Source organism: Actinoallomurus vinaceus (assembly GCF_039542055.1).
GTDB lineage: Bacteria > Actinomycetota > Actinomycetes > Streptosporangiales > Streptosporangiaceae > Actinoallomurus > Actinoallomurus vinaceus.
On record NZ_BAABHK010000031.1, the window covers coordinates 1 to 56,844 of the forward strand.

General features: G+C 71.6%; 54 protein-coding genes and 1 pseudogene. 21 read left to right on the forward strand and 34 right to left on the reverse strand.

Annotation, left to right across the window (positions count from 1 at the left end):
- A partial coding sequence (locus ABEA24_RS51335; protein ID WP_345443739.1) for a LuxR C-terminal-related transcriptional regulator occupies positions 1-1,388 on the forward strand: 1,388 nt, incomplete at its 5' end.
- A gap of 118 nt (positions 1,389-1,506) precedes the next feature.
- Complete coding sequence (locus tag ABEA24_RS51340) at positions 1,507-3,585, forward strand: ATP-binding protein (protein WP_345443742.1); 2,079 nt, start codon at positions 1,507-1,509, stop codon at positions 3,583-3,585.
- A 407-nt stretch (positions 3,586-3,992) separates the two neighbouring features.
- On the opposite strand, the gene ftsY is transcribed toward ABEA24_RS51340, so the two are convergent.
- The 13 genes from ftsY to rsmD form a co-directional block, all read right to left on the reverse strand.
- The gene (gene ftsY / locus ABEA24_RS51345; RefSeq protein ID WP_345443744.1) at positions 3,993-5,153 is read right to left on the reverse strand and encodes a signal recognition particle-docking protein FtsY; all 1,161 of its coding nucleotides are present in this window, start codon (positions 5,151-5,153) and stop codon (positions 3,993-3,995) included.
- 219 nt (positions 5,154-5,372) lie between these two features.
- Positions 5,373-6,023, reverse strand: a complete 651-nt coding sequence (locus ABEA24_RS51350; RefSeq protein ID WP_345443747.1) for a DivIVA domain-containing protein — start codon at positions 6,021-6,023, stop codon at positions 5,373-5,375.
- 10 nt (positions 6,024-6,033) lie between these two features.
- The gene (locus ABEA24_RS51355; RefSeq protein WP_345443750.1) at positions 6,034-7,146 is read right to left on the reverse strand and encodes a globin domain-containing protein; all 1,113 of its coding nucleotides are present in this window, start codon (positions 7,144-7,146) and stop codon (positions 6,034-6,036) included.
- Between the two features lie 38 nt (positions 7,147-7,184).
- Complete coding sequence (locus ABEA24_RS51360; protein WP_345443753.1) at positions 7,185-7,586, reverse strand: globin domain-containing protein; 402 nt, start codon at positions 7,584-7,586, stop codon at positions 7,185-7,187.
- A 444-nt stretch (positions 7,587-8,030) separates the two neighbouring features.
- Entirely contained in the window at positions 8,031-11,741 is a 3,711-nt protein-coding gene (gene smc / locus ABEA24_RS51365) for a chromosome segregation protein SMC (RefSeq protein WP_345443756.1), read from the reverse strand.
- A gap of 434 nt (positions 11,742-12,175) precedes the next feature.
- Positions 12,176-12,373 carry a hypothetical protein gene (locus tag ABEA24_RS51370; protein ID WP_345443759.1) on the reverse strand — a complete coding sequence of 66 codons (198 nt, stop codon included), beginning with the start codon at positions 12,371-12,373 and terminating at the stop codon, positions 12,176-12,178.
- 167 nt (positions 12,374-12,540) lie between these two features.
- Complete coding sequence (locus tag ABEA24_RS51375) at positions 12,541-12,819, reverse strand: acylphosphatase (RefSeq protein WP_345443762.1); 279 nt, start codon at positions 12,817-12,819, stop codon at positions 12,541-12,543.
- A gap of 241 nt (positions 12,820-13,060) precedes the next feature.
- Positions 13,061-13,915 (reverse strand): bifunctional DNA-formamidopyrimidine glycosylase/DNA-(apurinic or apyrimidinic site) lyase, encoded by an 855-nt coding sequence (gene mutM / locus ABEA24_RS51380; protein WP_345443765.1) that lies wholly within the window; start codon positions 13,913-13,915, stop codon positions 13,061-13,063.
- Between the two features lie 272 nt (positions 13,916-14,187).
- Entirely contained in the window at positions 14,188-14,871 is a 684-nt protein-coding gene (gene rnc / locus ABEA24_RS51385; protein ID WP_425551340.1) for a ribonuclease III, read from the reverse strand.
- Between the two features lie 213 nt (positions 14,872-15,084).
- Positions 15,085-15,261, reverse strand: a complete 177-nt coding sequence (gene rpmF / locus ABEA24_RS51390; protein ID WP_252847635.1) for a 50S ribosomal protein L32 — start codon at positions 15,259-15,261, stop codon at positions 15,085-15,087.
- A 1-nt stretch (position 15,262) separates the two neighbouring features.
- The gene (locus ABEA24_RS51395; RefSeq protein ID WP_345443775.1) at positions 15,263-15,847 is read right to left on the reverse strand and encodes a YceD family protein; all 585 of its coding nucleotides are present in this window, start codon (positions 15,845-15,847) and stop codon (positions 15,263-15,265) included.
- A gap of 110 nt (positions 15,848-15,957) precedes the next feature.
- Complete coding sequence (gene coaD / locus ABEA24_RS51400) at positions 15,958-16,437, reverse strand: pantetheine-phosphate adenylyltransferase (RefSeq protein ID WP_345443778.1); 480 nt, start codon at positions 16,435-16,437, stop codon at positions 15,958-15,960.
- 29 nt (positions 16,438-16,466) lie between these two features.
- Complete coding sequence (gene rsmD / locus ABEA24_RS51405; RefSeq protein WP_345443781.1) at positions 16,467-17,033, reverse strand: 16S rRNA (guanine(966)-N(2))-methyltransferase RsmD; 567 nt, start codon at positions 17,031-17,033, stop codon at positions 16,467-16,469.
- 294 nt (positions 17,034-17,327) lie between these two features.
- Between rsmD and ABEA24_RS51410 the strand changes: the two genes are divergently transcribed.
- Positions 17,328-18,029, forward strand: coding sequence for a hypothetical protein (locus ABEA24_RS51410; RefSeq protein ID WP_345443784.1), 702 nt, complete (start codon positions 17,328-17,330; stop codon positions 18,027-18,029).
- A gap of 136 nt (positions 18,030-18,165) precedes the next feature.
- On the opposite strand, the gene ABEA24_RS51415 is transcribed toward ABEA24_RS51410, so the two are convergent.
- A complete protein-coding gene (locus tag ABEA24_RS51415; RefSeq protein ID WP_345443787.1) occupies positions 18,166-18,924 on the reverse strand; it encodes a TetR/AcrR family transcriptional regulator in 759 nt (252 codons plus the stop codon).
- 104 nt (positions 18,925-19,028) lie between these two features.
- Between ABEA24_RS51415 and ABEA24_RS51420 the strand changes: the two genes are divergently transcribed.
- Entirely contained in the window at positions 19,029-20,504 is a 1,476-nt protein-coding gene (locus ABEA24_RS51420) for an MDR family MFS transporter (RefSeq protein ID WP_345443790.1), read from the forward strand.
- On the opposite strand, the gene ABEA24_RS51425 is transcribed toward ABEA24_RS51420, so the two are convergent.
- From ABEA24_RS51425 to ABEA24_RS51440, 5 genes are all read right to left on the reverse strand, one after another.
- Positions 20,498-21,076, reverse strand: coding sequence for a hypothetical protein (locus ABEA24_RS51425; RefSeq protein WP_345443793.1), 579 nt, complete (start codon positions 21,074-21,076; stop codon positions 20,498-20,500). The genes ABEA24_RS51420 and ABEA24_RS51425 overlap by 7 nt on opposite strands.
- A gap of 330 nt (positions 21,077-21,406) precedes the next feature.
- Complete coding sequence (locus tag ABEA24_RS51430; protein ID WP_345443795.1) at positions 21,407-22,030, reverse strand: HEAT repeat domain-containing protein; 624 nt, start codon at positions 22,028-22,030, stop codon at positions 21,407-21,409.
- A gap of 95 nt (positions 22,031-22,125) precedes the next feature.
- Positions 22,126-22,203 (reverse strand): putative leader peptide, encoded by a 78-nt coding sequence (locus ABEA24_RS53960; RefSeq protein WP_360903234.1) that lies wholly within the window; start codon positions 22,201-22,203, stop codon positions 22,126-22,128.
- Positions 22,204-22,483: 280 nt separating this feature from the next.
- Positions 22,484-24,673, reverse strand: coding sequence for an ATP-dependent DNA helicase RecG (gene recG, locus ABEA24_RS51435; RefSeq protein ID WP_345443797.1), 2,190 nt, complete (start codon positions 24,671-24,673; stop codon positions 22,484-22,486).
- A 172-nt stretch (positions 24,674-24,845) separates the two neighbouring features.
- Positions 24,846-26,411 carry a DAK2 domain-containing protein gene (locus ABEA24_RS51440; protein WP_345443799.1) on the reverse strand — a complete coding sequence of 522 codons (1,566 nt, stop codon included), beginning with the start codon at positions 26,409-26,411 and terminating at the stop codon, positions 24,846-24,848.
- A gap of 340 nt (positions 26,412-26,751) precedes the next feature.
- On the opposite strand from ABEA24_RS51440, the gene rpmB reads away from it, so the two are divergent.
- Positions 26,752-26,949, forward strand: coding sequence for a 50S ribosomal protein L28 (gene rpmB / locus ABEA24_RS51445; RefSeq protein ID WP_252847644.1), 198 nt, complete (start codon positions 26,752-26,754; stop codon positions 26,947-26,949).
- Between the two features lie 188 nt (positions 26,950-27,137).
- On the forward strand, positions 27,138-27,629 hold the full coding sequence (locus ABEA24_RS51450) for a metallophosphoesterase family protein (protein ID WP_345443801.1): 492 nt from the start codon (positions 27,138-27,140) through the stop codon (positions 27,627-27,629).
- Between the two features lie 19 nt (positions 27,630-27,648).
- Here ABEA24_RS51450 and ABEA24_RS51455 read toward each other — a convergent pair whose 3' ends face one another.
- Positions 27,649-27,879 carry a hypothetical protein gene (locus tag ABEA24_RS51455; RefSeq protein ID WP_345443803.1) on the reverse strand — a complete coding sequence of 77 codons (231 nt, stop codon included), beginning with the start codon at positions 27,877-27,879 and terminating at the stop codon, positions 27,649-27,651.
- A gap of 465 nt (positions 27,880-28,344) precedes the next feature.
- Here ABEA24_RS51455 and ABEA24_RS51460 point away from each other — a divergent pair, with 465 nt between their 5' ends.
- Positions 28,345-28,584: a hypothetical protein gene (locus tag ABEA24_RS51460; RefSeq protein ID WP_345443805.1), complete on the forward strand. Its 240-nt coding sequence runs from the start codon at positions 28,345-28,347 to the stop codon at positions 28,582-28,584.
- A gap of 191 nt (positions 28,585-28,775) precedes the next feature.
- On the opposite strand, the gene thiD is transcribed toward ABEA24_RS51460, so the two are convergent.
- From thiD to ABEA24_RS51475, 3 genes are all read right to left on the reverse strand, one after another.
- On the reverse strand, positions 28,776-29,588 hold the full coding sequence (thiD, locus tag ABEA24_RS51465; RefSeq protein ID WP_345443807.1) for a bifunctional hydroxymethylpyrimidine kinase/phosphomethylpyrimidine kinase: 813 nt from the start codon (positions 29,586-29,588) through the stop codon (positions 28,776-28,778).
- 10 nt (positions 29,589-29,598) lie between these two features.
- A complete protein-coding gene (locus tag ABEA24_RS51470; protein WP_345443808.1) occupies positions 29,599-30,120 on the reverse strand; it encodes a cellulose binding domain-containing protein in 522 nt (173 codons plus the stop codon).
- Positions 30,121-30,318: 198 nt separating this feature from the next.
- The gene (locus ABEA24_RS51475; RefSeq protein ID WP_345443975.1) at positions 30,319-31,233 is read right to left on the reverse strand and encodes a thiamine-phosphate kinase; all 915 of its coding nucleotides are present in this window, start codon (positions 31,231-31,233) and stop codon (positions 30,319-30,321) included.
- Positions 31,234-31,294: 61 nt separating this feature from the next.
- On the opposite strand from ABEA24_RS51475, the gene ABEA24_RS51480 reads away from it, so the two are divergent.
- Positions 31,295-31,528, forward strand: a complete 234-nt coding sequence (locus tag ABEA24_RS51480) for an Lrp/AsnC family transcriptional regulator (RefSeq protein ID WP_345443810.1) — start codon at positions 31,295-31,297, stop codon at positions 31,526-31,528.
- Between the two features lie 5 nt (positions 31,529-31,533).
- Complete coding sequence (locus ABEA24_RS51485; RefSeq protein ID WP_345443813.1) at positions 31,534-32,064, forward strand: DUF3515 domain-containing protein; 531 nt, start codon at positions 31,534-31,536, stop codon at positions 32,062-32,064.
- Positions 32,065-32,124: 60 nt separating this feature from the next.
- Here the strand turns inward: ABEA24_RS51485 and ABEA24_RS51490 are convergent, their stop codons facing one another.
- The 7 genes from ABEA24_RS51490 to ABEA24_RS51520 all read right to left on the reverse strand — a co-directional run bounded on the left by ABEA24_RS51490 (position 32,125) and on the right by ABEA24_RS51520 (position 42,316).
- Complete coding sequence (locus ABEA24_RS51490) at positions 32,125-32,988, reverse strand: LysR family transcriptional regulator (protein ID WP_345443815.1); 864 nt, start codon at positions 32,986-32,988, stop codon at positions 32,125-32,127.
- A gap of 281 nt (positions 32,989-33,269) precedes the next feature.
- Entirely contained in the window at positions 33,270-35,621 is a 2,352-nt protein-coding gene (locus ABEA24_RS51495) for a glycoside hydrolase family 65 protein (RefSeq protein WP_345443818.1), read from the reverse strand.
- Positions 35,618-36,388, reverse strand: coding sequence for an HAD family hydrolase (locus ABEA24_RS51500; protein WP_345443820.1), 771 nt, complete (start codon positions 36,386-36,388; stop codon positions 35,618-35,620). Before ABEA24_RS51500 ends, ABEA24_RS51495 begins: the two co-directional genes overlap by 4 nt.
- A 158-nt stretch (positions 36,389-36,546) precedes the next feature.
- Entirely contained in the window at positions 36,547-37,575 is a 1,029-nt protein-coding gene (locus ABEA24_RS51505) for an ABC transporter permease (RefSeq protein ID WP_345443822.1), read from the reverse strand.
- Positions 37,572-39,089 (reverse strand): sugar ABC transporter ATP-binding protein, encoded by a 1,518-nt coding sequence (locus ABEA24_RS51510; protein WP_345443824.1) that lies wholly within the window; start codon positions 39,087-39,089, stop codon positions 37,572-37,574. Before ABEA24_RS51510 ends, ABEA24_RS51505 begins: the two co-directional genes overlap by 4 nt.
- A 54-nt stretch (positions 39,090-39,143) precedes the next feature.
- Positions 39,144-41,147, reverse strand: a complete 2,004-nt coding sequence (locus tag ABEA24_RS51515; protein WP_345443827.1) for an NPCBM/NEW2 domain-containing protein — start codon at positions 41,145-41,147, stop codon at positions 39,144-39,146.
- Positions 41,148-41,275: 128 nt separating this feature from the next.
- The gene (locus tag ABEA24_RS51520) at positions 41,276-42,316 is read right to left on the reverse strand and encodes a substrate-binding domain-containing protein (protein ID WP_345443830.1); all 1,041 of its coding nucleotides are present in this window, start codon (positions 42,314-42,316) and stop codon (positions 41,276-41,278) included.
- Between the two features lie 205 nt (positions 42,317-42,521).
- On the opposite strand from ABEA24_RS51520, the gene ABEA24_RS51525 reads away from it, so the two are divergent.
- The 7 genes and pseudogenes from ABEA24_RS51525 to ABEA24_RS51555 all read left to right on the forward strand — a co-directional run bounded on the left by ABEA24_RS51525 (position 42,522) and on the right by ABEA24_RS51555 (position 49,433).
- Positions 42,522-43,325: a DeoR/GlpR family DNA-binding transcription regulator gene (locus ABEA24_RS51525; protein ID WP_345443833.1), complete on the forward strand. Its 804-nt coding sequence runs from the start codon at positions 42,522-42,524 to the stop codon at positions 43,323-43,325.
- A gap of 161 nt (positions 43,326-43,486) precedes the next feature.
- Positions 43,487-44,423 (forward strand): annotated as a pseudogene (locus ABEA24_RS51530) (galactose-1-phosphate uridylyltransferase).
- Positions 44,424-44,610: 187 nt separating this feature from the next.
- Entirely contained in the window at positions 44,611-45,906 is a 1,296-nt protein-coding gene (locus ABEA24_RS51535; protein WP_345443835.1) for an extracellular solute-binding protein, read from the forward strand.
- Position 45,907: 1 nt separating this feature from the next.
- The gene (locus ABEA24_RS51540; RefSeq protein ID WP_345443838.1) at positions 45,908-46,849 is read left to right on the forward strand and encodes a carbohydrate ABC transporter permease; all 942 of its coding nucleotides are present in this window, start codon (positions 45,908-45,910) and stop codon (positions 46,847-46,849) included.
- Positions 46,846-47,664, forward strand: coding sequence for a carbohydrate ABC transporter permease (locus tag ABEA24_RS51545; protein ID WP_345443841.1), 819 nt, complete (start codon positions 46,846-46,848; stop codon positions 47,662-47,664). Before ABEA24_RS51540 ends, ABEA24_RS51545 begins: the two co-directional genes overlap by 4 nt.
- The gene (locus ABEA24_RS51550; protein ID WP_345443844.1) at positions 47,645-48,922 is read left to right on the forward strand and encodes a glycoside hydrolase family 36 protein; all 1,278 of its coding nucleotides are present in this window, start codon (positions 47,645-47,647) and stop codon (positions 48,920-48,922) included. The genes ABEA24_RS51545 and ABEA24_RS51550 overlap by 20 nt, the downstream gene beginning before the upstream one ends.
- A gap of 61 nt (positions 48,923-48,983) precedes the next feature.
- Positions 48,984-49,433, forward strand: coding sequence for a DUF6292 family protein (locus ABEA24_RS51555; protein ID WP_345443847.1), 450 nt, complete (start codon positions 48,984-48,986; stop codon positions 49,431-49,433).
- 28 nt (positions 49,434-49,461) lie between these two features.
- Here the strand turns inward: ABEA24_RS51555 and ABEA24_RS51560 are convergent, their stop codons facing one another.
- Positions 49,462-49,833 (reverse strand): ClpX C4-type zinc finger protein, encoded by a 372-nt coding sequence (locus tag ABEA24_RS51560; RefSeq protein ID WP_345443849.1) that lies wholly within the window; start codon positions 49,831-49,833, stop codon positions 49,462-49,464.
- Positions 49,834-50,057: 224 nt separating this feature from the next.
- Between ABEA24_RS51560 and ABEA24_RS51565 the strand changes: the two genes are divergently transcribed.
- On the forward strand, positions 50,058-51,041 hold the full coding sequence (locus ABEA24_RS51565) for a hypothetical protein (RefSeq protein WP_345443852.1): 984 nt from the start codon (positions 50,058-50,060) through the stop codon (positions 51,039-51,041).
- 14 nt (positions 51,042-51,055) lie between these two features.
- Here ABEA24_RS51565 and ABEA24_RS51570 read toward each other — a convergent pair whose 3' ends face one another.
- Positions 51,056-51,907, reverse strand: a complete 852-nt coding sequence (locus tag ABEA24_RS51570) for an oxidoreductase (RefSeq protein WP_345443978.1) — start codon at positions 51,905-51,907, stop codon at positions 51,056-51,058.
- Positions 51,908-52,266: 359 nt separating this feature from the next.
- Here ABEA24_RS51570 and ABEA24_RS51575 point away from each other — a divergent pair, with 359 nt between their 5' ends.
- On the forward strand, positions 52,267-52,785 hold the full coding sequence (locus tag ABEA24_RS51575; RefSeq protein WP_345443855.1) for a DUF4870 domain-containing protein: 519 nt from the start codon (positions 52,267-52,269) through the stop codon (positions 52,783-52,785).
- A gap of 112 nt (positions 52,786-52,897) precedes the next feature.
- Positions 52,898-53,533, forward strand: a complete 636-nt coding sequence (locus ABEA24_RS51580; RefSeq protein WP_345443858.1) for a DUF2238 domain-containing protein — start codon at positions 52,898-52,900, stop codon at positions 53,531-53,533.
- Between the two features lie 67 nt (positions 53,534-53,600).
- Here ABEA24_RS51580 and ABEA24_RS51585 read toward each other — a convergent pair whose 3' ends face one another.
- Positions 53,601-54,260: a DUF4097 family beta strand repeat-containing protein gene (locus ABEA24_RS51585; RefSeq protein ID WP_345443861.1), complete on the reverse strand. Its 660-nt coding sequence runs from the start codon at positions 54,258-54,260 to the stop codon at positions 53,601-53,603.
- Between the two features lie 266 nt (positions 54,261-54,526).
- On the opposite strand from ABEA24_RS51585, the gene ABEA24_RS51590 reads away from it, so the two are divergent.
- Together ABEA24_RS51590 and ABEA24_RS51595 are read left to right on the forward strand one after the other, a co-directional pair.
- A complete protein-coding gene (locus ABEA24_RS51590) occupies positions 54,527-55,510 on the forward strand; it encodes a tetratricopeptide repeat protein (RefSeq protein ID WP_345443864.1) in 984 nt (327 codons plus the stop codon).
- A 296-nt stretch (positions 55,511-55,806) separates the two neighbouring features.
- Positions 55,807-56,295 (forward strand): hypothetical protein, encoded by a 489-nt coding sequence (locus ABEA24_RS51595; protein ID WP_345443867.1) that lies wholly within the window; start codon positions 55,807-55,809, stop codon positions 56,293-56,295.
- A gap of 26 nt (positions 56,296-56,321) precedes the next feature.
- Here the strand turns inward: ABEA24_RS51595 and ABEA24_RS51600 are convergent, their stop codons facing one another.
- Positions 56,322-56,798, reverse strand: a complete 477-nt coding sequence (locus tag ABEA24_RS51600; protein WP_345443870.1) for an ATP-binding protein — start codon at positions 56,796-56,798, stop codon at positions 56,322-56,324.
- Between the last annotated feature and the right edge of the window lie 46 nt (positions 56,799-56,844).

The following is a 56,844-nucleotide window of genomic DNA, read 5'->3' on the forward strand; positions in this document are numbered from 1 at the left end:
TGCGGGAGGAGCATCCGGGGACGGTGCGGTACCGGTTGCTGGAGACCATCCGTCAATACGGCCGCGAACGCCTGATCGCCTCGGGCACCGAACACCTCGTCCAGCAACGCCACCGCGACTACTACCGGGATCTGGTCGCCCGGTCGGACGAGGCGTGGTTCGGGCCCGACCAGGTCGCCTGCTTCGACCGGCTGCGGCTGGAGCACGGCAACATCCGCATCGCCCTCGACTACTGCCTCTCGGCGCCGGAGGAGGTCGACGCCGGCCTCGCCATAGCCTCGAGGCTGCGGTTCTACTGGATCGCGGCCGGACTCTTGCATGAGGGCCGGCGCTGGCTCGACGCGCTCCTGGGCAACGATTCGGCGTCTCCCGCCGCCCGCGCTGCCGGCCTGTGCGTGCACGCCCGGCTGGCCGTCCTCCAGAGCGACTTCGCGGCCGCCGGCCCGATGCTGGACAAGAGCCGCGCGCTCGCCGACCCGGTCGAGGATCCGGTGACCTTCGCCCAGTGCCAGTACGTCGCGGGCCTCGCCGCGCTGATCCGTCACGACCTGGGCGGAGCCGTGACCCTCTTGGAGGACTCCCTCGCACGCCACCGGGAGCTGGGACATCCGGCCGGCGTGGCGAACTCGCTCATGTACCTCGCCACCGCCTACTCCCTGATCGGGCGCTCCGAGGAGGCCGTCGCGCTGTTCGACGAGTGCCGGCGGCTCTGCGAGGCCCGGAACGACCGCTGGTTCTGCTCCTACACGCTGTCCGTCCTGGGGATCGAGGTCTGGCGGCAGGGCGATCTGAAACGCGCGGCAGAGCTCGAACAGCAGGCCATCCGGCTCAAGCAGCCGTTCGACGACCGCCTCGGCGTCGCGCTGTGCGTCGACGTCCTGGCCTGGATCGCCGCCGACGAGGGCGACCCGGAGCGTGCCGCCCGGCTGCTCGGTGCGCTGCGGGAGTTCTGGCGCCTGGTGGGCGGACCGCCGTTCGGCTACCTCGAGGAGTACCACGAGGACTGCGAGACGGCGGTCCGGGACCATCTCGGCACCGAGCGGTTCGACGCCCTGTTCCGGGAGGGCTGCGACATGTCGCTCGATCGCGCGACGGCCTACGCCCTCCACGAAGGCGAGGTGCGGCCCGCGCCGTTCCCCGCGGCGAAGGGAGCGCCCTCGCCGCTGACCAGCCGGGAGATGGAGGTGGCCAAACTCGTCGCGAAGGGGATGAGCAACAAGGAGATCGCGTCCGCGCTCGTGGTCGCCCAGCGGACCGCCGAGGGCCACGTCGAGCGCATCCTGCGTAAACTCGGCTTCACCTCACGCGCCCAGATCGCCGCGTGGGTCGCAGAACAAGACGACGGGGCCTCCGAGCGCGGCTCCGGGGGCCGCCCGGGCCACCGATGACCCGAACGGCGCTGGAGTGGGCTCCGGCAGGGGGCTGGACAGCGATACGTGGTCGGTGCGGAACGAGCCGGCCGAGCGAGGCCCTCTCGCCCTACTGAATCTCCTACCATGGAGAGAAATGCCTGATCAGGACCTTCTGGCCAGGGACCACCCGCCCACCGACGGCTCGAGCTTCGTCGGCCGCAAGCGCGAGATGGCCGAGGTGCGACGGCTCCTCCCGCGAACACGGCTACTCACGCTCACCGGCCCGGGTGGCGTCGGCAAGACACGGCTCGCCCTTCGGGCCGCCAGGGCCGTACGCGGCTGGTTCCCCGACGGAGTGGAGGTCGTGGAGCTGGCCACCCTCGAGGAGGGCGGCCTGCTCGGGCCGGCCGTGGCCGCGGCCCTGGGCCTCCGGCAGGGGGACCGCCAGATCATCCCCCTTCTCGCCGACTACCTGGCCGACAAGCGGACGCTGCTGGTGCTGGACAACTGCGAGCATCTGCTGCAGGCATGCGCGGACCTCGTGAACGGCCTCCTGCGGGCCGCCCCGCGCCTGTGTGTGATGACCACCAGCCGGCACCGGCTCGGGCTGACCGGCGAGCAGGTGCTGGCCATCCCCTCTCTCGCGGTCGCCGACGAGCACGACCCCGTCCGCGAGATCGCCCGGTGCGAGGCGGTGCGGCTGTTCAGCGACCGAGCCGCCACCGTAAACCCCGGCTTCACCGTCAACGCCGCAAACGCCCCCACCATCGCCCGCATCTCCGGACGCCTCGACGGCATCCCCCTGGCCATCGAACTCGCCGCCGCCCGCCTACGCACCACCCCCATCGACCAACTCCTCCGCGAACTCGACGACCGCATCACCGCCCTCACCGGCGGCAACACCACCGCCCTCCCCCGCCACCAGACCCTCCGCGCCACCATGGACTGGAGCCACGACCTGTGCTCCCCCGCCGAACAACACCTCTGGGCCCGCCTCGCCACCTTCCCTGGCGGCGTCGACCTCGAGACCGCCGAAGAGATCTGCGCCGTCGGGGACATCGCCACCGAGGACGTGTTCGAGCTGTGCGCCGGCCTGGTGGACAAGTCGGTCCTGACCGCCGAACGGACCGGCACCGGCACGCGGTACCGCATGCTGGACAGCATCCGCGCGTACGGGCGCGAACACCTGGACGGGGCCGAGGAACGGCGGCTGCTCGAGCGGTACTGCGCCTACTACAGAGCGCTGGCCCAGCGGTGCCGGATCGACCGGATGAACGCCGATCAGCTCGACCGCTTCCGGGTCCTGCGGGCCGAGCTCCCCAACCTGCGTACGGCCATCGAGGGATGCTACGGCCGCCCGGCCTCGGCGCCCGCGGGGTTGGAGATCGCCACGTCGATGTGGGGGTTCTGGCTGCTCGCCGGGGCCCTCAGCGAGGGCCGCCACTGGCTGGAGCGCGGGCTGGATCTCGTGCCCGCCCCCGGAGACACACGGATCACCGCGCTGTGGGTCGACGCCCTGCTCGCCCTCTACCAGCGTGAAATCCCCGGGGCGCTCGCGCGGATCGACGAGTGCCGCCGGCTCGCCGACGCGGCGGGGGACACGACGGCCTCGGCGTTCGCCACCATGGTGTCCGGCATCGCCGCGCTGTCCACGGGGGACGGCCGACGCGGGCTCGCCCTGATGAAGGAGGCCCGGGACCGCCACTGGGCCGCCGGTGATCTCGACGCCGTCGGCCTCAACCTCTACCTGGCGTCGATGTTCTGCGTCTCGGAGGATCCGAACCTCGCCGCGGCGCTCGGCGAGGAGCTCGTCGCCCTCTGCGACGCCAGGGACGCGCCTCTGTTCCGGGCGTACGCGCTGTTCGCCATCGGCATCGCCTCATGGAAGCAGGGCGACTGGCGACAGGCGGAGGCGATGATGCGCCAGGTCTCCGCCCCCTGGACCGTGATCGAGGACCGCTGGGGGCTCGCCCAGTTCCTGGAGGTGCTGGCCTGGACCGCGGGTGTCCGCGGTGCCCAGGAGCGCGCGGCCCGCCTGCTCGGTGCCGCGGACCGCGTCTGGCAGGAGATCGGCTTCTCGCCGACCCAGCTGCCGTATCACGTCGCCTCCCACCAGCGGTGCGAGAAGCGCGCCCAGGAGGCTCTGGGGGCCCGGGCGTTCAGCGCGGCGTTCCACGGCGGGGCGAGGCTGGCCCTGGCCGCCGCCGTCGCCGACGCCCTCCGCGAGGACTGACCGAACGGCCCGGAGGCCTCGGTTGCGACCCTCCGCGCTGTCCTCCGCGAGGACCGGCTGGAGTGCCCGGAGGCCTCGGCCGGGCGCCGCCCCGGCCGACGGTGCCCCGCGAGAACCTCCCCGCGCCCGGAGCTCCGAGCGCCGCGACCGCCCGGAGGCCACCCCTCAGCGCCGCATCTGCCGTCGCCGACGCCCGCCCTCCCCGGGGACTGACCGGGTGCCTACCGCTGCGCTCCTCCGCGAGGACTGACCGGCCGGACCACCGCGACCGCCCGGAGGCCGCCCCTCCGCGCTGCCCTCCACTACGGCCGGAGTGCGCGGAGGCTTCGGCTCGGCGCCGACCCGGCCGACGGCGCCCTGCGAGGGTCTCCCCGTTACCGGGGCTCGGGCGCCGCGACCGCTGCGGGTCAGCCGCCCAGGATGGCGTCGACGAAGGCCTCGGGGTCGAAGGGCGCCAGGTCGTCGGGGCCCTCCCCCAGACCGACGAGCTTGACCGGGACGCCGAGCTCGCGCTGGACCGCGATGACGATGCCGCCCTTGGCGGTGCCGTCCAGCTTGGTCAGCGCGATGCCGGTGACGTCGACGACCTCGGCGAAGACGCGGGCCTGGCGCAGGCCGTTCTGCCCGGTCGTCGCGTCGAGCACGAGGATGACCTCGTCGACCTGGGCCTGCTTCTCGACAACGCGCTTGACCTTGCCGAGCTCGTCCATCAGGCCGGTCTTGGTGTGGAGGCGGCCCGCGGTGTCGACGATGACCGTGTCGACGCGGTCCTCGATGCCCTTCTTCACCGCTTCGAAGGCGACGCTGGCCGGGTCGGCGCCCTCGTCCCGGCGCACGACCTCGGCGCCGACCCGGGAGCCCCAGGTCTGCAGCTGGTCGGCGGCGGCGGCGCGGAACGTGTCGGCCGCCCCGAGGAGGACGGACCGGCCGTCTCCGACGAGGACCCGCCCGAGCTTGCCGCAGGTGGTCGTCTTGCCCGTGCCGTTGACGCCGACCACGAGGATGATCGCGGGCTGGGCACCGTGCGGCTCGGTGCGCAGGGAGCGGTCCAGGTCCTTTCCGATCTGGGCGAGCAGCTCGTCCTTGAGCAGCCCGCGGACCTCATCCGGGGTCCGCGTGCCGTAGACCTTCACCTTGGTGCGCAGGTCTTCGACGATCTGCCGGGCGGGCGTGACGCCGACGTCGGCCTGGACGAGGGTGTCCTCGATCTCGTCCCAGGCGTCGTCGTCCAGCGTGTCGCGGGACAGCAGGGTGAGCAGGGTCTTGCCCAGGGCGTTCTGGGAGCGGGACAGGCGCGCCCGCAGCCGTACGAGGCGGCCGGCGGACGGCGGCGGCACCTCGATCTCGGGCGGGGCGGGCGGCGCCTCGGGGACCGGCGCCCGGGTGGGCGGCGCGACGGTCTCTTCTTCCTCGATGACGGCGGTGCCGCCGCGAGGGGTCTCGGGCGTCTTGGGTGCTTCCGGTGCCCACGGCGGCGGTGCGGCACCGCGCCGGCCCCGGACCAGGAAGAACCCGCCCGCCACGACGGCGAGCACGACGATGGCGATGGCGAGAATCACGTATTCCATAGCGTGTCCCAGTCTCGCAGAAGGATCCGGCTGCCCACCCGGTCCCTACCCGCTCACCGCCCGTCGGTGCGGTCGTACTCCCCGCGCGGCAGTCTGCCGGCGCCGAGCGGGCGGAGGTGGCCGCGCCGGTCCTGTGGTCCGCGGGGCGCGGCGGCGACCGGCAGCCGCGGCCCCCTCGCGGCGCTACCCGCGGGCGAGCGCCGCCTGGCCGGGGACGGGTCAGTCCATCCGGGGAAGGGACGCGCGGGTGTCGGAGACCGAGTCACGCTCGGACTTCTCCCACTCCTCGACGTTGCGCAGCAGCGCCTCGAGGTAGCTGCGCAGGTGGGTCCGGTAGACGTCGCTGAACGTCCGCAGATAGGCGATCTCGCGCTCGAGGTCCCGCCGTTCGTCCCCGGACATCGGCTCGGTCGACGGCGCTACCGCCTCGGCGGCGCTCGACGCCTGCCGGTGGGCCTCCTCCAGGACGAGGACGGCGCGGGACTGAGCGTCGGAGAGGATCTCGTCCCGGCCGCGCCTGGCCAATTCGGTGATCTCCCTGCTGTACCGCTGGGCGTCCGCGACGTACTGGTCGGCGGTCTGCTGCGCGTTCGACAGGATCCGTACGGCCTGGATGTGGGCGTCCTCGGGCTTCACCGTGCTGACGCCGGGCGGGCTGCCCGCGATGCGTTCTCGCAGACGGGCGACCTCGTTCTCCAGGCCCGCCTTCTCGTTGAGGACGCGGACCAGCTCCTGCTCGACCTGGCGCAGGAACGCCCTGACCTGGTCCTCGTCGAAGCCCCGGCGGCCGAGCGGAGCGCGCTGGAAGTTGACCGACTGCAGCTCCGCCGGGGTGAGGCGCTGGGCGCCGTGGATATCGGGGGAGGTCATAGCTCTCCTCTTAAGCGTCCGCGTACTTGTCGGTCCGGATGCGGTCGTGGCTCAGCCCGAGCTGGAGGAGCCGATCGACGGTCGCGTCGGTCATTCCCGGCGAGCCGCAGACATAGGCGTCATGCTCCTGCCACCGTCCGTACCGTCCGACGATGTCGGGAAGCGTGCCGCGCTCGGCCGCCGGACCTGGATCGTGGTCGGAGACCGCCGGGATGACGGTGAGCCACGGCGTCCCGGCCGCCCGCTTCTGCAGTTCGTCCAGGTCGTACAGGCCGTCGACGTATCGCGCGCCGAAGAAGAGGTGGACGCGCGGCGGGGCGGGACGCGCGGCGATCTGTTCGAGGATCGCCTTGAGTGGTGCCAGACCGGTGCTGCCGCCGATGAGCAGGATGTCGCGTTCCGACCGCTCGTCGAGGGTCATCGTGCCGATCGGCGGACCGAGTTTGATCCAGTCGCCGACGGCGATCGATCGGACGAGGACCGGACTGACCGGGCCGCCGTCGATCAGCCGTACATGGAAGTCCAGGGTGTTGTCGGGCCGGGGGGCGTTCGCCATCGAGTAGTAGCGCCACATCCGCAGCCGGGCCGGGACCTCGAGCGACAGCGCCTGCCCGGGCCGGTACGGGAACGGCCGGTCGGGCAGGACCCGCATGACCGCGAGATCGAACCGCCGGCGTTCGTGCGCGATGATCTGGGCGTTCCACCACGACGGGCGCGACGCGGCGTCCTCCTGGGCCGCCTCGATCATGACCTTAGAGAGCAGGTTGTAGGCGTCCGTCCAGTCCTGCGCCAGCTGCTCGCTCCACGAGGGCCCGGAGAAGTAACGGAGGGTGGCGACGAGGCTCGCCCCGACTTCGGGATAGTGCAGGGCCTCCACTCCGAATTTGCGGTGATCCCGGCCGAGTTGCTGCACGAACGGAACGAGATCCGGAAGGTTGTCGACCTGCGACACGATGCGTCCCAGCGCGGACAGCAGGCGATCGCGCTGATGGCTCATGCCGACGGGGAACATCTCCCGCAGCCGCGGGTTGCGCAGGAACAGATCCGAGTAGAAGAACAGCGCTACCTGGTCACCGTGCTGCGCCACGTGAGCGAAGTTGTCTTTCAGCCGTTGAGCATCCACACATTCTCCCGAAGCCGGGCGGGCCGTCGCCCCGGCGTCTACTTCTCGTCAGCGGCCTTGATCATGACGTCGGCGACGACGCCGTACGCCTCCACCCAGTCCTTCTCCAGCTCTGCGGTCCAGGCGTCGCCGCTGAAGTACTTGAGCGTCGCGACGAGGCTGGCGCCCACCTCCGGGTAGTGCTGGGGGGTGACGCCGAAGCCGGCGTGCGAACGGCCGAGCCCCTGGACGTACGGGACCAGCCGCTCCGGGTCGTCCACGAGGGAGACGATCTGGGCGAGCGCCTCCAGCAGGACCTGCTGCTGGCGCGCCATCGACGCCGGGAAGAGCGACCGGTACGAGGGGTTCCGCTCGAAGAGATCCGCGTAGAAGTACTCGGCCACGTCGATGCCGTGCGCCGCGACCAGGGCGAAGTTGTCCTTCAGACGTTGGGGGTCCACGTCGACCTTCCCTTTTGTTGGTGGAGGGAACGCCGTGACTCTAGCGAAGCCAGCTGCAAGCTGGGACAAGATGGACAAAACAGGCGAAATCCTTGTCAGACTGCCGTCACGCCGGTAAATTCGCGCGGCTGTGCCTGCGCGGACCGAGCGCCTGGTGGTGCCGACCGGTTGATCTTGGTCAGGCCGTCACCTTCGGTCAGGCGGGCTCGGGAACGCGGAAACACTGGCTGACCACCTGGATCACGCCGTCACCTTCGGTCAGGCCGGTTCGGGCTCGCGCAGACGCTGGCCGACCACCTGGATCACGCCGCCACCCTCGGTCAGGCCGGTTCGGGCTCGCGCAGACGCTGGCCGACCACCTGGATCACGCCGCCACCCTCGGTCAGGCCGGTTCGGGCTCGCGCAGACGCTGGCCGACCACCTGGATCACGCCGTCGCCCTCGGTCAGGCCGGTTCGGGCTCGCGCAGACGCTGGCTGACCACCTGGGTCACGCCGTCGCCGCGCATGCTGACGCCGTAGAGGGCGTCCGCGGACTCCATCGTCCGCTTCTGGTGCGTGATGACGATGAGCTGGGACGACTCGCGCAGTTCCTCGAAGATGGAGAGGAGCCGCTGGGTGTTGGTGTCGTCCAGCGCCGCCTCGACCTCGTCCAGCACGTAGAACGGCGACGGCCGCGCCTTGAAGATCGCGGCCAGGAAGGCGACGGCCACGAGGGAGCGCTCGCCGCCGGACAGCAGCGACAGCCGCTTGACCTTCTTGCCCGGGGGCCGCGCCTCGACCTCGACACCGGTGGCGAGCAGGTCCTCCGGTTCGGTCAGCGTCAGCTTGCCCTCACCGCCCGGGAACAGCCGGGAGAAGATGCCGACGAACTCCCGCTCGGTGTCCTCGTAGGCCGCGGCGAACACCTGCTGGACGCGGTCGTCGACCTCCTTGACCACGGTGAGCAGGTCCCGGCGGGTCTTCTTCAGGTCCTCCAGCTGAGAGGTCAGGAAGGCGTGGCGCTCCTCCAGCGCCGCGAACTCCTCCAGCGCGAGCGGGTTCACCTTGCCCAGCTGGGCCAGCTGGCGCTCGGCCTGCTTGGCGCGCTTCTCCTGCTTGGCCCGGTCGTACGGCTCGGGCGCGGCGTCCTCGGGGGCGTCCGCGGCGGGCGGCACCGGCTGATCCGGGCCGTACTCGGCGATCAGCACGTCGACCTCGAGCCCGTACTCCTCCATCGCGCGCTCTTCGAACTGCTGCAGGCGCAGCCGCTGCTCGGCCCGGGCCACCTCGCTGCCGTGCGCGACGTTGACGAGCTTCTCGTGCTCGGCCGTGAGCTCCCGAACCCTGGTCCGGACGGTCTTCAGCTCCTCCTCGCGGGCGGCACGCGCCTGCTCCTGCGTCTCCCGCTCGGCGACGGCCGCGGTGATCGAGACCTCGATGCGGTCCAGCGCCCGCTGGGCGCCGGCGACGACGGCCTGCGCCACCCGGGCGTCGCGCTCCCGGCGCCGGCGACGCTCGGCGGCGCGGGCGCGCTCCTCGCGCTCGCGGGCGGCGGCCCGCTCCAGCTGGTCGGCCCGGCCGGCGATGGCGGCGACCCGCTCCTCGGCGGTGCGGACGTTCAGCCGCGACTCCATCTCGGCCGACCGCAGCTGCTGGCATCGCTCGCTCAGCTCGTCACGGCGGGCGGTGTCCTGGTCGTCGTCGTCCTCGACCGGCTCGGACTCGGCGATCTCCAGGCGCTCGCGCAGCTCGGCGGCGGCCATCAGGTCGCGGTCGCGGGCCTCCTCGGCGGCGCTCAGCGATCTGGCCAGGCGCTCGGCCTCCTGCCGGGCGGCCTGGGCCGCGGCCTGCAGCCGTGCCACCTGCTTGGCCTCCTGCGCCGCCTCGGCCGCCGCCTCCCGCATCCGGGCGCGCACCTTGTCCAGGCCGGCCTGCGCGCGGTTCACCCCGGTCTGGGCCTCGCCGACCGCCGCCTGCGCGGTCTCGAGCACCGCCTGGGCGCGCTGCTCCTCCGCGAGGGCCTCCTCCAGGGCGACGGCGGTGCCTTCGGCCTTCGCCTCGGCGGCGGCGAGCCCCTCGGCGGCCTCGTCGCGGGCGGAGCGCATCTGCAGCAGGCTCTGCCGCTTGCCACCGCCGAGCGCCCAGTGGGCGCCGAGCAGGTCGCCCTCGCGCGTCACCGCCCGCAGCCCGGGCTGGGCCCGTACGAGCGTGGCGGCGGCGGGCAGGTCGTCGACCACCGCGACGCCGGCCAGCAGGTGACGGACCGCGGCCCGCACCGGCTCGGGGGCGGCGACCAGGTCGGCGGCCAGGCGCGCGCCGTCCGGGAGGGCGGGACGCTCGCCGCCCCCGTCGGGCCCGGGAGGTCGGTCGGGCGCGGGTTGGTCGGGAAAGGTGGGTTGGTCGGGAAAGCGCGCGCCGACGACGACGCCGGCCTGGCCGGCGTCCTCGGCGCGCAGCAGGGCCAGCGCGGCCTCGGCGGTGTCGAGCGAGGCGACGGCGACGGCCTCGGCGGCCGCGCCGAGCGCCGCGGCGACCGCGATCTCGGCGCCCGGCTCGACCGACAGCAGGGACGCCATCGTGCCGAGCACGCCGTCGAGGTCGGCGGCGAGCAGGATCTCGCCACCGTCGGCCGCGCTGCCCATCGTCTGGTCCAGGGCCTCGACGCGGGCCTGCAGCGCCGTGACGTCCTTCTGTGCCGCCTGGTCGGCGCCCCGCGCGGCGGCCACGCGGTCCCGCCCCTCCTTGAGCAGCCGCCGGGGCTCCTCGACGGCCTCGCGCGCGTGCTCGACGGCCTCCTTGGCCTGCTCGAGGACCTCCTGGGCGCGCTCGTGCTCGGCGGCCAGCTCCGGGTCCTCGGCGGCCTCGGTGTCCTGGGCCTCGTACTCGGCCTGGGCCGCCGCCGCGCGCTCCCGCGCGTCGGCGAGCGCCTCCGCGAGCCGGCCGATCTCCGCCTCGGTGGCCTGCACCTTGCTGCCGAGCGCCTCGACCCGGCCGCGCAACCGGGCGAGCCCCTCACGGCGGTCGGCGGCGGCCCGGGCGGCGTCCTGCAGGCGGTACTCCTCCTCTTTCAAGGCCGCCTCGGCGGTGGCGCGCTCGTCCACGGCCTCGGCCAGCAGGTCCTGCGCCGCCTCGAGCCGGGCGCCCAGGACCTCCTCCTGCTCCCGGATCTGCGCGGCCTCACGCTCCATGTCCTCCGGGTCGCGGCCCCGGCGCTCCTCCGACTGCGCCTCGACGGCGTTGCGGTGGCGCTCGGCGGCGAGCTCGCCGACGCCGCGCAGGCGCTCGCGCAGCGAGGACAGCTGGAACCAGGTGTCCTGGACCTGGGCGAGGACCGGAGCCTGCTCGGCCGCCTCGGCCTCCAGAGCGGCCTCCCGCTGCTGGGCCTGGGTCAGGGCCTGCTCCACGGCCGTACGGCGCTCGCGGATGCTCGCCTCGTCGGCCGCCTCCTGCTGCAGCTTGGCCGTGAGGGTCACCAGGTCGTCGGCGAGGAGCCGCAGCCGCGCGTCGCGCACCTCGGACTGGATGACCGCCGCCCGCCGGGCGATCTCCGCCTGCCGGCCGAGGGGCTTGAGCTGGCGGCGCAGCTCGGTGGTGAGGTCCTGCACGCGCGTGAGGTTGGCCTGCATGGCGTTGAGCTTGCGGAGGGCCTTCTCCTTGCGCTTGCGGTGCTTGAGGACGCCGGCGGCCTCCTCGATCATCGCCCGCCGCCCCTCGGGGCCGGAGTGCAGGACGCGGTCGAGCTGTCCCTGTCCGATGATGACGTGCATCTCCCGGCCGATGCCGGAGTCGGACAGCAGCTCCTGGACGTCCAGCAGGCGGCAGGGGTCGCCGTTGATGGAGTACTCGCTCTGCCCGGACCGGAACATCAGCCGGCTGATCGTGACCTCGGTGTAGTCGATGGGCAGCGCGCCGTCGGAGTTGTCGATCGTGAGAACGACCTCGGCGCGGCCGAGCGGCGGGCGCGAGGAGGTGCCCGCGAAGATCACGTCCTCCATCTTGCCGCCGCGCAGCGACTTGGCGCCCTGCTCCCCCATCACCCAGGCGAGCGCGTCGACGACATTGGACTTGCCCGAGCCGTTCGGCCCGACGACGCAGGTGATCCCGGGCTCCAGGCGCAGCGTGGTCGAGGACGCGAAGGACTTGAAACCCCGCAGTGTGAGGCTCTTCAAGTACAAGCGTCCACCGATCCTTTCTGCGACCGCCGACGGGTGTGCCGTCCCGCGTCGGGCCCACGGCGCACGGCCATTCCCGCACGATACCGTCCGACACCTTCCGGACCCGGTATCCGACTTTCACCAATGTGCCATGGTCGGACGCCGCGCGTGGCATGTCTCCGGCGGATCTTCGCCACGACGGTGGCGACGTCCCCGGAGACCGGACGCGGGTCGCCGACGCTTGTGGCGTCTATCACAGCCGGACCAGAGGGCGGCCCGGTTCGAAGACCGGCCGGAATTCCCGGTGAAGTCCAGGGAATTGGATCATGGAAATGTTTCCCCGGACATTGCATGACGACCGGCTCGGCCGAATACACATGCACCGGAACGGCGACGCCGAGGCGAACAAAAAGGGACGTCAGGTCGACGTCCCTTTTAAACGTGCGGCGCTGACGTCAGGTCAGCGCCGGTTCGCGATCCTTGACGGCAAGCGCCATGACTTCATTGTCAGCAACAGCGGCAAGCGCGTCGTTTTCGGACTGGAGCCGTACGAGCTCGGCCTCCAGGTCACGGACACGTTGCTGCAGGCGCCGCATCTCCGCAACCATGCGGGGGTCCGGACCGCCGACGTGGCCGAGTAGAGCCTTCGCCATGATTAAGGGTCCTCCACGCTGAGTGACCAGCAGGAATGGTCGCGCACGAAGAGCTACTTGAGGTGCGCGTAACAACTAGGGTCGCACCGGCAGGAGAGCCGGTCAAGACAGATGTCACAGACCCGTAACAACCTGTCCGTACAAGTTTAGCAGACCTCCCAGACCGATCACCGTTCGGCGAAGCCCTGAAGACCGCCGCGCGGCTCGGTCCAACGTTCCGATACACCGGCGACCCTTCCCGGCGTCGTTCCACCGCGCAACAGCTCCAAAAGTGCTTCGCATGCCTTGCGCGGCCCCTCGGCGATCACTTCGACCCGGCCGTCCACGAGATTGCTCGCCGAACCGGCCAAGCCCAGTTCCAGTGCGCGGGAGCGCACCCACCACCGGAAGCCGACGCCTTGCACCCGGCCCCGCACCCAGGCGGTCAGCCGTACGTCCTCATCCATTCCCCTGATCGTAGGCGTGTACACCGCGTGGCCCGCCGAACACGAAGAAACTCCGTTTTCGGACGTCCAGAACGACGGCGATCTTCACCCGACCGACCGATCCGGCCCGACCGATCCGGACCGACCAACCCCGACCAACCGACCCCGACCAACCAACCCCGACCAACCAACCCCGACCAACCAACCCCGACCGACCTCCCGGCCTCCGGGCCTCCCGGCCTCTGCTCGGCGCAGGACGCGGTCAGTAGTGCGCGCGGCGGGGGCGTGGCTGGCAGGTGGGGCAGGTGAAGGAGGAGCGGTTCATGAAGGCGTCGCGGCGGATGGGGCTGCCGCACCGTGCGCAGGGCTCGTCGCGCCGCCCGTAGACGTTGAGCGACCGTTCGAAGTAGCCGCTCTCGCCGTTCACGTTGACGTAGAGGCTGTCGAAGGAGGTGCCGCCCGCTTTGAGGGCCGCGGCCATGACCTCGCGCACCCCCGCCAGCAGGCGCGTCACCTCCGGCCGGGTGAGGGTCTCGGTCGGGCGCGCCCAGTGCAGCCGGGCCCGCCAGAGGGCCTCGTCGGCGTAGATGTTGCCCACGCCGCTGATCAGCGACTGGTCGAGGAGCGCCCGCTTCACCCCGGTGTGGCGGCGCCGCAGTGCCCGGTAGAACGTCTCCTCGTCGAAGGCGTCCTCGAGCGGGTCCGGGGCGATGTGCGCGATCGGCTCGGGTACGCCGTCCACGGTCGGAGTGAGCATGAGGTGCCCGAAGGTGCGCTGGTCGATGAAGCGCAGGTCCGGTCCTCCGTCGGCGAAGGTGAACCGGGCGCGCAGGTGCTTCTCCGGCGGCCGGTCCGGGTCGTCGACGATCAGCTGGCCGCTCATGCCGAGGTGGGCCAGCAGCGCCTCGTCGTCGCCGACCGGGAGCCAGAGGTACTTCCCGCGCCGTCGCGCCGCCGCGACGGTCCGGCCGGTCATCCGCACCGCCAGGTCCGCGGGACCCTCCGCGTGCCGGCGCGCCGCACGAGGATGCAGCACCTCGGCCGACCGGACCGTACGGCCGACCACCCAGCGCTCGACGCCTCGCCGGACGACCTCCACCTCGGGAAGCTCGGGCACGGCACACCTCCAACTCGACGTACGGACCGGCATCCCCATCGGACACCGGCTGTACGGCACCGGCGGACCCGGCCGCACAGCGCCGCCGGACTCCGCGACCCGGCACCACCCGACCCGACCGTCCGGCACCACCGGACGTGGCCGTACGGCGCCCCGGATTCCGCGACCGGGCGCTACCGGACACCGTGACACGCGCCGCCGGACGCCGGTCGCGACGTCCCAGAGCTCCGCGTGGACCACCTCGGCGGGCGACGCGGGTCAGCGGGCGCGCGTCACTCCTGGGGCTTCTCCCCGGAGCGCTCGCGGATCGCCCGCCACGCGGTCTCCGCCGCCTGCTGCTCGGCCTCCTTCTTGCTGCGCCCCTCGCCGCGGCCGTACTCCGTCCCGCCCACGACGACCGCGGCGCGGAACGTCTTCTGATGGTCCGGGCCGCTCTCCTCCACGTGGTACTCGGGAACGCCGAGCTCCTCCGTGGCGGTCAGCTCCTGCAGGGAGGTCTTCCAGTCCAGCCCGGCGCCCAGGCTGGCGGAGCGCGTGATCAGCGTGTCGAACAGCCGGTGGACCAGCTCGTCGGCGGCCTTGAGTCCGAGGTCGAGGTAGACCGCGCCGATCAGCGCCTCGAGCGTGTCGGCGAGGATCGAGGACTTGTCGCGCCCCCCGGTGCCCTCCTCGCCGCGGCCGAGCCTGATGTAGGCGCCCAGGCCGAGCGTGCGGGCCACGCCGGCGAGGGCCCGCATGTTGACCACGGCGGCCCGCAGCTTGGCCAGCTGTCCCTCGGGCAGGTCCGGATGGTTGCGGAAGAGGGTGTCGGTGACGATGAGGCCGAGTACCGAGTCGCCGAGGAACTCCAGGCGCTCGTTGGTCGGCAGTCCGCCGTTCTCGTAGGCGAAGGAGCGGTGGGTCAGGGCGCGCTCGAGGAGCGCCGGGTCGGGGTGGACGCCGAGGGCGTCCTCCAGCGGACCACGGTCGGACGCCGAATGATCGGTCTTCACGTGGCCCTCCGGACGAGGACCGCGTAATGCGGCATTCTCACGGTTCTTCCTCCGAGGAAGGGTCCGCGAGGGCGAGGCGCACGCCGGGTGTCTCCGGCGTCCGCCACGGCCTCGGGCGAGTCTTCATCGCGAGACGAGGTCGGGGGCGGCGTGGTGGGCCGCCCCCGGTGACGTCGCTCAGGCCACGTCGATGACCTGTCGGCGGTTGTAGGTGCCGCAGGTCTGGCACGCGGTGTGGGGCAGCTTCTCGTCGCGGCACTGCGGGCAGCGCACGAGGGTCGGCGCCTGGGTCTTCCACTGCGAGCGACGGTGCCGCGTGTTGCTGCGCGACTTCTTCCGCTTAGGTACGGCCACGTCAGCCCTCCTGGTCTTCTTGTCGTTGATCCAACATGCCCTGCAATGCCGCCCACCGGGGGTCGACGGCCTCGTGGTGGTGGTCCGGCTCGGCGTCGGCCAGCCGCACCCCGCACTCCGAGCACAGGCCGGGACAGTCGTCCTGGCACAGCGGGGACAGCGGCAGTGCGAGCACCATCGCGTCCCGGACCACCGGCTCGAGATCGATGAGATCTCCCTCGAGACGGAACTCGTCATCCTCCGCGCTCTCGCCGGAGCGAGTGTCGGAGTAGACGAAGAGCTCCTGGAAGTCCACCTCGATGGACGAGGTGACCGGCTCCAGGCAGCGCGCGCACTCTCCGGTGAGAGGTGCCCGCGCCGTGCCCGAGACGAGCACGCCCTCCATGACCGCCTCGAGCCGAAGGTCCAGCTCGATGTCGGCGTCTTTAGGGACACCGACCATCTCGACGCCGAGATCCGCCGGAGCCGCCACGGTCCTGGACTCCTCGCGCATCGATCCCGGTCTGCGGCCCAGCGTGGTCGTGTCGATCACGAACGGGGCCCGGGGATCGATGCGGGTCAGGTTCTTCCTGCTTCCGTGAGGCATGGCGCATCACCGCCGTCGTACAAGGTCGATTGGCAAGGTTACCAACGCGCGGGCGTTCCCCCAACTCGGCCACCCGCCGTCACCTGGCGGGCGGCCCGCTCAGAACCGCTCTAAGACTGCTCGAAGCGCCGGATGAGCCGCTGCTGGATCGGCTCGGGCACCAGACCGGAGACGTCCCCGCCGTACTGCGCGATCTCCTTGACCAGGCTGGAGGACAGGAAGGAGTACAGCGGGTTCGTGGCCATGAACATCGTCTCCACCCCGGCCAGCTGGTGGTTCATCTGCGCGATCTGCAATTCGTAGTCGAAGTCGCTGACCGCGCGCAGACCACGGACGATCACCGGGATGTCGCGCTCGCGGCAGAAGTCGACCGTGAGTCCGTGGAACTTCTCGACGACGACGTTGCCGTACTGCTTCGTCACCTCATCGATCATCTCGACGCGTTCGTCGACGGTGAAGAGGCTCTTCTTCGAGATGTTGATGAGGACGGCGACGACGACCTCGTCGTACAGCCGGGACGCCCGGCTGATGATGTCGAGGTGTCCGTTGGTGACGGGGTCGTAGGAGCCCGGACAGACAACACGGCGCACGAGGTGAGCACCCTTCGCTGAGGAAGCCGTCAGTGACCTGCGGCGTGACCGTACCAAAGCGTCCCTTCGCCGTAGCGACGGGCCCTGCCCTCCTCATACCCCGCAGGCCAGCGCACCGGTCCGTCGCGTGTGGCCCGTTCGAGGGCGACCAGCGCGTCCGGCGCCAGCCAGCCGTGGTCCCGCAGGTCCTCGAGCATCCGGGTGACGACCTCGCCGCTCACGGCGTACGGCGGGTCGGCGAAGATCAGGTCGTACGGCTCGGGCGGCGGGCGCCGCACCACCCGCTCGACGCGGTCGGTCACCAGTTCGGCGCCGGGCAGTCCGAGGGCGTCGATGTTGGCCTTGATCACCTTGGCGGCGCGCGGCGCCGACTCGACCAGCAGCACGTGCGCCGCCCCGCGCGACAGCGCCTCCAGCCCCACCGCCCCGGACCCGGCGAACAGGTCGGCCGCCCGCAGGCCGGTCAGGTCGCCGAGCACCGAGTGGATCGTGGCGAACAGCCCTTCGCGGGCGCGGTCGCTGGTGGGCCGGGTGTCGCGGCCGGAGGGAACCGAGATGCGCCGGCCGCCGGCCGTTCCTGCGATGAGTCGGGTCACTCCACCAGTCTGCCCAGCCCGCGTACGTGCCGCGCCGCGCCCGCCCCGGATCGGGCATCGGGCGCCGAGCCGGTACGTCACGGGACGGCCGGGAGATGATTCCCTCCGAACACCTCTCGTGACAGACTGGTCGCGGATCGTACGGCGGCGCCCGAGGCCTTCCGGGCGCACGCGACAGGAGGGGGCCAGGAGGTGCCGTCGCCCGGCGAAGGCGTGTCCACGTCGCCGGGGGCCCGTGCGCCGCCCCGCCCCCGGTCTCGACCCCCCGCTCCTTCGACCTGGAGAGATCCCCCCATGCGAACACGCACGAGGCTGGCTGCGACGGCCGGCCTGACGATCCTCGGCGGCACCGCCCTCAGCGGCGTCGCCCACGCCGAGACCGGCGGGCTCGGTCTCGGCGACCTGACCACCCCCGTGTCCAAGACCGTGTCCGGCGTCGTGAAGACGACGGACCAGGCCTCTCGCACCGTGCGGAAGGCGACGTCCGGCACCTCACGGCGCTCCACCGGCTCCGGCCTTCACGTGAACCTGCCGGTCGGCGTGAGTCTCTCGGCGCGCCGTGCCGCCGTGTCCGCCGGCGTGAATGCGTCGGTGGGCGGCACCCACATCGGTGCCTCCCTCGGGCTCTGCGCAGGGTGCTCGGCCCCGCGCCCGGCTCCGGGCTCCCCGCCGGCACCGGGCCAGCCGACTCCTCCCGGCCAGCCGACCCCGCCGGGTCAGCCGGGCCAGCCGAGCCCGCCGGGCGCCCAGCCACCCGGTGCGCAGCCGCCCGGTGCCCAGCCTCCGGGCGCCGCGCCGCCGGTCGCGCAGCCTCCGGCGGCCAACCCGCCTCTGGGCCTCCCTGCCGGTAAGGGAGAGCTGGCGACGATCGGCGCGCCGCGCCTGCCCTACACCGGCGGTCCGTTCGGGGAGCTCGCGTTCCTCGGCGTGATCGCCGTGGCGGCCGGGGCGGCGGCCGTCGTCAGCGCCCGCCCGAAGGCACGCCTCAGCGTCTGACGGGCGCGATCGCGAGGGCGTCTCCCGGCAGGGAGGCGCCCTTCCGTCGTTCTCAGGCTCCGCGCACCGGCCAACGCGTTCGGCACGGACGGCCGCAGCCCCACGCCCTCGCGGGCCGAGCCGGTGAACTCGGTCCTCAGGGCTGAGTGGTGGTCGACCCGTACTGGTGCTCGATTCCGTCGAGCAGCCAGTTCAGGCCCTGTTCGAAGTCGCTTCCGATGGTCCGGAGGCCGTCCCTGAGCAGGGGGGTGATGGTCACGAACTCGCCGCTGTCGGCGAGGCCCTGGAGGTAGGGCCGGACGAGCGCCTCGCCATCGAGGCCGGTGGCCTCGGCGTGCCGGACGATCTCCCGCTTCCGGATCTCGCGGCTGATGAAGCCGCAAACGTAGTCGTCGACCGCCGCGATGACCCGCCAGGCTTCGAGGGGCTCCAGCCGGAGACCGGCGAGCGCCGCGACCGACTGCTCGAGATGACGCAGGCCGTTCGGGCCGATCATGGCGCTGGACCGCTGGTTGACCAGGTCGATCTGCCAGGGGTGGCGCAGGCCGACCGCACGCTCCCGGCAGGCGATCATCGTGATCGCCTGCCGCCATTCGGCGGGCAGCCCCTCGCGGATGACCACCTCGCCCGCGATCTCGTCGGCCATGAGGTCGAAGAGGTCGGCCTTGCTGTCGATGTAGGAGTACAGGCTCATCGTGCGGGCGCCGAGTTCGGTCGCGATCCGCCGGATCGAGACGGCGGCGAGCCCCTCGGCGTCGGCGATCCGCAGCGCGGCCGTGACGATCGCCTCGCGCGACAGCGTCGATCGCCGCTTGCCGGACTCTCGGGCCCAGACGGGGGTCACCGACCGCGCCTTCGCCCGATCACGGTCGCTGACCTGCTCCGAAGCACCCACACCCAAAAGGTTATCCGGCTATCTCCGTTGTTGATCGATACAGCGTACGATTTGTCGATACGGTGTACGAAGTCCGATACGGCGTACGACGAAGGAGTCAGGGCATGACGTCCGTCACCGACCGGCCGCAGGGGGACGCGGTCTTCGATCCGGAGCTTCGACGGCTGGCCGCCGTCGTCGTCCTCGGCGCGATGATGACGATCCTCGACTCGACGATCGTCAACGTGGCGATCAACACCCTCGGCCGCGACTTCCACACCTCCCTGTCCACCATCCAGTGGGTGGTCACGGGCTACACGCTCGCCCTCGCCATGACCATCCCGCTCACCGGGTGGGCCGTTCAGCGGTTCGGCGGCAGGACGATGTGGATCACCTCGATCGTCCTGTTCATCGCCGGTTCCGTTCTCTGCGGCGCCGCCTGGTCGGTCACCAGCCTGATCGTGTTCCGCGTGGTGCAGGCGATCGGCGGCGGCATGCTCATGCCCGTCGGGCAGACGATGCTGGCCCGCAAGGCCGGCCCCGAGCGGATGGGCCGGGTGATGAGCGTCGTCGCCGTCCCGGCCATGCTCGGGCCGGTCCTGGGCCCGATCCTCGGCGGGCTGATCGTCGACGACCTGTCCTGGCGCTGGATGTTCTACGTGAACGTGCCCGTCTGCGCGGTCGCGCTCCTGGCCGCGTTCACCTGGCTGCCCCGCGACACCGACCGGCAGGCCGGCGTCCCGCTCGACGGTCTCGGCCTCGTGCTGCTCTCTCCGGGCCTGGCCGCCCTCGTCTACGGCCTGTCGCAGACCGGGAACGGCCACGGTGTCACCGACCCGCACGTGTACGGCTGGGCGGGCGCCGGTGTCGCGCTCATCGCCCTCTTCGCCGTACGCGCGCCGCGCCGGGGCGACCGCGCACTGGTCGACGTACGGCTCTTCCGGGACCGGGGGTTCACGGCCTCGTGCGTCGCGCTGTTCGTCTACGTCGGGGCCCTGTTCGGGGTGACGTTCATGGCCCCGCTGTACCTCCAGACGGTGCGCGGCGACAGCCCACTGCACGCCGGGCTGCTGCTGGCCCCCATGGGGATCGGCGCGGCGATCAGCATGTCGGTCGCGGGACGGCTCACGGACCGCGTCGGCTCCCGCGTACTGGCCGTGTCCGGGCTCGTCGTCGTGCTGGCCGGGCTGTCGATGTACACCCGGTTGGGCGCCGAGACGAGCAGACTCCTGCTGGGCGCGGCCATGCTCCTGGTGGGGATCGGCCACGGCATGATGATGCCGTCGCTGATGGCGGCCGCATACCTTCGCCTGAGCAGGTCGGCGGTGCCGGCGGCCACGACGGCGAGCAACATCGTCGTACGGGTGGGCAGTTCCTTCGGCGTCGCGGCCCTGGCCGTGGCTCTGCAGATCTCCATCCGCCACCAGGTGCCCGGCGCGAGCGGGAGCCTCGCCTCCGTGAGCCGGGTCCGGTCACCGGACCTGCCGTCCCGCCTGGCCCACGCGTTCGGCACCGGCTTCTGGTGGGCGTTCGCGATCGCCGTGGCGGCGGCCGTGCCGATCCTGCTCCTCCCCGGCGCCGGCCCCCGGCGGTCTCAGTAGTCGAGGGCGACGGTCCCGTCGCTGAGCCGGTGGACGACCGCGCCTAGGTCCTCCACGTCGATGAGGGCGCCGCGCAGCCCGTACACGAACGCGGCGCCCTCGAACCGTTCGGCGGTCCGGCGCAGTCGCTCGGTACGGCCCGGGTCGTCGCCCGCGAGTTCCTCCGCGTCGGCGACGTCGACCAGGAGGTACGGTCGGGGCCCCTTCTCGGCGACGCGCAGCCGCGAGACACGCTCCCAGGGGACGAACACGTCGTACCCGCGCCGCGCGAACACCCGCAGCCGTACGCCCGCGGCCGTGAAGACGGGCGGGGTCCGCAGCAGCCGGAACTCAGATCGGGCGAGGAACGCCATTCCGACGGCGGAACCGAGCAGACCGAGCCCGAGGAGCGGGAAGATGACGAACACGGCACCGGCCGCCGCCTCTTCCGACAGCCGCCGCATCGCGATCAGCAGGTATCCCACCGTGACGAGCACGAACAGCGCACCGACGGCCGAGACGGCGGCCAGGGCGGCGATCAGATAGGCGGGCGCGGCGGCGATGGGGACCGGAAAGTCGCTCTTCTCCTCCACTTCGGGAGAGTAACCACGGAATGAAGATCGCGGCCACGACTTCCCCGGCGCGTCGGGCGACCGTGATCGACGTCGCGGGTTCACACGCGACACTCGGGCCGGAAACGGACGCCGGACGGCCTCAGGCGACCGAGACGACGCCCGGCGACGGACGGCCGCCCGATGGGCGCGGTGCTCGGTGAAACGACGCGGGCGGGGGTCCAGGCGGCTCCTCCCGGTCGTCCGTGGGGTCGGCCGAGCAGGCCGACCGGCCGCCTGCCCGCGGCGGCCTGGCGGCTCGCCGGCCGCGACGCTCCGTCGGGTCCTCCGGAGTGCCCGTCGCCTGCCCGGTCAGGGACGGGACGGGGTCACCGCGAGGGCCCAGCGGGCCTCGGCGCGGACGCCCGGGTCCGGGTCGGCCAGGGCGGTCGTGAGGGCCGACCGGGCGTAGTGCCGGTCGGCGGCCCAGCTGGCGAGGGCCTGGACGGCGGCGCGGCGGACGGCCACGACGTCGTCGTCGAGCACGCTGGTCAGCGGCCCGACCGCCGCGCGGGGCCCGAGTGTGCCGAGAGCGGCCACCGCGCGTTCGCGGATCCTCCAGGACGGATCGGTCAGGGCGATCTCGCCGAGCTCGGCCGTGGCCTTGAGGACGACCAGGCCGCGGATCGTCTCGGCGCGGCCGGCGTCGTCGCGGCGCAGGGCGAGCGCGTAGATGTCCCAGGCGGCGGCCCGCATGGCGCGCACCAGTTCCGCGGCCACCTCGCGTACGTAGGAGTCGTCGGCGGCGTCCGCCGCCTCGACGAGCGCGCGCACACCATCCTCGCCGACGAGCACCTCCCGCTCGTCGATGAGGGCGCCGGCGGCGGCCCGCCGGACGCGGGCGTCCCGGTCGCCGAGCGCGCGGGCGAGCCGGTTGCCGGTCTCCTCGTCGGCACGCGGTGCGCGCGGCGGTACCGGCAGGTCGATGACGGTCATGTGTTCCTCCGGAGAGTCGTCGTCTGACGGGCGTCGGGGGGACTCGTCCTCCCCGCGCGGGACGGGGCCGCGACGCGCGGCCCGGGGACGGGGACTCAGCCGCGACAAAGGGCGCTGGCCTGACGCCGCAGGTCGACGTGGAGCCGCGCGATCAGCGGATCTCTCCGGTACACCGTTCGATCGTGAACCCGACTTCCCTATTTTGTCAACCGACTCAGTGGGGAAACGGTCTCTCCGATCGGCCGCGGGCCCGCAGGAGGCAGGCTCAGACCTTCTCGAGTCTCCGCGCGTTCTTCATCGATCAGGGCCGCCGGCTCGGCCGCGAGCGCCGGGTGCTCGGCGAGCTCCGGGTCCTGTTCGACGAGCGTGCCGGCCTCGGCGCGCGCCGCCTCACCGATGGCGCCGACGGCCGTACGGCGGGCGCTTTCCTCGGAGCGCCCGGAGGAGGCGGGCTCAGGTCTTCTCGAGGTACTCCGCGCGTTCCTCGTCGATCAGGGCCGCCAGCTCCGCCGCGAGCGCCGGGTGCTCGGCGAGCTCCGGGTCCTGCTCGACGAGCGTGCCGGCCTCGGCGCGCGCCGCCTTGATGATCTCCTCGTCCTTCAGCAGGGTCAGCAGCCGGAGGCTGGACCGCCGCCCTGACTGGCTCTCTCCCAGGACGTCGCCCTCGCGGCGCTGTTCCAGGTCGAGCCGGGACAGCTCGAAGCCGTCGAGCGTGGAGGCGACCGCGTCGAGGCGTTCGCGGGCCTTGGACCCCTCCTCCGCGTCGGTGACGAGCAGGCACAGCCCCGGGTACTTGCCGCGGCCGACTCGTCCGCGCAGCTGGTGCAGCTGGGAGACCCCGAACCGGTCGGCGTCCAGAACCACCATGACCGTGGAGTTGGGCACGTCGACGCCGACCTCGATGACGGTGGTGGCGACGAGGACGTCGACCTCGCCGGCGGCGAACCGCCGCATCAGGGCGTCCTTGTCGTCCGGGTGCAGCCGGCCGTGCAGGACGCCGATCCGCAGGTCTTGCAGCGGGCCCTCGGAGAGCTTGGGAGCGACCTCGAGCACGGCCAGGGGCGGGCGCCGCGCCTCCCCGTCCGTCTCTTCGGCGGACAGGTCGCCCTCGTCGCCCTCCGTCTCGCCGATGCGGGGACAGACTACGTACGCCTGGCGGCCCTGGGCGACCTCCTCGCGGATGCGCTCCCAGGCGCGGTTCCAGTACGCCCGGTTGGCCGTGGGCACGACATGGGTGGCGATCGGGGACCGCCCGGCCGGCAGCTGGGTGAGCGACGAGGTGTCGAGGTCGCCGTACACGGTCATGGCGACGGTGCGCGGGATCGGCGTGGCGGTCATGACGAGGACGTGCGGGCGGCCGCCGGTGGCCTTCTCCCGCAGCGCGTCGCGCTGCTCGACACCGAACCGGTGCTGCTCGTCGATCACGACGAGGCCCAGGTCGGCGAACTGGACGTGCTCCTGCAGGAGCGCGTGCGTGCCGACGACGATGCCGGCGGCGCCCGAGGCGGCCTCGAGCAGGCCCTCACGCCGCACCTTGGCCCCCTGGGACCCGGTCAGCAGGGCGACGCGGGTGCCGTGCTCGGCCCCGCCGAGCCGGCCCGCCTCGGCGAGCGGCCCGAGCATGTTCACGATCGACCGGTGGTGCTGCTGGGCCAGGACCTCGGTGGGCGCGAGCAGCGCCGCCTGCCCGCCCGCGTCGACGACCTGCAGCATCGCGCGCAGGCCGACGATCGTCTTGCCGGCGCCGACGTCGCCCTGCAGCAGGCGGTGCATGGGGTGCTCGCGAGCCAGGTCCGCGGCGATCTCCTCCCCGACGGCCCGCTGGCCCTCGGTGAGCGCGAACGGCAGTCGCTCGTCGAACACGGTGAGCAGACCATCCTCCCGCGACGGCCTCGGCGTCGCCGGGAGCGCCGAGGCGTCGCGCCGCCGCCGGGCGAGCGCGGTCTGCAGGACGAACGCCTCGTCCCACTTGAGCCGTTTACGCGCACGGCCGGCCTCGGCCATGTCCGCGGGCCGGTGGATGCCCTGGTACGCCTCGGCGAGCCCGGCCAGCCGGTGCCTCCTGCGTACGGGCTCCGGGAGGGCGTCGGGCCCCACGTCGACGGTGTCGAGGGCCATCCGGACGCAGTCGCTGATCTGCCAGGAGGTCAGGCCCTTGGTCGCCGGGTACACGGGGATCAGCTCCTCGGCGAACTCCCGCGCCGCGTCGGCGCCCTCCCGCGCGCTCACCGCCTTGTACTCCGGATGGACCAGCTGCCGCTTGACCCCCTGGCCGGTCCGGTAGAACGACACCTTTCCGGCGAACAGCCCGCGCGTGCCCGGGGGCAGCTCCCGCTCGGGGATGTGCGCGCCGTTGCCGAAGAAGGTGAGGGTCAGACGCCCCCGGCCGTCGGTCACGACGACCTCGAGGATGTAGCCGGGCCGCTTGGTGATCCGCCGCCCCTGAACCTTCTCGACCTCGGCCATCACCGTGACGTACTCGCCCTCGACGAGGCCGACCAGGTCGGTCAGTTCCCCCCGCTGGGCGTAGCGGCGCGGGTAGTGGCGGAGCAGGTCGCCGGCCGTGTGCAGGTCGAGGGCGACCAGCTTCTTGGCCGCCTTCGAGCCCACCACCTTCGTCAGCGGCGCGTCGAGTGTCGTCACGGAACCTTCCTCTTACCAGCCCGGCTCCCTCTGTTCTACCGGCTCGGCCGGACAGGACGCAGCGAACCGGTCACGCCGACCGCGCCCGGACGCACCTGGACGGGTCGAATACCGAGGGCCCCACTCCCCCGATGAGGCCAAGGGTCCCGCTCCGTCCGATGAGGCCGAGGGCCTACTCCACGCCGATGAGGAGCAGGTGGCGGTCCTGCCCGCCGCGGTAGACCGTGACCTCGACGTCGGGCCGTACGGCGTGCAGGCGATCGCGGACCCGGTCGGCGAGGTCCTCCGGCGCGCCGTCGCCGACGATCAGCGTCACCAGTTCGCTCCCGGCGGACAGCATCCGGTCGACGACACCCTCGGCGACGGCGGGCGGATCCGCGCCGATGACCGCGACGTCGCCGTCGACCAGGCCGAGGACGTCGCCGGGACGGCACATCCCGACGCTGGTGACCGCCTCCTCCCTGGCGGTCTCCAGCCGCCCGGACCGCGTCGCGCCCGCCGCGTGGGTCATGGCGATCACGTCGTCCTCGAAGCGGCGCAACGGGTCGTGGACCGCGAGCGCCGCCAGGCACTGCACGGACGCCTTCGCCGGGACGACCGCCGCGCGTACGCCGTCCTCCCGGGCCCGTCGCGCGGCCGCCTCGGCCACAGCGAGGACCGTCTCGTCGTCGGGCAGCACGACCACGTCGTCCCCGGCGGCCGCGATCGCCTCGCTCAGCTCGGCGAGAGCGGGGGTGTGACCGGGGACCCGCCGCACGACCCGCGCGCCGTGCTCCTCCAGCAGCCCGGCGAGACCCTCCCCCGCGGTCACCGCGACGACGCCCCGGCCGGCGCGGCGGGCCGGACGGTGCTCCGCGGCGTCCAGGTACGACACCCTGAGGCGGTACGGGCGGCCGGCGCGCAGCCCGGCCTCGATCGCGGCCCCGGCGTCGTCGGTGTGCACGTGGATGTTCCACAGGCCGTCGCCGCCGACCACGACGAGGGAGTCGCCGAGCGCGTCGAGCTCCGCGCGCAGGCCCGCGACCTCGCCCTCGCCGGCGTCGAGGAGGTACATCACCTCGTACGCCCCGCCGTCCGGTCCGCCGGAGGGAGGGGCCTCCGGTGGGTGGTCCTGGCTCCGGCGCGGCACTTCGTACGTCTCGGGGAACTCCCCGCTGACGACGGCCGCCAGGCTTTCGAGGACGACGCACAGGCCGGCCGCGCCGGCGTCGACCACGCCGTTGCGGGCGAGTACGTCCAGGTGGTCGGGGGTGTGCCGCAGGGCGTCCCGGGCACACTCGGCCGCCGCCCACGCGGCGACGGGAGGGTCGGCGTCGTGGGGAGTCGCCTGCGCCGCCTCTCGCAGGACGCTGAGCATCGTGCCCTCGACCGGATGGGCCACGGCCCCGTACGCGAGGTCGGCGGCGTTCCGCAGCGCCGCGTCCAGGCCGCCGCCGACGCCGAGCACGTCGGCCATGCCGCGCAGCATCTGGCTGAGGATCACCCCGGAGTTGCCGCGGGCGCCGAAGAGCGCACCGTGGGCAAGGGTCCGCCAGACGGTCTCGGCGTCCGCGTCCTCGGGCAGCCCGTCGAGGCGTTCCGCCGCGGCCAGCAGGGTCAGGTGGAGGTTGGTCCCGGTGTCGCCATCGGGCACGGGGAACACGTTGAGCGCGTCGATCCCGGCGCGCGTCCGGCCCAGCGCGTCCGCAGCCAGCCGACACCAGCGCCGTACCGCCGCGGCGTCGAGAACCTCGCCCACGCCACCTCCCAGACCGTCAGACTAGACTTACTCGCTCGGTGATCTCCACCACACCGGCGCCTCACCCGCCAGCGGTCCCGCGGTGCATGCCGACGGCGCGCCATCGGCGCGCTCGGCCGACGGCGGTCCACCCGCCGTCTGGCCAACAGTGTGGGCGTTCTTGGCCGGGCGACCGCATCGCCAGCGGCGGTACCGGCGTCGACCCCGCGCGGAGACCGGCTCGATTCGCCTCCTCGGGCGGGTGTCGGCTAGTCTTAACGAGTGGGTCCCCTCGGGGACCCTTTTGACGAGCGCCCGAACTCCGGGCTTCCACCCTTCCAAACACTTTGGAGCGCATCCCATGGCTTCCGTCTGCGAAATCTGCGGCAAGGGGCCGGGGTTCGGCATGCGCGTCTCTCACTCGCACCGCCGCACCCCGCGCCGCTGGAACCCGAACATCCAGCGGGTGCGAGCGGTCGTCGGCCGCACCACCAAGCGGATCAACGTCTGCACGTCGTGCATCAAGGCCGGCAAGGTCACGCGGCCTGCCGCACGCTGACGACACGTCTCCGAGCGCCGCGAGGCGCCCTGGGCTTGTGCTCTCACCGGGCACAATGATCGGCCGGTCCGTTCCACACACGGACCGGCCGATCTTTTTGCCGTACCGGCCTCTTACACATGCCGCCCGCCTGGGGGATGCCTGAGCAGGTCGGCATGCGGTCGGCGGGTCCGGGCATCATGCTCCGCATGAGAGTCGTGGTGCTCGCCGACACGCACGCTCCCCGGCGCTGGCGGGGTTGCCCGCCCGCGGTGGCCGCGCACCTACGGGACGCCGACCTGATCCTGCACGCGGGAGACGTCTGTGTCCCCTCGGTCCTCGACGAGCTCACCGCCTACGCGCCCGTACGCGCCGTGCTCGGGAACAACGACGGCGCGGACGTCGCGGCGTGGGGAGCGCCGGAGACCCTGGAGTTCGACCTGGCGGGCCTCCCGGTGGGGATGCTCCATGACAGCGGTCCGGCCAAGGGCAGGCTCACCCGGATGCACCGCCGGTTCCCGGAGGCACGCCTGGTCGTCTTCGGGCACTCGCACATCCCGCTCGACGAGATCGGCGAGGGACTGCGGATCTTCAACCCGGGCTCCCCGACCGACCGCCGGCGCCAGCCACACGGCACGATCGGCCTGCTCGACATCGACGACGGCCGTCTGCTCGGCGCGAGGATCGTCCCGGTCACCTGAGCCCGCGGAACGTGGGTGCTCACCAGCCCCAGTCGCCGCCGCCGCCCCACGTGTCCCAGCAGTCTCCCCAGCTGTCGCATCCGTCGCCCGCGTGGCCGGCGACGACGTGGCCGGCGACGACGTGGCCGGCGACGACGTGGTGCGGTGTCGCCGTCAGCGGGGGCGTGCGAGCCCCTCCGCAGGCGAGTGCCATGGCTCCGGCCAGGGACAGTCCCGCGATGGCGATGGCCGGCTTCTTCGGTGTGCGCATGATGGACACCTCCTTGCGTCGCAGGTGACTCCGGGCCCCTCCCCGACGACGCTGAGGGCAATTGGCCGTTTTTATCCTTCCGCCTTGAGTCCAACTCGACAATGTCCGCCCATGCGGAATCAACCAATGAAACCGTCGCGATGCACTATTTGACCCCTCAGGGGGCACATCTCGCGACATTCTTTATTTACGATCTTCGCGCGCTTGACGCCCGGCGACGGCGTCGGCGAACCCGCCCGTACAGCGCCGATCCACCTGCTGAGCACCAGCCCCCGACACCCCGTACCAGACCGCCAAAGGGCACCCTGCACTCACGCCAAGCAGAGGTGAAATCTCATCCTTTAGCACCTTATGGGTTGATCTGAGGCGTGATACGAGGTCGGGTGGAGGTGGATAGCACCGCATATCGGCTAATGGCCTGGCGCGTGCAACACCCTGTCCACCAACCTCAAAGAGAGGTGTCCAATGAGAATTCCGAAGCGGATGGCCCTCGCCATCTCAGGTGCAGCCTTCGCCGGAGCCACGGGCCTCGCCATGGGCGCGGCCGCACCGGCCGGCGCGCAGACCGTCACCGCGGCGCCCCAGCAGGTCACCACTGGGCACGTCTCCACCCACCTCGTCAGCGACGGCTGGGGCTGGGGTTGGGACGACGGCGACTGGGGCTGGGACGACGGCGACTGGGGCTGGGACGGCGGCTGGTGCTGACCGGTACCCAGCGAGAGATCGGCTGACCGAACCCGCCGGACGGCGTCACTAGAACGTCGTTCTCCGGCATCGGGGTCCCGCGTGACACGCGCGCGGGACCTCGCGCGTGCCAGGGCAGCACGACCGGCCAGGCGTGGGACCCCGCGCATGTCAGGGCCGCGGACCGGCCGGGGGCGGGACCCCGCGCGTGTTCAGGGTCGCGCGATCGGCTGGGCGCGGTGGTACTCCCACGCGTGATCGACCGGGCCGATGCCGCCTCCCAGGGGGAACCCGTGCTCGATCGCCCCGGTGACGTACTCCTTGGCCCGTCCGACCGCGGCGACGACGTCCTCCCCGCGTGCGAGGTGGGAGGCGATGGCCGACGCGAGCGTGCATCCCGTGCCATGGGTGTGCATGTTGTCGAGCCGGCGTCCGAGGAAGCGGTGCTCCGTCGTGCCGTCGAAGAGCAGGTCGACCGGCTCGCCGGGGAGGTGGCCGCCCTTGATCAGTACCCAGCGCGGGCCGAGCTCCTTCACCGCCTCCGCCGCCCGGCGCAGGCCGCTCTCGTCCTCGACCTTGACGCCGGTGAGCTGCTCGACCTCCCAGAGGTTCGGGGTGACGACGGTGGCGAGCGGGAGCAGTGCCCCGCGCACCGCACCGACGGCCTCCGGGGCCAGCAGCGGGTCGCCGTGCTTGGACACGCCCACCGGGTCCACCACGATCGGGGCGTCGACGTCCGTCAGGGCCTCGGCCACGGTCTCCACGAGCACGGACGAGGCGAGCATGCCGGTCTTGACGGCTTGGGCGCCGATGTCGGACAGGACCGAGTCGAGTTGGGCGCGTACGGCCTGCGGAGGGAGCTCCCAGTAGCCCTGGACGCCGAGGGAGTTCTGGGCGGTGACCGCCGCGATCACGCTCATCCCGTGGACGCCGAGGGCGAGCATCGTCTTCAGGTCGGCCTGGATGCCGGCACCGCCTCCGGAGTCGGAGCCGGCGATCGTCAGGACCCGGGGCGGTGTGGTCATGCCGCCAACTCTACGGTCGGCAGGTCTTCCCGTTGAAGGTGCAGCCGGACGGCGTGGTGGCCGTCCCGGTGGCCGTGAAGCGCACCCTGACCGTCCGACCCGGAGCGATCGAGGGCCGTGTGGCGAGGTTCCGGACGATGAGGACCGTCCCCGTACGGACCGCCCGGCCGCCCGACACGGCGCTGATCCGCGCCTGGGCGTAGCGGAGCACCAGCGTCCAGCCCTTGACGGTCGTGGTGCCGTGGTTGACGATCGTCGCCTCGCCCTGGAACCCGCGCGCCGACGCCGCGGTCGTACGGACGGTGACGACGACGCCGGAACGCGCGGCGCCGCGGCTGACCCGCCCCGACTCCGACTCGTTGCCCGTCGTGTGACCGCCCGGCTGGTCGGGCGGTCCCGAGACCGTTACGATCGGCGACGCGCCCCCGGACGGGGTGCCGCCCGCGAAGTTCAGTGAGATCTGCTGCGTGCTGACGGCGGAGACGATCGCACCGATCGCCAGGACACCGGCGACCGTCGGCAAGAGCGGCATCTTGCCGATCCGCCGGTTCCGGACAGGGCGGTAGTCCCCCGGATCCGCGGGACGGTAGTCCCCCGGATCCGCCCCCGCGCCGTCCTCCGGCTTCCTGGTGTGTCGTCCCATCCCGTCCCTCTCCGGTCTCGGGATGTATACCAAAAGCACACGACCCATGCCTACCAGACCGCCGATGCGATCAGCGACAACTCACCGCTACGACAGACGGAAATGGTCCCAGCCGCCAGGGCCGTATGTCTTCCCGTCGACGACCACCTCGGCGGGTCCCTCGGCCACCCGGCCGATCGTCCGCCACTCGGCGGGCAGCGTCGCCCCCTGCGGAAACGTCGCCGCGAAGGCGTGGTCGTCACCGCCCGTGAGCGCCAGCCGCAGGCCGTCCGGCACGGGCGGGACCGGTACGGCAGCGCCGTCGATCTCGATCCGTACCCCGGAGGCGTCCGCGACGTGCCCGAGGTCCTGGACGAGGCCGTCGCTCACGTCGAGCATCGCGGTCGCCCCGAGCTCCCGGGCCCGCAACGCCGTGGCGTACGGCGGCCGTGGGCGCCGGTGCGCGTCGATCAGGTCGGCCGGCTCCCGCCGTCCCTCGGAGAGCAGCTCCACGCCCGCCGCGGCGTGTCCCAGGCGGCCCGTGACCGCGACGACGTCGCCGGGCCGCGCGCCGGAACGAGTGATCGCCGGACCGTCCAGGGCGCCGAGCGCGGTCACCGCGAGCAGGACCGTCGTGCCGCGGACGATGTCGCCTCCGGCGACCGACGCCCCGACCTGCGCGCACTCGTCGCGCAGTCCGTCGCACAGCGCGTCGACCCACTCCAGCGGGGTGTCCGGAGGAGCGCCGAACCCGAGCAGCAGCGCGGTCGGCCGGGCGCCCATCGCCACCACGTCCGCGAGGTTCTGCGCGGCGGCCTTGCGCCCGATGTCGTACGGCGGCGACCAGTCGCGGCGGAAGTGACGCCCTTCGAGGAGCAGATCGGTCGTCGCGACGACCCGCCCTCCTGGGGCGCGCACGATCGCGGCGTCGTCCCCGGGCCCCAGTTCGACCTCGGGCCCGTGGCCCAGACGTGCGGCGATTCGCGCGATCAACCCGAACTCGCCGAGTTCCCCGATGGTGATGACCCACCTCCGATCAAGACACGATACGGTTGCCGCTGACGGCAGCTTCAGGGAGGACGTGATGGTGCAGGCCTACATCCTCATCCAGACCGAGGTCGGCAAGGCTGCCGACGTGGCCCGGGAGATCTCCGGCATCGCCGGGGTCACCCTCGCCGAGGACGTCACCGGGCCCTACGACGTCATCGTCCGTGCCACGGCCAACAACGTCGACGAGCTCGGCAGGCTCGTCGTCGCGCAGATCCAGTCGGTCGAGGGGATCACCCGGACCCTGACCTGCCCCATCGTCCACATCTGACTCGCGTGCCCTCCCTGCTGCCAGTCTGCACCACCGGACCTTCCCTGGCGGCGGGCGGTCCGCCCGCGCGGCGGGTCCGGTGGGCGCTCCCGGTCGTCGCGGCGCTGTCGGTGTTCGCTGCCGGGTGCGGGGCGGGCGAGGTCGAGGTGCCCGTCCCCCACGCGCCGGCGTCGGCCGTGTCGTTGTGCCGTGCTCTGCGCGACCGGCTGCCGCAGCGCCTGCACGGTCTGAAACGCCGGGAGACCGCGCCGCGATCCGACCTCGTCACCGCCTGGGGGTCGCCGGCGATCGCGGTGCGCTGTGGCGTTCCGCGCCCGGCCGGCCTGCGCAATCTGACGGCCCAGCTCGCCGTGATCAACGGGGTGTCCTGGCTGCCGCAGCCGCCGGACCGCCCGGTGACGTTCACCGCCGTCGGCCGGCACGCGTACGTCGAGGTGACGGTGCCGGGGAAGTACGCCCCGCCGGGCGACGTGCTGAACGAGCTCACCGGCCCGGTCAAGGCGACGATCCCCGCCAACTCCGACGCCACCCTGTAGCCGCGTCAAAGGCCGACCCGCCGCCCCGCCGCGATCACGGGCCGATGCGCCGCGCCGCGGTCACAGGCTGATGTGCCGCGCAGCCGCGACGAGTGCAGGGAGGGCGCCGCCGGCCTCGCGGCGCCACAGCAGCACGACCTCGATCGGCGGCATGGGTTCGAGGATCGGCCGGAACACCACGTCCGGCGGGACCTGCGCCGTCGGCCGGACGCACAGGGTGTAGCCCTCGCCCGCCGCGACGAGCGCGGGGACCAGATCGTGGCTGGACGCGGCCGGTCCGAACCTCGGGTGCAGGCCGCGCCCGGCGAACTGGTCGACGAACCGCGCCGCCTCGGCCGTCCTGGGCAGGATCAGTGGCTCTTCGGCCAGGTCCGTGAGGGAGAGGGCGTCCCGGACGGCGAGCGCGTGGCCGCGTGGCAGCAGCGCCCGTACCGGGGCCCGGTGGACGACCAGGCGGGAGACCCCTTCGGCGGCGGGCGCCGGCCGGTAGCCCAGCCCCGCCTGTATCTCGTCCTGGACGATCTGTGTGACCTGCTCGGCCGTGCGCATCCGGGCCATGCGCACGCGGACGTCGGGTGCGAGGCCGCGCAGGCCGGTGAGGATCGCCCGCACGATGTCGGACAGCCCGTCGGCGACCGCCAGCCGCAGCCCGCCGACGTCTCCCGCCACCGCGTCGGCCACCGCCGTGAGCGCCTGGTCGAAGACGCCGAGTACGGCCTCCGCGTGCGCGGCGAAGACCTCGCCGACGGGGGTGAGCCGCATGCCGCGCGCCGTCCGCTCGAACAGCGGCGCGCCCATCTCCCGCTCCACGATGCCGAGCTGCTGGGAGAGGGTCGGCTGCGCGACGCTCAGCAACTGGGCGGCCCGGCGCACGCTCCCGGTCTGGGCGACGGCGAGGACGTACCGCATCTGACGCACGTCCACGCGTCCCCCCTTCCCGCACCTGTGATGATCATCACACAGATCCCACCCCTCCGCATTCGGGGTCTCCCAGCAGTCCCCACCACCGGCCACCCGGCGGCCCCACCACCGGCCACCCGGCGGCCCCACCACCGGCCGCGCGGCGGCCTCTCTCCCAGCCGCGCCGCGGCCCCTGCCCCAGCCGCGCGGCGGCCCCGCCACCGGCCGCCCGCCGCCTCACGGCCCGCCTTCCCGCCGGCGAATGCCCTATCGCCGCCGGGCGTCCCCCGCCCGTAGCCGGGGGGTCAACGGGCCGTCTTGTCGCGGCGGGCCGGCTCTCGGCCGGGGGGCTGCGCGGGGGTGGGCCGGGACGGCGTCGGGGGGACGTCCATCCGCACGGCGCCGCCGTTCAGGTCGACCGGCCGCCCGTGGTGGTCGATCTGCAGCGGGTCGCCGCTCAGGAGGTCGTACACCACCTCGTCGTGGGTGATGGTGACCCGCAGGCGCCGGCCGCGGAACCTCATCCGGAACGCCAGCCGCGAGATGCCGGGAGGCAGCCGGGGCGCGAAGCTCAGCCGCACCGTGTACTGGCGCATCCCGCCGAACCCGGCGACGAGGGCGTTCCAGGCACCCGCGAGGGAGGCGATGTGCAGCCCGTCGCGCGTGTTGTGCTCCAGGTCCCGCAGGTCCATCAGGGCGGCCTCGCCGAGGTAGTCGTGGGCGAGTTCGAGGTGGCCGGTCTCGGCCGCCATGACCGCCTGGGTGCAGGCCGACAGGGAGGAGTCGCGCACCGTCAGGCCCTCGTAGTACGCGAAGTTGCGGACCTTCTGCTCGTCCGTGAAGGCGTCCCCGCGCAGGTGCAGGGCCAGGACGAGGTCAGCCTGCTTGACGACCTGCTTGCGGTAGATGTCGAAGTACGGGTAGTTGAGCAGCAGCGGATAGTGGTCGGGCGGGGTGTTCTCGAAGTCCCACCGCGCGTGGTGGGTGAAGCCCTCGTTCTGCGGGTGCACCTCGAGCCGCTTGTCCCACGGGATGACGACGGCGGCCGCGGCGTCGCGCCACTCCGCCGTCTCCTCCTCGGCGACGCCCATCCGGCGCGCCTGCTCGGGGTACTGCTCGGCCACGTCCGCGGCGGCCCGGAGGTTCCGCTGGGCCATGAGGTTCGTGTAGATGTTGTTGTCCACGACCGCGCTGTACTCGTCCGGGCCGGTGACGCCGTCGATGCGGAACCTCCCCTTGGTGTCGTGGTGGCCGAGGCTGCGCCACAGCCGCGCGGTCTCCACGAGGAGTTCGAGCCCGACGTCGCGGGCGAAGTCCTCGTCCGCCGTGGCGTGGTAGTAGCGGATGACGGCGTCGGCGATGTCCGCGTTGATGTGGAACGCCGCGGTCCCGGCCGGCCAGTACCCGGAGCACTCCTGGCCGGCGATCGTCCGCCAGGGGAACGCGGCGCCGCGCAGCCCGAGCTGCTCGGCGCGTTCCTTGGCCAGGTCGAGCGTCGAGTGCCGCCAGCGCAGGGCGTCCGCGGCGGCTTCCGGGCGGGTGTAGGTCAGCAGCGGCAGCACGAACGACTCGGTGTCCCAGAACGTGTGGCCGTCGTATCCGGGGCCGGTCAGGCCCTTCGCCGGGATCGAGCGGCGCTCGGCGCGGGCGCCGGCCTGCAGGGTGTGGAACAGCCCGAACCGTACGGCCTGCTGGACCTCGGCGTCGCCGTCCAGTTCGACGTCGGCGCCCGCCCAGAAGTCGTCGAGGAACTCCCGCTGTTCCCGTACGAGCCCGTCCCAGCCGGTCATCTTCGCGGCGGCCAGTGCGGCGATCACCTGGTCGTGGACGGCGGGCCGGGAGCGGCGGCTGGACCAGCCGTAGGCGAGGTACTTGACGAGGCACAGCCGCTCACCGGGCTGCAGGCGGGTGGCCACCGTGTAGCGGCAGACGTCCTCGAAGCCGTCCATGGTCACGGTGTGCTCGGGACCGTCGATCTCGTGGCCCATCGCCGCGGCGACGCGCAGGTCGCTGTGGCGGGTGCGGTGGACCATGACGGCGGTGTCCTTGTCGGCGACCGACTCCTCGCCGACGAGCGGGGACTCCAGCCGTCCGGCCATCCGGGGATCCTTGCCGAGGTCGGGCAGCGACTCGTTGGCGACCAGCTCGGACTGCACGACGACGCGCACCGGCCGGTCGACCGCCTCGACCTCGTAGTGGATCGCCGCGACGCCCCGCTGCACCAGCGAGACCAGCCGGACGGTGCGGACCCGCACCGAGTCCCCGGCGGGGGACGTCCACTCGACGCTCCGCGTGAGGGTGCCCTCCCGGAAGTCCAGCACCCGCTCGTGGGAGCGCAGCGCGCCGTAGCGGACGTCGAACGGCTCGTCCTCGACGAGCAGCCGGATCAGCTTCCCGTTGGTGACGTTGATGACCGTCTGGCCCGACTCGGGGTAGCCGTAGCCGCCCTCGGCGTACGGCAGCGGCCGCAGCTCGTAGACGGAGTTGAGGTAGGTGCCGGGCAGCCCGTGCGGCTCGCCCTCTTCGAGGTTCCCGCGCAGGCCGATGTGCCCGTTGGACAGCGCGAACACCGACTCGCTCTGCGCCAGCATGTCCAGGTCGAGGGTCTGCTCGCGGACGCACCACGGTTCGACCGTGTACGCGGTCTGCCGGATCATGCGCCCTCCCGTCCGTCCCGCGCGGCCGGCGCGCCGTCGCCGCCCAGGAGCTCCTCCAGGTCCTTGACCACGATGTCCGCGCCGTGCGCCGTCAGCTCGGCGGCCTGGCCGATCCGGTCGACGCCGACGACGAACCCGAAGCCGCCCGCCCGGCCCGCCTGCACGCCGGCGAGCGCGTCCTCGAACACCACCGCCCGCGACGCCGGAACCCCGAGCGCCTCGGCCCCGGCCAGGAACATGTCGGGTGCGGGCTTGCCCGCCAGCCCGCGTTCCTGGGCGGTCAGCCCGTCCACGCGCGCGTCGAAGAGACCGGCGATGCCGGCGGCGTCGAGGACCTGCGCGGTGTTGGCGCTGGACGACACGACGGCGGTCGGCAGGCCGGCCTCGCGGGCGGCCTGGACGTAGCGCACCGACCCGGGGTAGACCTCGACGCCGTCCTCGGCGAGCCTGCGCAGGACGAGCTCGTTCTTCCGTTTGCTGAGTCCCTGGATCGTCGGGGCGCCCGGCGGGTCGTCCGGCGAGCCTTCGGGCAGCGTGATGCCGCGCGACTCCAGGAACGACCGGGTCCCGTCCTCTCGGCGCTTCCCGTCGACGTACTCGTCGTACTCCTCGACCGGGTCGAACGGCCGGAACGAGGGTCCCTCGCGTTCCCGGAGGAACGCGTCGAACATCTCCTTCCACGCCGCGGCGTGCACCGTGGCGGTGCGCGTCAGCACCCCGTCCATGTCGAACAGCAGGGCCGTGACCCCGTCCGGCAGTCCGAGCATCGGTCCCCTCCCGAGATCGCCGATGGTCCATGACTACCCCATGGCCCCGGGATAAGCGCGCCGGGGGGCCGGTCAGGCGGCCAGGCCGACCGCGCGCCGCCCGTACGGCGCGCGGTCGAGTGGGCAGACCGACCGCCCGCCCCCCGTACGGCGCGCGGTCAGGTGGGCAGACCGACCGCCCGCTCGCCCGTACGGCGCTGCTGGATGATGACCGCGATCACGAGCAGGGCGCCCTGGGCGACGTTCTGCCAGAAGGTGTTGACGCCGACGACGTTGAGGCCGTTGTTGAGGGCGCCGAGCAGCAGGACGGCAAGCAGCGTGCCCGCGACCCCGCCCTTGCCGCCCTTCAGCGCCGCACCGCCCAGCGCGGCCGCCGTGATCGACTGCAGCTCCAGGCCCTCGCTGCCGCTGGTGGGCTGGCCGGAGCCGGTCCGGGCGGTGAGGATGATGCCCGCGAGCGCGGCGATGATCCCGGCCAGCGCGTACACCGCGATCAGGTACTTATTGATGTTGATCCCGGCGAGCCGCGCGGCGGTGTCGTTGCCGCCGATGGCGTAGATGTTCCGCCCGACGTCGGTGTACTTGAGCATCAGGTGGATCGCCAGCGCGACCACCAGCAGGATGCAGACCTGCACCGGCAGCCCGGCGATCCGGCCGCGCGCGATGAAGATGAACAGGTCGTCGCCGAGGACGAAGCCCTGCGCGCGGCCGCCGGAGATCAGCTGGGCGACGCCCTTGTACGCGGCGAGGGTGGCCAGGGTCGCGATCACCGGGTTGACGCGGCCGTACACGATGACGAGGCCGTTGAGGAGGCCGGCCACGATCCCGACGCCGATCGCGGCCGCGATGCCCAGGAACGGGTCGTGGCCGGTCGACATGAACGCCATCGCCGAGATCACCGAGGCGACGCCGGCCTGGGAGCCGACGGAGATGTCCATCGCGCCGCAGATGATGACGACGGTCTGCACCACCGCCAGGAGCCCGGCGACGGTGGCGGCCTCGCCGATGACCTGGACGTTCGACCAGGTCAGGTAGCCGGAGTTCAGGAACGTGAAGATGGCGACGACGACGATGAGGGCGGCGACCAGGCTGATGTTCTGGGGGCCGATCGCGGTGAGGATCCGGCGCGGCACCCCCTCCTTGGGCTCGGCGTCCACCGGCTCGCGGGACGTGGTCGTCCTGGTCATGCTGATCCCTCCTGCACGGTCGTGGACAGGTCCTCGGCCATGGCGAGTTCGAGGATGGCCTCCTCGGTGGCCTGGGAGCGGTCGAGTTCTCCGGTGACGCGGCCGTTCTGCATCACGACCACGCGGTCGGCGAGCCCGAGCACCTCGGGGAGCTCGGAGGAGATGACGAGGATGGCCACGCCGGCCCGGGCGAGGTCGTCGATGAGGTGGTAGATCTCGGCCTTGGCGCCGACGTCGATGCCGCGCGTGGGCTCGTCGAGGATGAGCACCTTCGGCCTGCGGGCGAGCCAGCGCGCCAGGACGACCTTCTGCTGGTTGCCTCCGGACAGCTTGCGCACCTCGTGCTCGATGTCGGGCGTGCGGACGTTCAGTCGGTCGACGTACTCCCGGGTCAGGCGGCGCTCCTCGGCGCGCCGCACGAACCGGAGCCGGCGCAGCCGGTCCAGGACGACGAGGGAGATGTTGTCGCGCACCGAGCGCTCCATCAGGAGGGCCTGGGCCTTGCGCTCCTCCGGGGCGTAGCCCATGCCGGCCCGTACGGCGTCGCGGGGCCGGCGGAGGCGTACGGGCCGGCCGGCGACGCGCACCTGTCCGGAGCGGATCGGCAGGTCCCCGACGATCGCTCCGGCGAGCTCGGACCGCCCGGCGCCGACGAGCCCGGCCAGGGCCACCACCTCGCCGGCCCGGACGGTGAGGCCGACGTCGCGCACGTCGTCGGTGGTGACCGCGTCGACCTCGAGGACGACCTCGTCGGTGGCGCTGTGCTCGCGGGCGAACATGTCGGAGAGGTCGCGGCCGACCATCATCCGGACGATCTCGGCCTCGTCGGTCCGGTCGACGTCGCGGACGCCGACCAGCCCGCCGTCGCGCAGGACGGCGATGCGGTCGGCGATCCGGAAGATCTCCTGCATCCGGTGGGAGACGTAGACGACCGCGAGGCCCTGCTCCCGCAGCCGCCGGATCAGCGCGAACAGCGCCTCGACCTCGTTCTCCGACAGGGACGACGTCGGCTCGTCGAACGCGATGACCTTCGCGTCGGTGGTGAGGGCGCGGAGGATCTCCACGAGCTGCCGCTGGGCGGGCGTGAGGCGCGAGCCGAGGGTGTCGGGGTCGAGGACGCGCTCGAAGCCGAGCCGCCGGAGGTCCTCCCGGACGCGGGCGCGCAGCCCCGCCCGGTCGAACGCCCGGCCCGCCTTTCGGGGCAGCGCGCCGATGTAGACGTTCTCGGCCACCGAGACGTGCGGCACGATCTCGGGCTCCTGCGGGATCACCCGGATGCCGGCGCGCCGGGCGTCGGCGGGGGCGTGCAGGGCGAGCGGCGCGCCGTCGAGGACGACCTGCCCGCCGTCCGGCCGGTAGTCGCCGTTGATGATCTTGATGAGGGTGGACTTCCCCGCGCCGTTCTCGCCCATGAGGGCGGTCACGGCGCCGCCGGGGAAGTCCAGCGTGACGTCGTCCAGGGCGCGTACCCCGGCGAACCGCTTTCCGATGCCCACGGCGCGCAGTTCCGTCATGCGGCCTCCTCGGCCGGTGGGGCGGGGCGGCCCGGAGGCCGCCCCGCGGGGTGGTCAGGTGCAGGTGATGCGGGCGTCGGCCCAGTCGGCGTGGTCGCTGTCGTTGCCGTTGCCGCCGTCGGTCACGATGAGGCGGACCATGGTCGCCCCGGTGACGTCGGCCGTCAGGTGGGCCGCCGGGTCGGCGGTCGTCAGCAGGCCGCTGTCGGCGACCTTCTTGCCGTCGCCCCAGATCTCGAAGGTCACCGATCCGTTCTGCGACTTCTCGTCGTCCACGCCCACGTCGGAGGCCACGGACGTGCACTTCTTGGCCGCGTAGTACTCGATGGTGCTCAGCGCGTGCGCGCCCAGGCCCTTCTTGTAGACGGCGCCGTTGATGGTGATCGGGTGTCCGTCGCCGGCCGCCGCCTCACCGTTGCTGGTGTCCTTCTCCACCGGCCCCCAGCCGTTCGTCGTGCGCACCCAGGGCAGGTCGCTCAGGTACGTGGTCCCGGACGGCGGGGTGGTCAGCTTCATCGCGGTCACCTGGACGGTGGTCGTCGTCGAGCCCTCCTTGTAGGTCGTGGTCGCGGTCAGGTCGTGGCTGCCGGACGCGTCCTGCGGCGGGGTGACCGTCCAGGACGTGGTGAACGCCTGGTCGGTGCCGAGCTTGCGCGTGCTCGCCGGGGACGCGGCCCGTACGGCCCAGCCGTCCGGGGCGGTCAGGCCGGTACGGACCTTGTGCGCCTTCCGTCCCCCGGCATTGGTCACCGTCGTCGTGACGGTGGTCGGGGTGCCGGGCTGGACGATGGGCAGGGCACCGGGGTAGGCGATCGGCAGGCCGACGCCGACGTCCACCGCCGGCGGGTACTTCTTCCACTTGCGGTCGGCGGCGACCCGGAGGAGGACGGTGCCGTGCGCGGGCACGGTCGCGGCGAGCGTCCCCGCCGTCTCGCGGGTGGTGTGCGCCCACAGGTCACGGACCGTGTAACCGGACGCCGCCGGCAGGCCGGCCGCCTTGGCGGTCGTGCTGATCCGCTGCGGCCCGTCGGACTCGTTGAACAGCGCGACCGCACGGTCGCCGTTCTTCAGCGGCTTGACGAACACGTTCCGGCCGCCCTCGGTGCTGATCGGGGTGCCCTGGACGCCGAGCGGGTCCTGGTCGACCGCGATGACCTCACGGTTGGTGAGGATCTTCATGGTCTCGGCGGACGCCTTGCGCAGGTCGGTGCCGATCAGCAGCGGCGCGGCCATCACCGACCAGAGGCTGAAGTGCGAGCGGTACTCGGTGTCGGTCATGCCGCCGTTGCCGACCTCGAGCATGTCCGGATCGTTCCAGTGCCCGGGCCCGGCGTACGGGGCGAGCGGCATGTTCTGGTGGACGATCGACAGCATCGACGGGTAGTTGTCGAAGATGTCGCCGGTGGTGCGCCAGGAGTTGCCGACGTCCTTGGCCCACGTCCACGGCTTGTTCTCGCCCCACTCGCACATCGAGAACAGGATCGGCCGGCCCGTGGCGGCCAGCGCGTCGCGCATGGCCGTGTAGCGCTTGACCGCGTCGACGCCCTGGTTGTTGCAGTTGTCGTACTTCAGGTAGTCCACGCCCCAGGACGCCCACAGCTTCGCGTCCTGCTGCTCGTGGCCGAGCGAGCCGGGCATCGTCTGCGCGCAGGTGAGGGTGCCGGCGCTGGTGTAGAGGCCGAATTTCAGGCCCTTGGAGTGGACGTAGTCGGCGAGGGTCTTGATGCCGTGGGGGAACCTCGTGTGGTTCGGGACGTAGTCGCCGTTCGCGTCGCGGTTCTGCTCGGCCCAGCAGTCGTCGAGGTTGACGTACTGGTACCCGGCGTCCTTGAGCCCCGAGGACACGAACAGGTCGGCGATGTTCTTGACCATGTCCTCGTTGAAGTCGGCGTCGCAGTGGGTGGCGTTCCAGTTGTTGAACCCCATCTGCGGGGTCCGGGCCAGGCCGTTCTCGAGCGCCGCGGCAGGCGGCGCCGACGCGAACGTGAGCGCCACCGCGGAAGCGGTGCTCACCGCCAGCGCGGCGAGGGCGGAGGTGATGGAATGGACGGTGCGCATGCTCGTCTCCTCTGGGTCGGGGATTGCGCACGAGGGGACGGAGCGGCGTAGCGGCGCCACTCCGTCCCCGGCGATCGGTGGACGGCGGAGGACGTCCACCGATCACGTTCGGGGGGATCCGCAGTGGATCAGGTGCATTTCACGCCGGACTGCCTCCAGTTCGTCGGGTCGACCATCTTGGTGGGGGCGAAGGCCTCCTGCGGCATGGCCTTGCCGCCCCGGAGGTAGTCGACCATCGTCTGGACGGCGAGCCCGCCGACGTCGTAGCCGTTGATGAACAGCGCGGCCTTCATCCCGGTCTGCTTGCCGGAGCCCCAGTCCTTGCAGGCGAGGTACGCGCCGAGGCCGACGCCGTCGATGTCGGCGGCCTTGTACCCGGCGTTCTGGAGGGCGTTGACGGCGCCCGAGACGTTCTCGTCGTTGCAGCCCCAGACGACCCAGTGCTTGACCGAGCGGTTCCCGGACACGGCCGCGGAGGTCTTGGACTGCGCGTCGGGCGGGGTGTTGTCGGTGCCGACCTTGACGACGCGGACCTTGGTCCCGGCCGCCTGCTCGAACGCCGACTGGGCGGCGACCACCCGGTCGGTGCACACCGTCACGTCCTGCTTCCAGGCGGCGATGATCGCCGTGTCGGCGGCCTTCCAGCCCGCCTTCTTGAACTCCTCCCCGGCGCGCTGCCCGACCTGGGTGCCCATCTGGGTTCCGGAGAAGCCGACGCGGGGCACGAGCTGGTCCTTGGGGCACTTCGACGGGTCGGTACCGGTCTTGCAGATCTGGTCGTCGCTGGACAGCAGGGCCACCTTGGCCGCGGCGACCGTCTGCACGATCTGCGGGCCCACGGCCGGGTCCGGCGGAACGATGATCACGCCGGTCGTCTTCTGTGCGATGGCGGCCTGGGTCTCCGAGACCGCCTTGCTGGTGTCGTTGCCGAGGTTGACGACCTTGACGTCCACGTCGCCCAGCTGCTTGGCCTTGGCCTGGGCGCCCTGGGCCTCGTCGATGAAGTACTGCTGGTCCCCCTGCTTCTGCAGGTAGGCGATCGAGATCTTTCCGGAGACCTTCTTGCTCGTGTTGGTGGAGGTGCTCTCCTTGCCTGACGAACAGGCGGTAAGGCCGAGGGCGACGGCGATCGCGATGAGGGCGCCGCCGAGCGTGCGTGTTCGCGCCATGCTCTGCCTTCCTTCCGGTGCTGGTCTGATCCGGCTGCCCCCGAGTTGCTGCTGTGTTACCAAGTGATTGCTTTCGTATCATTCCCAACACGAACCAACAAGACTCGATTCGATAACGTGTTGAGTAGTGTTGACATCTGTCGTTTCGAAGCGGGACGCTCGTGCCCTGGCGCGAACCGGGCCCGACGCGACAAAAGGGGGGACGATGCTCGCCCAGCAGCGGCAACAGGCGATCCTTGAGCTGGTCCAGCGGCGCGGCGGCGTCCGCGTCGCCGACCTCGTCCGGGAGTTCGGCGTCTCCGACATGACGATCCGCCGCGACCTGGAGGTGCTGTCCGAGCGCGGGCTCGTGACGAAGGTCCACGGCGGCGCGACCACGGTCGGCACCGCCTCCACCGAGGAGCCCGGCTTCGCCGCCAAGTCGGTGCGGCAGCGCCAGGAGAAGGAGGCCATCGCCCGGCGCGCCGCCCAGCTCGTACGGCCCGGAACGGCGATCGCCGTGTCCGCCGGCACCACCACGTGGACCCTCGTCCACCACCTGACCGACGTGCCGGACCTCACCGTGGTCACCAACTCGGTGCAGATCGCCGACGTGTTCTACCGCGCCGCGCGCGTGGACCAGACGATCGTCCTGACCGGCGGCATCCGCACCCCCTCGGACGCGCTCGTCGGCCCCGTGGCGGTCAACGCCATCCGCTCCCTCAACGTCGACCTGCTCCTCCTGGGCGTGCACGGCATGAGCACCCGCGCCGGGTTCACCACGCCGAACCTGATGGAGGCCGAGACCGACCGGGCGATGGTCGGGTCGGCGCGCCGCCTGGCGGTCCTCGCCGACCACACCAAGTGGGGCACGGTCGGCCTGAGCACGATCGCCCGGCTGGCCGACGCCGACGTGCTCATCACCGACTCCGGGATCGGCGACGACGCCCGCAAGGGCCTGTCCGAGGCCGTCGGCGAGCTGGTCATCGTCGACGCCGGGCCGACACCTGCCGACGAGGGCTCCAGGTGAGCAGGGAGCACTCCGGGCGAACGGAAAGGCGCCGCATGAGCGGAGAGCGCCGGATGGGCGCGGAGCGCACCGCGTGAACGGGAAGGCGCCGCATGAGCGCCGAGTGCGCCGCATGAGCGGGAAGGTCGCCGGATGAGCCGCATGAGCGGGAAGGGCTCTGGATGAAGCGCACGTCGATCCGGCTCGCGGACGGCCGGGAGCTGATCTACTTCGACCGGCGCGACGACGCGGTCCGGGCGGCCGTCGACACGCGTACGCTGCCGCCCCCGCCGCGCGCGTCGGAGCTGCGCCGCGACCGGCTGCTCGGCGAGTGGGTGACGATCGCCGGGCACCGGCAGGACCGGACGCACCTGCCGCCGAGCGACCAGTGCCCGCTGTGCCCGTCCACCCCGGACCGGCCGTCCGAGATCCCCGCGTCCGACTACGACGTCGTCGTCTTCGAGAACCGCTTCCCCTCGTACGCAGGCCTCCCGCCGCGCGGACCGGACCGCGGAGCTGTCCGCGCTGCCGGGCGTCGAGCAGGTCTTCTGCTTCGAGAACCGCGGAGCCGAGATCGGCGTCACGCTCGCCCACCCGCACGGCCAGATCTACGGCTACCCCTTCGTGACGCCCCGGACGGAGCGGATGCTGGAGCTCGCCCGCGCGCACCGCGAGCGTACGGGCGGCGACCTGTTCGCCGAGGTGCTGGCCGACGAGCGGGCGGCGGAGGTACGGGTCGTGGCGGGCAACGACCTGTGGACGGCGTTCGTCCCCGAGGCCGCCCGCTGGCCGTACGAGGTCCACCTGTTCCCGCACCGGAAGGTTCCGGACCTGCCCGCGCTGACCGCGGCCGAGCGCGACGCCTTCGGCCTGCTGTACGTCGACGTGCTGCGGCGCCTCGACGGCCTGTTCGGGGTGCCGATGCCGTACGTGTCCGCCTGGCACCAGGCCCCCGTGTCCCGCGACCGCGACCTGGCCTACCTGCACCTTCAGCTGTTCAGTTCGAGACGGGCGGCGGGGAAGCTGAAGTACCTCGCCGGCTCGGAGGCGGCCATGGGCGCGTTCGTCAACGACATCCGCCCCGAGGACGCGGCGGAGCGCCTGCGCGCCGCAGGGTGATCGGGCGCGGCCGGATTTAGCAGGGACCTTTCCAATAACCCTTGACAGTGACCCGCACCACAAGTATCAAGTGGTCCTACCAATAGGTGCCAAGTCTTGAGTTCAGCAGGCTCTCTTTGGGCGGAGCGGGTCTAGAGGTCGGACGTCTTGACCCTTTCCGCTGTCCTGGCGGGAGAAGGGTGACGCAGTGAAGAGAATCATCGCGCTGGGGACGGCGGCCGTGCTCGCCGCCGCGGCGATGACCGGATGCTCGGTCAAGGACGACTCCGGCGGTGGCGGGGGCAAGGGCAAGAAACAGATCACGTTCCTGGTGTTCGAGACGCCCAACCAGACCCCGCAGGTCTGGGACGCGGCGATCAAGCGCGTCACCGACAAGTACCCCGACATCTCGGTGAAGAAGCTGGTCTCGCCGACGCAGGACCGCACGGCGTACGCCAAGCAGCTGCTCACCTCCGGGCAGCTCCCCGACGTGATGATCGCCGTCTCGCCGGCCGGGTTCGCCGAGTCCGGCAACCTGTACGCCTGGCAGCCGAACGAGCTGACGGACTTCACCTACCCGAACAACGGCGCGGTGAACGGCAAGATCTACCAGCTCCCGGCCAACAGCCAGACGGTCCCGGTCGTCTACTTCAACAAGAGCCTGTTCGCCAAGGCCGGCATCGCCACCCCGCCGAAGACCTACGGCGAGATGATGTCCGACGCGGAGAAGCTCAAGGCCAAGGGCATCACGCCGTTCGTGGTCGGCGGCGGCAAGGACATCCACGACGCGCTCGGCCCGACGTTCGCCGGCATCCTCGGCACGGACCTGTACGCCAAGAACCCGAACTGGATGCACGACCGGCGCGCCGGCAAGGTGAAGTTCGCCGACCCGGACTACGTGAAGGCCGCCGGCAAGCTCTCCGACCTCGCGTCCAAGGGCTACATCGACAAGCGGATGCTGTCGCAGGACTACGCCGCGACCCAGGCGGCGTTCCTGTCCGGCAAGGGCGCGATGTACGCGATGGGCAACTGGTTCGCCGCGGCGGCCGACGACCCGAAGACCAAGCCCTCCTTCGACATCGGGCAGTTCTTCTGGCCCTCCGACGACGGCAAGCTCGTCGTCCCGACCTTCACCGGCGGCGGCCTGCTGGTGAACGCGCACTCCAAGAACCTGGAGGCGGCCAAGAAGTTCGCGCTCGCGTACCAGCTCGACAAGACCAACCTCGACGCCTCGACCAAGAACGACGGCCTCTTCCCGGCGATCAAGGGGTACACCCCGCCGGCGAACTCCGGGCCCGTCTTCAAGACCGGCTACGACATGTTCAAGCAGGCCGAGTCCCAGAGCGCCGTGGTCCCGGCGTTCGGCTTCGAGGCCGGCGACGACGGCATGCTGCCCGGCGTCGCCGACCAGTGGAGTGCCTCCATGGGCGACCTGGTGACGGGACGCAAGAGCGCGTCCGACGTCGGAAAGTTCCTCGATTCCGAATGGCAGAAGGCCTCCTGACGTGGCGGTCGAAGTGGCGCGTCCGCCCACGCGGACCGGCTCGCCGGCGGTCCCCCGCCGCCGGCGGCCGGTCTGGCCGCGTGTGTGGCACTTCCTGTCCTTCGGCGCGCCGGGCGTGCTGGTGTATGTCTGCTTCGTGCTGGCGCCGATCGCCGTCAGCGTCGGCTACAGCCTGACCAACTACAACCCGTTCGGGCCGAAGACGAGGTTCGTCGGGCTGAGCAACTACAAGGACCTGTTCACGGATTCGGAGTTCCTCACCTCGCTGAAGGTCACGACGATCCTGACCCTCATCGTGGTGATCGTCCCGAACGTCCTGGGCCTGGGCGTGGCCCTGCTGCTCGACCGCCGAGGCTGGCTCTACAACGCGCTGCGCAGCGTGTTCTTCACGCCGGTCGTGCTCAGCTCGGTCGTGGTCAGCATCATCTGGACCCGCCTGCTCGCCGACGACGGCCTGGTCGACCAGGCGCTGCGCGGGGTGGGCATCTCCCATCCGCCGGGCTGGCTGTCCGACCCGTCGTACGCGCTGTACTCCGTCGGCGCGATCCTGTCCTGGCAGATGCTGGGCTTCTGCGTGGTCGTCTACCTGGCCGGGCTGCAGGGCATCCCGCAGGAGTTGCACGAGGCTGCGGAGATCGACGGCGCCGGGCCGGTCGAGCGGTTCCGGAAGATCACCTGGCCGCTGCTGGCCCCGGCTCTGACCATCAACACGATCGTCATGCTGATCACCGGGTTCAAGGCGTTCGACCACATCCAGGTGATCACGAACGGCGGTCCCGGCACCGGCACCACCGCGACGATCGCCTTCAACGTGCTGCAGACCGGCTTCAACGCGAACCGCCAGGGCTACGCCTCCGCGATGGCCATCGTCATGCTGATCATCGTGGCCGTCGCCTCAGCGGTCGCGCTGCGGATCCTGCAGAAGCGGGAGGTAAGCCTGTGAGGCGCTCGATCCGGCCGCTCGTCGCGACCGCCGTCGCGGCGATCTTCTTCGTGCCGCTGTACGTCGTGTGCGTCAACGTCATCAAGCCCGGCCCGAAGATCGCCAAGTCGCCGGCGTCGCTGCCGATCCCGCCGACGCTGCACAACATCACCGCCGTGCTCACCCGCCCCGACCGGCTGTTCTGGGTCAGCCTGACCAACAGCGTCGTCGTCACGGGGCTGTCGATCATCATCCTGACCGTGCTGTCGGCGATGCTCGGGCACTACCTGGCCCGCAGCAAGAGCCGCTGGGGACGATGGCTGACGCTGCTCCTGCTGTGCGGCCTGATGATCCCGCCGCAGGTCATCCTGATCCCGATCACGCAGGTGCTGCGGTTCGCGCACCTGATGACCACGATCCAGGGCCTCGTGCTGTTCAACGTCGGCTACTACGTTCCCTTCGGTGTGTTCGTCTTCACCGGCTTCACCCGCTCGATCCCGGTCGAGTTGGAGGAGGCCGCGGCCATGGACGGCGCCGGGCGGTTCCAGATCTTCTGGCGCATCGTCTTCCCGCTGCTGCGCCCGGCCACCGCCAGCGTGCTGATCTTCCTCGGCGTGTGGATCTGGAACGACTTCATCGACCCCCTGGTCATCCTCGGACCGGGCCAGGGCACCACGATCACCACCGGCATCTACCGGGCCATCGGGCAGTACCAGGCCGACTTCGGCACGGTCTTCGCCCTGATGTTCCTGGCGACGCTGCCGGTGCTCATCTTCTACCTCGCACTGCAGAAGCACTTCGTGAAGGGCCTCACCGGTGGCGCGACCAAAGGTTGATCCAGAAAAGGGCCGGGTGTACGAGCACGGCTGGCAGAGCTGGAGTCCCACGACGACGTATCCCGTCACCGGGACGAGCCACCGCCCGGTGGAGCCGGTGATGCAGACGATGTGCTGGCGCCCGGACCGCCCCGGACCGGAGCGGGGCTTCCAGGGCGAGGGCCTGCTCGCCGTCGACCCGGGCGACGGCGGCCCGGTCCGCGTGTACGCCGCGCCCGACGGCCGTACGGAGGTGCCGTCGATCCGGGCGACGTACGCCGACGGAACCCTGGTGGTCGAGGCGGACGGCGAGATCGAGGAGACGGTCCACGAGGGATCGATCGAGTCGGCACTCGCCGCGTGGGCGGACGGCTTCGCGGCCCGTACGGGGGCGGGCGCGCCCCGCCGGGCGCCCACGGCCTGGTGCTCCTGGTACCACTACTTCGGCGCGGTCACCGAGGACGACGTCCTGGAGAACCTCGACGCCGCCGGGAAACACGACCTGCCCATCGACGTCATCCAGATCGACGACGGCTGGCAGGCCGAGATCGGCGACTGGCTCGCCTACTCCGGCCGGTTCACCTCCCTGAACCGCCTCGCCGACCGCATCCGCCAGGCCGGACGGCAGCCCGGCATCTGGATCGCCCCGTTCCTCGTCGGCGCCCGCAGCCGCCTCTCCCGCGTCCGCCCCGACTGGCTGACCGGCGACGCCGGCCACAACTGGGACCAGGACCTGCGGGGACTCGACATCGCACGCGCCGAGGACCACCTACGGGAGATCTTCGGGACGCTCCGCTCGTGCGGCTTCGACTACTTCAAGCTGGACTTCCTGTACGCGGGCGCACTGGGCGGCCTCGACGCCTACCGGCACGGCCTGTCGGTGATCCGCGAGGCGGTCGGCCCCGAGTCGTACGTGCTGGGCTGCGGGGCGCCGATCCTGCCGAGCGTCGGCCTGGTCGACGCGATGCGCGTCTCCCCCGACGTCGACCCCGCGTACGAGCCGGCGGGAGGGGACATGTCCCGCCCGTCCCAGCGCGCCGCCACGACCACCACGGTCGGCCGCGCGTGGCAGCACGGCCGGTTCTGGGTCAACGACCCGGACTGCCTGATCGCCCGCCCGGCCGTGGAACGCCGCGAGGAGTGGGCCCGGACCGTCGAACGGTACGGCGGCCTGCGCGCCTCCTCCGACCGGATCGCCGACCTCGACGACTGGGGCCTGTCCACCACCCGCCGCCTTCTCTCGGAGGTCCCCGACCCGGCCACCCCTTTCGTCCGCTGACCGGCGCCCGTACCGCAGGAAATCCGTTGTCGCTGATCGGCGTCACTGTGATCATGAGCTCATGGCCGGACAGGGACGCACCGATCATCGCGGCTACGGCGAGGCGGTCATCCGCGAACTCCAGGCGCTCGCCATCGAGGTCGAAGGAGACCTGGCCATCCCGCAGAGCGAGTCCAAGCGCGCCATGCGGATCGGCCTTGATTCCTCGCAGTTCTGGGGCGGGCGCTTTGAGAACACCGTCTACGTCGACCTCGAGTGGGACGAAGAGCAGGGCTGGGCCGTGCTCGACACGCATGAGCCCGGCGCGGTGCGGGGCCTTGCCTACTGCCACTACGGCCTGGGCGTGGGGCTCGTCGCCGAGCCGGCGGAGGTCGCGCGGACCGTCGAGGCGCTACGCGCGGATGAGAACTTCGTCGACGGCTCGATCTACAAGCGCCGAAGAGCCGACCGCCACGACCCGGAGTTCGAAGCGGCGCTGGCCGCCCATCTTCCGCCCGCAAACAGCGGTTGAAATCGCCCCGGGCTCGTCGACACCCGATTCACTCCTCGCCGGAGAAGCGCTCCCATGCGGACTGCCGGCTCATTCCCAGCGCCTCCCCGATGCGCGCCCAGGTCACGCCCATCGCACGTGCCTTGAGCACCCACCCGGCGAGGTTGCGTTCGACCTGCGCTCCGGCGGCCGCGACCCGCGGCAGGTTCGCCAGCACCTCCTCGGCGTCGGCCACCTGGTCCCAGGGAGCCAGTTGCGATCCGCCTGAGGCGGGTTTTCCCTCGATCAGCATGGAGCAGAGGGCCACACACTCATCGCAGATGAACACTCCGGGGCCGGCCACAAGCGTCCCGACCTCGGTGCTGGGCTTCAGACAGAACGAGCATGCTGCGATCACGGACCCCTCCGTAACAGTCGACATCCATCTCTCCCTCCCTGTCAGGCGTTTCCTGACGGCGTCAGGCGACACCTTACGCCGTCAGGAAGCACCTGACAAGGGACATCGATCGGCTCCTCATGCCCGCCGAGAACAGCCGGCACCGCGCGTCTCGCGGCCGCGCACTTTCATCCGCTGACCGGTGACTGCCTGTCGTCCCTCGGTGCTAACCTCCGCAATCCCGTTAGCGATCATGAGCGGAGGCCCTTGTGGCGGACGTCTTCTCCCCTATCCCCGAACTCAACCTTCTCAAGGAGTTCGACGACGCCCAGGACGACTTCTTCGCCAACGGCTTCGAGATGGACGAGTACGGCAAGGAGATCGAGGAGGGGCTGATCTCCTTCGCGCAGGCCAACGGCAGTGGCTCGCTGTACGGGATCTGGCGCAAGGACGACCGCGAAGACCTGGCCACCCTGCCGGTCGTCGCCATGGGCGATGAAGGCGGGGTCCACGTCGTCGCCCGCGACTTCCGGGAATTCCTCCGTCTGCTCGCATCCATCCCTGCCGACTGCGAGCCGTGGATCGATTGGGAGTCTTTCGGCCTCCGCGAGTGCGATGAGCCGGTGGAGAACGAGCCCTACCTCGCCTGGCTGAAGGAGACGTTCGGCATCACGCCCGCCGATGACTGGAGGGCCATCGTCCACGGCGCGCAAGCAGAACTGGGAAAGGAATGGGCGGCCTGGATCCACCCGATCATGCCGGACGCGGTCTGGTCACCGGTCCACGAGCTGAACCTCCTCGACCTGTTCAACAATGTGGCCCGCGGCGGATTCGCGAACGGCTTCTGGCTGCTCGACGACGACGAAGACGAACGGTTGAAGAACCCTGAGCTCACCGCCGATCTGATGCCGTTCGCCACCAACGACAGCGACACGTTCTTCGCCCTGTGGCGGCTCGACGACCGCACCGACCTCGCCGACCTGCCCGTTGTGGCATTGGGAACCACGGCAGGCGCTCATGTCGTCGCCCGCAACGTCCGGGAGTTCTTCCAACTGATCGCCGGCCTCACGGACACCGAGATCTGGTGCGACGAGACCCGAGTGGGCCTTCGCGCCTGCGAACCGGCTCCTCAGCGCGAGAAGTTCCTGTCCTGGCTGGATGAGAACTTCGGCCTGCGGCCCGCCGACGACCCGGCCGCCGTCATCGCGACCGCGCAGGCCGAACTGGGCGAACGACCGGCCACCCGGGGCTGAGTACCGGCTCGCCCCTACCCGAGCTCCGCGAGGTCCTCCGGACTCAGCTGCAGCGCGGCGGCGGCGATGTTCTCCTCCAGGTGCTCCAGGGAGCCCGTGCCGGGAATCGGCAGGATGTTCGGCGACCGGGCCAGCAGCCAGGCCAGGGCCACCTGCGGCACGGTCGCCCCGTGGCGGGCCGCGACGGCCTCCAGGTGCTCGGCCGTCAGCGGCTGGAATCCGCCGACCGGGAAGAACGGCACGTAGGCGATGCCCGCCTCCGCGCAGGCGTCGACGAGCGGGTCGTCGTCACGCTGAGCCAGGTTGTAGAGGTTCTGCACGCACGCGATCGGCGCGATCGCTCGGGCCTGCTCGAACTCCTCGGCCGTGACGTTCGAGACGCCGAGGTGGCGGATCAGGCCCTCCTCACGCAGCGCGAGCAGCGTTTCCAGGGGCGCTGCCAGGGACGTCCCGGAGCGGCCGAGGTCACCCATCCGCAGGTTCACCACGTCCAGGCGATCCACGCCGAGCGTACGCAGGTTCGCCTCCACTCCGCGGCGCAGGTTGCCGGGCGTGAGCCCGGTCATCTCCGACGCGGGCAGGGCGATGTCGGAACCCTCGACCAGCGCCCCCACCTTGGTCACGATCACCAGATCGTCCGGGTACGGGTACAGCGCCTCCCGGATCAGCTCGTTGGCCGCCACCCCGTCGCGCGCGTAGTAGTTCGAGGTGTCGAGGTGGTTGACCCCGAGCTCCACGGCCCGGCGGAGCACGGCCAGGGCCGTCTCCCGGTCCGGCCGACCGCCCTGCGGCCAGCCGGTCAGCTTCATCGTGCCGTACCCGATCCGCGCGACACTCAGGTCGCCGCCCAATGCCCACCGCTCCATCGTCACGATTCCCAACCCTAGAGGCCGGAGTGGAGCTCACGGCCGGGCATCCGGCGAGGGCCGGGTCGAGGTGACGTTTGCCGCATGGTGTTGATCTTGAGGAGTGTAAGATCGCGCTCTGGAGCGCCGGGAAGCCTGGTCGGCAATGACTGCAGGCATACCCAGGAGGCGCGGGATGGTCGAATTCCCTCAAGCTCCCAATCGGTGGGCGTGGGCAGAACGTCGCCTCCGTGAGATCCGGGCTCCGATCCCTGCGCGCGTCGACCGCGGATACCGGCGCACCTTCGCCGCTGCCGCTGAGGGACGACGCGCGACCGTTCCCCGGGCCGACGCGGCCCGTCGCCTCCTGGAGGAGTGCCATGACCGACCCCAGCGAACCATCGCCCGAACAACAACCCCCTGCCGGGTCGCCTGGGTTCACCCCTCCGGGCCCCCAGCCGTACGGCGCTCCGCCGCCCCCGTACGGCCCGGGCGGCTACCCTCCGCCGTACGGCCAAGGCGCCTACCCTCCGCCCTACGGGCAACAGGGCGATGACACCATGTGGCCGCTGCTGGCCTACCTCGGCCAGCTCACCTTCGGCTTCGTCGCGCCGCTCGTCGTCTACCTCGCCCGCAGGGATCAGTCGCCGTTCACCCGGTTCCACAGCGCCCAAGCCCTCAACGCGGCGCTGAGCTACGTGATCGTGGTCTCCTGCGGCGTGGCGGTCGCATTCACCAGCCTCCCCGCCAAGGCACCCGTCGTAGCGATCCTGGCGATCGTGCTGATGTTCGTGTTCGCCGTGGTGCAGTTCATCTACCTGATCATCGCTGCGGTCAAGGCCGGTCGCCGGGAGATGTACCGGCTGCCGACCTGGCTGTGCTGGCGCATGGTCCGCTGATCGCCCTGGGGCGGGGCCACGTGGGCCGACGGCCAGGGCGCCGCCCCAGATCCCGGCGGGGGCCGCACGGCCCCAGCCGACCCGCGGCGCGCCGTACGCGATACTGAGCCGGATGAGGGTGATCGGATCCGACCCGGATCGGTACTGGCGCGCCTCCTCGCTCGTGGCGAAGGCGGCGCTGGCCGGGCTGCTGCTGTTCGCGCTCACGCATCGCGACTGGGACCGCTTCGCCGACAAGGCCATGGGCACCCGCGCCATCGCCTATCCCCTCGTCGCGCTGCTCGTGCCGGTGGCCTGGGCGGTGTGGCGGCGTCTGCGCGGTCCGGTCCGCTACCCCTGGGACGTGGACGTGTTCCTCGTCGCCCCCTTCGTCATCGACGTCGCGGGCAACGCCGCCGACCTGTACGACAGCGTGAGCTGGTTCGACGACGCGTGTCACTTCGGCAACTGGGCGCTGCTCGGCGCCGCGGTCGGCGCGGGGCTCCGGCGCGGACCGGCGCAGCCGCCGTTCGTGCTCGCGCTGTGCTGCACCGGGCTCGGTGCGATCGCAGCGATCCTCTGGGAACTGGCCGAGTACCTCACCTTCATCATGGGCACCCCGGAGACGGTCGGCATCTACCGGGACACGCTCGGAGACGAGGCCCTCGGCCTGTCCGGCGCCGCGGTCGCCGGGGTCCTGACCGCGCTGCGTGCGCGCGCTGCCGCCGGAGCCGGGCCGGTGCCACACGCAGACAGCCGGCCGACCTGAGGGGTGAAATGGTTCAGGGCCGTCAGACCTGTCGGTCTGGCGGCCCTCTTGCCTTTGGAGCTGCGGGTCACAGGCTGCGGGCGGTGATGTCGCCGTTGGAGGTGGTCGCGCTGATGGTCAGGTCGGCGGTGCCGTCGTTCTTCAGGGCGTTGCTGACACGGCCGTAGGAGGTGCCGGCGTCCAGGGCGGCCGAAACACCGGCGGCGGCGGTGACCGAGATGTCGCCGGACTGGGTGACCAGCGTGAGGGTGCCGCCCATGGCCTCGGCAATCCGGATGTCACCCCTCGCCGTGCTGATCTGGCCGGGGCCGCCCAGCCGACCGACCTCGACGTCGCCGTCGGTCGCGGTGAGGCGGAGGTTCGCGGCCTCGTCGATCTTGATCTGGCGGTACGCACCGTCGAAGGCGACATCGCCGAGCCGTCCCACGGCCCGCAGCTCGGTGCTGGCCGCCTTGGCCTCGACGCGAGAACCGGCGGGCAGCTGGATGGTGACCTCGACGGCCCCCGACGGACCGAAGTACTCGTTCTTCGCTGCCTGGATCCGTAGGACACCGTCGCCATAGGTGACCGTGGTCTGCTCCGCCGCCTTCACATCACGGCCCTTGGAGGCGTTGGCGGGCAGGACCTCGACCGTGGTGTCGGCCCGGTCGCCGGCGAGGAAGGTGACGCGCCCGGCAGGGACGTCCAGGACGGCGGCGATCGGGGCGGGGGTGTCGAACTTGTTCATCGTGCTCTCCTTGCGCTTGCAGCTCGTTGTTTCGAACACTGGAAACGCTACGTTGCTTTCCAAAGTCACGCAACAAGCAAGTTGCGAAGCAATGCAGTCTATGCAGGTGAGAGCGATAGAATCGTTGCGGTGACTATGAAGTTTAATGCAACGAGCGTTTCGTTAATCGTTGCAACGAATTGGAAGTGAACGCTATGGAGGTCGTCACGACGATCAAGATCGTCGAGTAGCAGGTCCCGCGGCGCAGGTCGGGCTACCCTCGTACGGTGTCGAATCGGGCGGTGGCTGCCGGAATCGGTCTTGCACGGGTGATGGCGCACTGCGGAGGCAACCCAGCGGCAGCTGTGCGTCATCTGGCGGATGCGATCGCCTCGGCACCGCAGGAGCCTGAGCCCTACGCGGTGCTCGCCGAGTTGTGGCGTGACAAGCGGTCCGAACTGGCCGACGTCGTCCATGACGGCGGTTCCCCGAAGACGGTACTGGTGCAGTCGTTCATCAGCTTCCTCGAGAACGACATGGACGGCGCAGCGTTGGCGATCGGGTCGGTCACGGGCTTCCAGCCCGGCGTCGCATGGGCCAGAGCCCCATGGTTCAGCGATGAGCGGTTTCTCGGCGCGGTGAGTGCAGACGCGCTGGCCGAGGCCGCGATGCGGACGATGGACTACGGCCATGATCTGGACACCGAAGCCATGCGGGAACGGTTCCAGCCATGGTTCCACGCCATCGACGTGGTCTCCGCACGCCGGCCGCTACCGGAGGCGCTGGCCAAGATGGCGATCTTGCTACGGGCGTGTGGCCTCACCGATGCATCTCTTGCTCTGTGCGACCGGGCGGACGCCGTTGAGCGGACCATGATGACCGAAGTCGTGCGAGCGGGTACGTGGCGGATGCTGGGGCGGCCGGAGCAGACCGCCGCGGCATTCGAGCGCGCCCTTGCCCTGGACCCGTCCAACTGGTCGCTGTATCTGGACCTGGCCGATGTGCGAGCCGAGCAGGGCGACCTCGCCGCTGCGGTCCGCCTGTGCGATCAGGGGTTGGAGCAGGAACCGACCGAGATCACACTCCGCGCGGCTCGGCTCGCGTACCGCACACGGCTCACCGGCTCGGCCGCCGAACTGAGCGAACTCCTCGAACTGGCACCGCACCTGCCGAACGCCTCGTACCGAAGCCAGTTGATCGATCACGCCTGTGCCGGTCCCGGTTTGCCGGTAGATCTCGTTGCCACGGCCCGCCGCGTCCAGAACGTCTGACGCGACGTCATGACACCCGAACGCACCCGGCGAGCCGTCGACGACGCCGTCGCGAGCGGTACGCGCCTGGGCGCCCAGGTCCACGTGCTGCTGGACGGCGCATGGTGATGGACTTCGCCGCACCCGTACTCGGCACGATCTGACCACGCCGGAAGAAGCCGTAGGAGAGACGGCCTCGCTGTGAGCGCCCGCATGCTCTGGGGGTTCGACGCGTCCATGCTTCGATGGGTGCCGAGATATCCCGGAGCTACGTTGGCCTCCGTGGCCGTTCGGCCTCGTGAGAGGGAGGTCCCAGGATGTCTGATGAGGTGCCGAGAACGGATGCCCGCGAGCCGGCCTCGGTCGTGGTGGCGATGATCGATCACGTTCTCGGGCTGGCGGCGACCTGGACGGCGTGGGACGGCCGCCCAATGCATGCCGGCGAGCGAATCTACACCCCGCACAAGGCGATCCGGCGGGTCACCGATCACCTCATCGATCACCTCGCAGAGCTGGAGGCACGGCTGGCCGGCGACCGGACGATCCCCGATCACTGGCATGCCTCGGCGAGCACCACTCCCGGCGACCTGGCACCCTTCACCGACCAGGACCTGGACGAGGCCAGGAGCCGGCTCACCCGGCTCGGCCGGATCTGGGCCGTCCGGCTGAACACACTGACTCCTGACCAGCTTGACCATTCACCCGGTGAGGGCTGGACGTTCCGGCAGATCGCATTCCATCTGGCCGAATCGGCCTTCTACGCCGACGCCGTCGGGAATCTGTCGGCGGTCGGCTCCGGCCGCTGATCCACGCCGCGAGCGAGATCGAGTCCTCATGGCGCGAACCTCAGCCGGGCCCAGACCACCCGGCTGCCGTCTCGGTGCCGGTAAGTGCCGTAGCGGCCGGCCAGCGCGCCGATGCCGTACAGGCCGAGCCCGCTCTCCGGAAGGTCGCCCCCTTCGGCGATGGCGGCCTGAACCGGGTCCCGCTCCGGGAGCCGAGGCTCCTTCGGGCCGCCCGCGTCGACGACGTGGATCTCCCCGAACGTGGGCCAGCGGTACAACGCGACGGTGAACGTCCCGTCGGGACGGCCGGAGGCCGAGTGACGGATGGCGTTGGTGGCCAGTTCGCCGGTGATCCATGCCGCGTTGTCGGCGATGGGCGCGTCGGCGAACAACTGGGTCACGAACGTACGGGCGGCGCCCACCTGGTCGGGCGTTCCGGCGAAGCAGCGCTCCCACCGCAGCATGCCGGGTCGCTTCGCGGCCACCAGGCCACCGAACGGCCGCCATTTCTCCTCCCAGGACATCAATGATCATTCCTTCCCTCTGCGGAACGTTCGCGAATGGCGACGT

Bases quoted from the DNA above. Each gene is read 5' to 3' on its own strand.
- ftsY (WP_345443744.1), bottom strand. From the start codon at position 5,153: ATGGAATACGTGATTCTCGCCATCGCCATCGTCGTGCTCGCCGTCGTG.
- ABEA24_RS51600 (WP_345443870.1), bottom strand. From the start codon at position 56,798: ATGTCCTGGGAGGAGAAATGGCGGCCGTTCGGTGGCCTGGTGGCCGCG.
- ABEA24_RS51515 (WP_345443827.1), bottom strand. From the start codon at position 41,147: ATGCGCACCGTCCATTCCATCACCTCCGCCCTCGCCGCGCTGGCGGTG.
- ABEA24_RS51525 (WP_345443833.1), top strand. From the start codon at position 42,522: ATGCTCGCCCAGCAGCGGCAACAGGCGATCCTTGAGCTGGTCCAGCGG.
- ABEA24_RS51500 (WP_345443820.1), bottom strand. From the start codon at position 36,388: ATGCTCGGACTGCCGGACGGGGTCACGGCCCTGCTGTTCGACATGGAC.
- ABEA24_RS51555 (WP_345443847.1), top strand. From the start codon at position 48,984: ATGGCCGGACAGGGACGCACCGATCATCGCGGCTACGGCGAGGCGGTC.
- ABEA24_RS51585 (WP_345443861.1), bottom strand. From the start codon at position 54,260: ATGAACAAGTTCGACACCCCCGCCCCGATCGCCGCCGTCCTGGACGTC.
- rpmB (WP_252847644.1), top strand. From the start codon at position 26,752: ATGGCTTCCGTCTGCGAAATCTGCGGCAAGGGGCCGGGGTTCGGCATG.
- thiD (WP_345443807.1), bottom strand. From the start codon at position 29,588: ATGACCACACCGCCCCGGGTCCTGACGATCGCCGGCTCCGACTCCGGA.
- ABEA24_RS51505 (WP_345443822.1), bottom strand. From the start codon at position 37,575: ATGACCAGGACGACCACGTCCCGCGAGCCGGTGGACGCCGAGCCCAAG.
- ABEA24_RS51395 (WP_345443775.1), bottom strand. From the start codon at position 15,847: ATGCCTCACGGAAGCAGGAAGAACCTGACCCGCATCGATCCCCGGGCC.
- ABEA24_RS51350 (WP_345443747.1), bottom strand. From the start codon at position 6,023: ATGACCTCCCCCGATATCCACGGCGCCCAGCGCCTCACCCCGGCGGAG.
- ABEA24_RS51370 (WP_345443759.1), bottom strand. From the start codon at position 12,373: ATGGCGAAGGCTCTACTCGGCCACGTCGGCGGTCCGGACCCCCGCATG.
- ABEA24_RS51450 (WP_345443801.1), top strand. From the start codon at position 27,138: ATGAGAGTCGTGGTGCTCGCCGACACGCACGCTCCCCGGCGCTGGCGG.
- ABEA24_RS51520 (WP_345443830.1), bottom strand. From the start codon at position 42,316: ATGGCGCGAACACGCACGCTCGGCGGCGCCCTCATCGCGATCGCCGTC.
- ABEA24_RS51560 (WP_345443849.1), bottom strand. From the start codon at position 49,833: ATGTCGACTGTTACGGAGGGGTCCGTGATCGCAGCATGCTCGTTCTGT.
- ABEA24_RS51495 (WP_345443818.1), bottom strand. From the start codon at position 35,621: ATGATCCGGCAGACCGCGTACACGGTCGAACCGTGGTGCGTCCGCGAG.
- ABEA24_RS51580 (WP_345443858.1), top strand. From the start codon at position 52,898: ATGAGGGTGATCGGATCCGACCCGGATCGGTACTGGCGCGCCTCCTCG.
- ABEA24_RS51420 (WP_345443790.1), top strand. From the start codon at position 19,029: ATGACGTCCGTCACCGACCGGCCGCAGGGGGACGCGGTCTTCGATCCG.
- ABEA24_RS51375 (WP_345443762.1), bottom strand. From the start codon at position 12,819: ATGGATGAGGACGTACGGCTGACCGCCTGGGTGCGGGGCCGGGTGCAA.
- ABEA24_RS51410 (WP_345443784.1), top strand. From the start codon at position 17,328: ATGCGAACACGCACGAGGCTGGCTGCGACGGCCGGCCTGACGATCCTC.
- ABEA24_RS51510 (WP_345443824.1), bottom strand. From the start codon at position 39,089: ATGACGGAACTGCGCGCCGTGGGCATCGGAAAGCGGTTCGCCGGGGTA.
- ABEA24_RS51575 (WP_345443855.1), top strand. From the start codon at position 52,267: ATGACCGACCCCAGCGAACCATCGCCCGAACAACAACCCCCTGCCGGG.
- ABEA24_RS51570 (WP_345443978.1), bottom strand. From the start codon at position 51,907: ATGGAGCGGTGGGCATTGGGCGGCGACCTGAGTGTCGCGCGGATCGGG.
- ABEA24_RS51340 (WP_345443742.1), top strand. From the start codon at position 1,507: ATGCCTGATCAGGACCTTCTGGCCAGGGACCACCCGCCCACCGACGGC.
- ABEA24_RS51430 (WP_345443795.1), bottom strand. From the start codon at position 22,030: ATGACCGTCATCGACCTGCCGGTACCGCCGCGCGCACCGCGTGCCGAC.
- ABEA24_RS51460 (WP_345443805.1), top strand. From the start codon at position 28,345: ATGAGAATTCCGAAGCGGATGGCCCTCGCCATCTCAGGTGCAGCCTTC.
- ABEA24_RS51470 (WP_345443808.1), bottom strand. From the start codon at position 30,120: ATGCCGCTCTTGCCGACGGTCGCCGGTGTCCTGGCGATCGGTGCGATC.
- ABEA24_RS51480 (WP_345443810.1), top strand. From the start codon at position 31,295: ATGGTGCAGGCCTACATCCTCATCCAGACCGAGGTCGGCAAGGCTGCC.
- ABEA24_RS51455 (WP_345443803.1), bottom strand. From the start codon at position 27,879: ATGCGCACACCGAAGAAGCCGGCCATCGCCATCGCGGGACTGTCCCTG.
- ABEA24_RS51595 (WP_345443867.1), top strand. From the start codon at position 55,807: ATGTCTGATGAGGTGCCGAGAACGGATGCCCGCGAGCCGGCCTCGGTC.